Origin of the sequence: Pandoraea anhela (assembly GCF_902459655.1) — a bacterium.
Classification (GTDB): domain Bacteria; phylum Pseudomonadota; class Gammaproteobacteria; order Burkholderiales; family Burkholderiaceae; genus Pandoraea; species Pandoraea anhela.
Genome location: NZ_CABPSB010000020.1, coordinates 1 through 56,328, shown reverse-complemented (window position 1 = coordinate 56,328; position 56,328 = coordinate 1). Strand labels below are relative to the sequence as shown.

Annotated in this window: 54 protein-coding genes and 1 tRNA gene (1 of these 55 only partly in view); 28 read left to right on the top strand and 27 right to left on the bottom strand. The window is 62.9% G+C overall.

What is annotated here, in order from left to right:
• Together PAN31108_RS21770 and PAN31108_RS21765 are read right to left on the bottom strand one after the other, a co-directional pair.
• Positions 1–446: the 5' end (the start) of a GspE/PulE family protein gene (locus PAN31108_RS21770; protein WP_281350134.1), read on the bottom strand. It extends 676 nt beyond the left edge of the window; the window shows 446 of its 1,122 coding nt (coding positions 1–446); it begins with the start codon at positions 444–446; its stop codon lies beyond the left edge, outside the window.
• A 270-nt stretch (positions 447–716) separates the two neighbouring features.
• Complete coding sequence (locus PAN31108_RS21765) at positions 717–2,009, bottom strand: HlyC/CorC family transporter (RefSeq protein ID WP_150670854.1); 1,293 nt, start codon at positions 2,007–2,009, stop codon at positions 717–719.
• Between PAN31108_RS21765 and PAN31108_RS26490 the strand changes: the two genes are divergently transcribed.
• On the top strand, positions 1,909–2,151 hold the full coding sequence (locus tag PAN31108_RS26490) for a hypothetical protein (protein WP_174995090.1): 243 nt from the start codon (positions 1,909–1,911) through the stop codon (positions 2,149–2,151). The two genes, PAN31108_RS21765 and PAN31108_RS26490, sit on opposite strands and share 101 nt — an antisense overlap.
• A 126-nt stretch (positions 2,152–2,277) precedes the next feature.
• Here the strand turns inward: PAN31108_RS26490 and PAN31108_RS21760 are convergent.
• Together PAN31108_RS21760 and PAN31108_RS21755 are read right to left on the bottom strand one after the other, a co-directional pair.
• Positions 2,278–2,354, bottom strand: a tRNA-Pro gene (locus tag PAN31108_RS21760).
• A 19-nt stretch (positions 2,355–2,373) separates the two neighbouring features.
• Positions 2,374–3,303 carry a polyprenyl synthetase family protein gene (locus PAN31108_RS21755; protein WP_246184085.1) on the bottom strand — a complete coding sequence of 310 codons (930 nt, stop codon included), beginning with the start codon at positions 3,301–3,303 and terminating at the stop codon, positions 2,374–2,376.
• Positions 3,304–3,630: 327 nt separating this feature from the next.
• Between PAN31108_RS21755 and rplU the strand changes: the two genes are divergently transcribed.
• From rplU to proB, 4 genes are all read left to right on the top strand, one after another.
• The gene (rplU, locus tag PAN31108_RS21750) at positions 3,631–3,942 is read left to right on the top strand and encodes a 50S ribosomal protein L21 (protein ID WP_010803930.1); all 312 of its coding nucleotides are present in this window, start codon (positions 3,631–3,633) and stop codon (positions 3,940–3,942) included.
• Positions 3,943–3,970: 28 nt separating this feature from the next.
• Positions 3,971–4,231 carry a 50S ribosomal protein L27 gene (rpmA, locus tag PAN31108_RS21745; RefSeq protein WP_010803931.1) on the top strand — a complete coding sequence of 87 codons (261 nt, stop codon included), beginning with the start codon at positions 3,971–3,973 and terminating at the stop codon, positions 4,229–4,231.
• 151 nt (positions 4,232–4,382) lie between these two features.
• A complete protein-coding gene (gene cgtA / locus PAN31108_RS21740) occupies positions 4,383–5,522 on the top strand; it encodes an Obg family GTPase CgtA (protein ID WP_150670852.1) in 1,140 nt (379 codons plus the stop codon).
• A gap of 175 nt (positions 5,523–5,697) precedes the next feature.
• On the top strand, positions 5,698–6,831 hold the full coding sequence (gene proB, locus PAN31108_RS21735) for a glutamate 5-kinase (protein ID WP_150670851.1): 1,134 nt from the start codon (positions 5,698–5,700) through the stop codon (positions 6,829–6,831).
• Positions 6,832–6,962: 131 nt separating this feature from the next.
• Here proB and PAN31108_RS21730 read toward each other — a convergent pair whose 3' ends face one another.
• Together PAN31108_RS21730 and PAN31108_RS21725 are read right to left on the bottom strand one after the other, a co-directional pair.
• Positions 6,963–7,538 carry a CNP1-like family protein gene (locus PAN31108_RS21730; protein ID WP_150670850.1) on the bottom strand — a complete coding sequence of 192 codons (576 nt, stop codon included), beginning with the start codon at positions 7,536–7,538 and terminating at the stop codon, positions 6,963–6,965.
• Between the two features lie 84 nt (positions 7,539–7,622).
• Complete coding sequence (locus PAN31108_RS21725; protein WP_150670849.1) at positions 7,623–8,321, bottom strand: RNA pyrophosphohydrolase; 699 nt, start codon at positions 8,319–8,321, stop codon at positions 7,623–7,625.
• A gap of 216 nt (positions 8,322–8,537) precedes the next feature.
• Here PAN31108_RS21725 and PAN31108_RS21715 point away from each other — a divergent pair, with 216 nt between their 5' ends.
• On the top strand, positions 8,538–10,277 hold the full coding sequence (locus PAN31108_RS21715) for a proline--tRNA ligase (RefSeq protein ID WP_150670847.1): 1,740 nt from the start codon (positions 8,538–8,540) through the stop codon (positions 10,275–10,277).
• A 204-nt stretch (positions 10,278–10,481) separates the two neighbouring features.
• On the opposite strand, the gene PAN31108_RS21710 is transcribed toward PAN31108_RS21715, so the two are convergent.
• Entirely contained in the window at positions 10,482–11,030 is a 549-nt protein-coding gene (locus PAN31108_RS21710; RefSeq protein WP_150670846.1) for a hypoxanthine-guanine phosphoribosyltransferase, read from the bottom strand.
• A gap of 58 nt (positions 11,031–11,088) precedes the next feature.
• A complete protein-coding gene (ffh, locus tag PAN31108_RS21705; protein WP_069340961.1) occupies positions 11,089–12,453 on the bottom strand; it encodes a signal recognition particle protein in 1,365 nt (454 codons plus the stop codon).
• 122 nt (positions 12,454–12,575) lie between these two features.
• Here ffh and PAN31108_RS21700 point away from each other — a divergent pair, with 122 nt between their 5' ends.
• The 5 genes from PAN31108_RS21700 to PAN31108_RS21680 all read left to right on the top strand — a co-directional run bounded on the left by PAN31108_RS21700 (position 12,576) and on the right by PAN31108_RS21680 (position 19,029).
• Positions 12,576–13,460, top strand: coding sequence for a cytochrome C assembly family protein (locus PAN31108_RS21700; protein WP_150670845.1), 885 nt, complete (start codon positions 12,576–12,578; stop codon positions 13,458–13,460).
• A gap of 6 nt (positions 13,461–13,466) precedes the next feature.
• Positions 13,467–13,769: a PP0621 family protein gene (locus tag PAN31108_RS21695; protein ID WP_150670844.1), complete on the top strand. Its 303-nt coding sequence runs from the start codon at positions 13,467–13,469 to the stop codon at positions 13,767–13,769.
• Positions 13,770–14,014: 245 nt separating this feature from the next.
• Complete coding sequence (locus tag PAN31108_RS21690) at positions 14,015–14,527, top strand: DUF1269 domain-containing protein (protein ID WP_150670885.1); 513 nt, start codon at positions 14,015–14,017, stop codon at positions 14,525–14,527.
• A gap of 540 nt (positions 14,528–15,067) precedes the next feature.
• Positions 15,068–15,703, top strand: a complete 636-nt coding sequence (ampD, locus tag PAN31108_RS21685; RefSeq protein ID WP_150670843.1) for a 1,6-anhydro-N-acetylmuramyl-L-alanine amidase AmpD — start codon at positions 15,068–15,070, stop codon at positions 15,701–15,703.
• 374 nt (positions 15,704–16,077) lie between these two features.
• A complete protein-coding gene (locus tag PAN31108_RS21680) occupies positions 16,078–19,029 on the top strand; it encodes a ribonucleoside-diphosphate reductase subunit alpha (RefSeq protein WP_150670842.1) in 2,952 nt (983 codons plus the stop codon).
• A gap of 135 nt (positions 19,030–19,164) precedes the next feature.
• On the opposite strand, the gene PAN31108_RS21675 is transcribed toward PAN31108_RS21680, so the two are convergent.
• Positions 19,165–20,163, bottom strand: a complete 999-nt coding sequence (locus PAN31108_RS21675) for an aldose epimerase family protein (protein WP_150670841.1) — start codon at positions 20,161–20,163, stop codon at positions 19,165–19,167.
• 567 nt (positions 20,164–20,730) lie between these two features.
• Here PAN31108_RS21675 and PAN31108_RS21670 point away from each other — a divergent pair.
• The 3 genes from PAN31108_RS21670 (at position 20,731) to PAN31108_RS21660 (ending at position 23,247) form a co-directional block, all read left to right on the top strand.
• Complete coding sequence (locus PAN31108_RS21670) at positions 20,731–21,870, top strand: ribonucleotide-diphosphate reductase subunit beta (protein WP_150670840.1); 1,140 nt, start codon at positions 20,731–20,733, stop codon at positions 21,868–21,870.
• Between the two features lie 388 nt (positions 21,871–22,258).
• Complete coding sequence (locus PAN31108_RS21665; RefSeq protein ID WP_150670839.1) at positions 22,259–22,564, top strand: hypothetical protein; 306 nt, start codon at positions 22,259–22,261, stop codon at positions 22,562–22,564.
• Positions 22,565–22,587: 23 nt separating this feature from the next.
• Positions 22,588–23,247: a histone H1-like DNA-binding protein gene (locus tag PAN31108_RS21660; RefSeq protein WP_150670838.1), complete on the top strand. Its 660-nt coding sequence runs from the start codon at positions 22,588–22,590 to the stop codon at positions 23,245–23,247.
• A gap of 265 nt (positions 23,248–23,512) precedes the next feature.
• On the opposite strand, the gene PAN31108_RS21655 is transcribed toward PAN31108_RS21660, so the two are convergent.
• The 10 genes from PAN31108_RS21655 to PAN31108_RS21610 all read right to left on the bottom strand — a co-directional run bounded on the left by PAN31108_RS21655 (position 23,513) and on the right by PAN31108_RS21610 (position 31,816).
• Entirely contained in the window at positions 23,513–23,992 is a 480-nt protein-coding gene (locus PAN31108_RS21655; RefSeq protein ID WP_150670837.1) for an outer membrane lipoprotein, read from the bottom strand.
• A gap of 19 nt (positions 23,993–24,011) precedes the next feature.
• Positions 24,012–24,947, bottom strand: coding sequence for a carbohydrate kinase family protein (locus PAN31108_RS21650; RefSeq protein WP_150670836.1), 936 nt, complete (start codon positions 24,945–24,947; stop codon positions 24,012–24,014).
• A 258-nt stretch (positions 24,948–25,205) separates the two neighbouring features.
• Positions 25,206–25,706: a thiol peroxidase gene (gene tpx, locus PAN31108_RS21645; protein WP_150670835.1), complete on the bottom strand. Its 501-nt coding sequence runs from the start codon at positions 25,704–25,706 to the stop codon at positions 25,206–25,208.
• A 32-nt stretch (positions 25,707–25,738) separates the two neighbouring features.
• Positions 25,739–26,962, bottom strand: coding sequence for a DUF3426 domain-containing protein (locus PAN31108_RS21640; RefSeq protein WP_150670834.1), 1,224 nt, complete (start codon positions 26,960–26,962; stop codon positions 25,739–25,741).
• A gap of 65 nt (positions 26,963–27,027) precedes the next feature.
• Positions 27,028–27,921, bottom strand: a complete 894-nt coding sequence (prmA, locus tag PAN31108_RS21635; protein WP_150670833.1) for a 50S ribosomal protein L11 methyltransferase — start codon at positions 27,919–27,921, stop codon at positions 27,028–27,030.
• 29 nt (positions 27,922–27,950) lie between these two features.
• Positions 27,951–29,312 carry an acetyl-CoA carboxylase biotin carboxylase subunit gene (gene accC / locus PAN31108_RS21630; RefSeq protein ID WP_044457124.1) on the bottom strand — a complete coding sequence of 454 codons (1,362 nt, stop codon included), beginning with the start codon at positions 29,310–29,312 and terminating at the stop codon, positions 27,951–27,953.
• A 96-nt stretch (positions 29,313–29,408) separates the two neighbouring features.
• Positions 29,409–29,870, bottom strand: a complete 462-nt coding sequence (gene accB / locus PAN31108_RS21625) for an acetyl-CoA carboxylase biotin carboxyl carrier protein (RefSeq protein ID WP_150670832.1) — start codon at positions 29,868–29,870, stop codon at positions 29,409–29,411.
• Positions 29,871–29,942: 72 nt separating this feature from the next.
• Positions 29,943–30,389: a type II 3-dehydroquinate dehydratase gene (gene aroQ, locus PAN31108_RS21620; protein ID WP_150670831.1), complete on the bottom strand. Its 447-nt coding sequence runs from the start codon at positions 30,387–30,389 to the stop codon at positions 29,943–29,945.
• Between the two features lie 132 nt (positions 30,390–30,521).
• A complete protein-coding gene (locus tag PAN31108_RS21615) occupies positions 30,522–31,046 on the bottom strand; it encodes a TlpA family protein disulfide reductase (protein WP_150670830.1) in 525 nt (174 codons plus the stop codon).
• 122 nt (positions 31,047–31,168) lie between these two features.
• On the bottom strand, positions 31,169–31,816 hold the full coding sequence (locus PAN31108_RS21610; protein WP_150670829.1) for a UDP-N-acetylmuramate--alanine ligase: 648 nt from the start codon (positions 31,814–31,816) through the stop codon (positions 31,169–31,171).
• A 128-nt stretch (positions 31,817–31,944) separates the two neighbouring features.
• On the opposite strand from PAN31108_RS21610, the gene mpl reads away from it, so the two are divergent.
• The 7 genes from mpl to mtgA all read left to right on the top strand — a co-directional run bounded on the left by mpl (position 31,945) and on the right by mtgA (position 40,088).
• Complete coding sequence (gene mpl / locus PAN31108_RS21605; RefSeq protein ID WP_150670828.1) at positions 31,945–33,327, top strand: UDP-N-acetylmuramate:L-alanyl-gamma-D-glutamyl-meso-diaminopimelate ligase; 1,383 nt, start codon at positions 31,945–31,947, stop codon at positions 33,325–33,327.
• Between the two features lie 62 nt (positions 33,328–33,389).
• Positions 33,390–34,001 carry a YqiA/YcfP family alpha/beta fold hydrolase gene (locus PAN31108_RS21600; protein WP_150670827.1) on the top strand — a complete coding sequence of 204 codons (612 nt, stop codon included), beginning with the start codon at positions 33,390–33,392 and terminating at the stop codon, positions 33,999–34,001.
• Between the two features lie 77 nt (positions 34,002–34,078).
• A complete protein-coding gene (locus PAN31108_RS21595; protein ID WP_150670826.1) occupies positions 34,079–36,298 on the top strand; it encodes a ribonuclease catalytic domain-containing protein in 2,220 nt (739 codons plus the stop codon).
• The gene (locus tag PAN31108_RS21590) at positions 36,292–37,251 is read left to right on the top strand and encodes an energy transducer TonB (RefSeq protein ID WP_246184081.1); all 960 of its coding nucleotides are present in this window, start codon (positions 36,292–36,294) and stop codon (positions 37,249–37,251) included. Before PAN31108_RS21595 ends, PAN31108_RS21590 begins: the two co-directional genes overlap by 7 nt.
• A 199-nt stretch (positions 37,252–37,450) precedes the next feature.
• A complete protein-coding gene (gene lpxO / locus PAN31108_RS21585) occupies positions 37,451–38,347 on the top strand; it encodes a lipid A hydroxylase LpxO (protein WP_150670825.1) in 897 nt (298 codons plus the stop codon).
• A 91-nt stretch (positions 38,348–38,438) separates the two neighbouring features.
• Positions 38,439–39,311 carry a shikimate dehydrogenase gene (gene aroE, locus PAN31108_RS21580; RefSeq protein ID WP_150670824.1) on the top strand — a complete coding sequence of 291 codons (873 nt, stop codon included), beginning with the start codon at positions 38,439–38,441 and terminating at the stop codon, positions 39,309–39,311.
• Between the two features lie 9 nt (positions 39,312–39,320).
• Complete coding sequence (gene mtgA, locus PAN31108_RS21575) at positions 39,321–40,088, top strand: monofunctional biosynthetic peptidoglycan transglycosylase (protein WP_150670823.1); 768 nt, start codon at positions 39,321–39,323, stop codon at positions 40,086–40,088.
• Here the strand turns inward: mtgA and PAN31108_RS21570 are convergent, their stop codons facing one another.
• Positions 40,089–40,964, bottom strand: a complete 876-nt coding sequence (locus tag PAN31108_RS21570) for a mechanosensitive ion channel family protein (RefSeq protein ID WP_150670822.1) — start codon at positions 40,962–40,964, stop codon at positions 40,089–40,091. It abuts the gene before it with no gap.
• Between the two features lie 473 nt (positions 40,965–41,437).
• Here PAN31108_RS21570 and corA point away from each other — a divergent pair, with 473 nt between their 5' ends.
• The gene (gene corA / locus PAN31108_RS21565; RefSeq protein ID WP_150670821.1) at positions 41,438–42,400 is read left to right on the top strand and encodes a magnesium/cobalt transporter CorA; all 963 of its coding nucleotides are present in this window, start codon (positions 41,438–41,440) and stop codon (positions 42,398–42,400) included.
• A 186-nt stretch (positions 42,401–42,586) separates the two neighbouring features.
• Positions 42,587–43,399, top strand: a complete 813-nt coding sequence (gene pyrF, locus PAN31108_RS21560; protein WP_150670820.1) for an orotidine-5'-phosphate decarboxylase — start codon at positions 42,587–42,589, stop codon at positions 43,397–43,399.
• Positions 43,400–43,454: 55 nt separating this feature from the next.
• Here the strand turns inward: pyrF and PAN31108_RS21555 are convergent, their stop codons facing one another.
• From PAN31108_RS21555 to thiL, 3 genes are all read right to left on the bottom strand, one after another.
• A complete protein-coding gene (locus tag PAN31108_RS21555) occupies positions 43,455–43,958 on the bottom strand; it encodes a CinA family protein (protein ID WP_150670819.1) in 504 nt (167 codons plus the stop codon).
• A gap of 165 nt (positions 43,959–44,123) precedes the next feature.
• Positions 44,124–44,645 (bottom strand): phosphatidylglycerophosphatase A family protein, encoded by a 522-nt coding sequence (locus tag PAN31108_RS21550; protein ID WP_150670818.1) that lies wholly within the window; start codon positions 44,643–44,645, stop codon positions 44,124–44,126.
• Positions 44,642–45,646, bottom strand: coding sequence for a thiamine-phosphate kinase (gene thiL, locus PAN31108_RS21545; RefSeq protein WP_150670817.1), 1,005 nt, complete (start codon positions 45,644–45,646; stop codon positions 44,642–44,644). Before thiL ends, PAN31108_RS21550 begins: the two co-directional genes overlap by 4 nt.
• A gap of 376 nt (positions 45,647–46,022) precedes the next feature.
• Between thiL and PAN31108_RS21540 the strand changes: the two genes are divergently transcribed.
• From PAN31108_RS21540 to PAN31108_RS21530, 3 genes are all read left to right on the top strand, one after another.
• Positions 46,023–48,326 (top strand): NADP-dependent malic enzyme, encoded by a 2,304-nt coding sequence (locus PAN31108_RS21540; RefSeq protein WP_150670816.1) that lies wholly within the window; start codon positions 46,023–46,025, stop codon positions 48,324–48,326.
• A gap of 303 nt (positions 48,327–48,629) precedes the next feature.
• Entirely contained in the window at positions 48,630–49,025 is a 396-nt protein-coding gene (locus PAN31108_RS21535) for a guanyl-specific ribonuclease (RefSeq protein ID WP_150670883.1), read from the top strand.
• Between the two features lie 49 nt (positions 49,026–49,074).
• On the top strand, positions 49,075–49,581 hold the full coding sequence (locus PAN31108_RS21530; protein WP_370819707.1) for a barstar family protein: 507 nt from the start codon (positions 49,075–49,077) through the stop codon (positions 49,579–49,581).
• A gap of 152 nt (positions 49,582–49,733) precedes the next feature.
• Here PAN31108_RS21530 and PAN31108_RS21525 read toward each other — a convergent pair whose 3' ends face one another.
• From PAN31108_RS21525 to PAN31108_RS21510, 4 genes are all read right to left on the bottom strand, one after another.
• Entirely contained in the window at positions 49,734–50,363 is a 630-nt protein-coding gene (locus tag PAN31108_RS21525; RefSeq protein WP_150670814.1) for a YidB family protein, read from the bottom strand.
• 50 nt (positions 50,364–50,413) lie between these two features.
• Entirely contained in the window at positions 50,414–51,151 is a 738-nt protein-coding gene (locus PAN31108_RS21520) for a 16S rRNA (uracil(1498)-N(3))-methyltransferase (RefSeq protein WP_150670813.1), read from the bottom strand.
• A 175-nt stretch (positions 51,152–51,326) separates the two neighbouring features.
• Positions 51,327–51,749 carry a VOC family protein gene (locus PAN31108_RS21515; RefSeq protein ID WP_150670812.1) on the bottom strand — a complete coding sequence of 141 codons (423 nt, stop codon included), beginning with the start codon at positions 51,747–51,749 and terminating at the stop codon, positions 51,327–51,329.
• Between the two features lie 175 nt (positions 51,750–51,924).
• Complete coding sequence (locus PAN31108_RS21510) at positions 51,925–52,944, bottom strand: spermine/spermidine synthase domain-containing protein (RefSeq protein ID WP_174995091.1); 1,020 nt, start codon at positions 52,942–52,944, stop codon at positions 51,925–51,927.
• Positions 52,945–53,141: 197 nt separating this feature from the next.
• Between PAN31108_RS21510 and tkt the strand changes: the two genes are divergently transcribed.
• A complete protein-coding gene (tkt, locus tag PAN31108_RS21505; RefSeq protein WP_150670810.1) occupies positions 53,142–55,154 on the top strand; it encodes a transketolase in 2,013 nt (670 codons plus the stop codon).
• 28 nt (positions 55,155–55,182) lie between these two features.
• A complete protein-coding gene (gap, locus tag PAN31108_RS21500) occupies positions 55,183–56,193 on the top strand; it encodes a type I glyceraldehyde-3-phosphate dehydrogenase (RefSeq protein WP_150670809.1) in 1,011 nt (336 codons plus the stop codon).
• Positions 56,194–56,328 lie beyond the last annotated feature (135 nt).

Sequence of the window (56,328 nt, the reverse complement as noted above, 5' to 3'; positions counted from 1 at the left end):
GTTGGTCCGGTCAGCAGAATCATGCCGTGCGGACGCGCGATCGCTTGCGTCAGTGCGAGGTACTGCTTTGGCGTATAACCGAGTCCTTCGAGCGCGAGGGGGACCTTCGCCCCGTCGAGCAGTCGCACCACGAGTTTTTCGCCATAGAGCGTGGGCAGCGCACTCACGCGACACTCCACCGGCGCATCGGCTTCGCGCCAGACCATGCGTCCGTCCTGCGGCAACCGCTTTTGCGCGATGTCCAGATTCGCGAGCACTTTGAGGCGTGAGACGAGCATGTCGCGCCAAGCGAGCGGCACGTCGCTCTGCTCCTGCAAATATCCGTCGATACGCAGTCGAACGCGAAAGCGTTGTGCCATCGGTTCGAAATGGATGTCCGATGCGCCCGCGCGAATCGCGTCGTGCAGTATTTGCTCAAGGAGTTGCAGCGGCGTAGCGGCCCCCACAGACAGGCGAGATGCCCCGGACGATGAGGTCGCTGAGACGAGCGAGACGGGTTGGGGCGACGACGTCGCGTCAACCGATGGGGGGGGGATGGGGTGGCGGATGTGGCGGCGTATGGTGACATGACAGGGTTCGGCGAGAGCTGCGTGAAGCTTCAGTCTCGCCATAACCCGGCGACGGCTCAATCGGAATAACCCGAAAAATGGGGCTGTGTAACGGGTAGTGAACGATGGGGACGTCATCGGTTCACTGCGATCGTCAGCCTTGCGTCGTCAGTCGTGATGCGAGGGGCGTGGCCCCGGCTTGAACAGGCGTACCGTCTTGATTGCCTGATTGTCGATCTGTACGATCTCCATGCGCAGGCCCTCGATTTCGAGGCTGACCGCAGCTTCCGGAATCTCGCGCAGCACTTCGAGGATCAGGCCGTTGAGTGTCTTGGGGCCATCGGTGGGCAGATGCAGCCCGAGCCGGCGGTTCAGATCGCGCAGTCCGACGCCGCCACCGACCAGGCATTCGCCGTCGGACGTCCAGCCCGAGCGGCTGCCACCGGTGCCCGGCACGCTTGTCGTGAACTCGCCGATGAGTTCTTCGATGATGTCCTCGGTCGTCACGAGCCCTTCGACTTCCCCGTACTCGTTGACCACCAGTCCCACGCGTCGCTGGTTCTCCTGGAAGTACTGCAACTGACGCAGCGCAGGCGTATCGCTCGGAATGAAGTAGGGATCCACGAGCAGCGCGCGCAGCGTATCGACCGAGAGATCGTCCGGATGTCGTAGCGCGGAAAGCGTGCGGCGCACCGGCAAAATGCCGATGATGCGATCGATGTCGCCGTCGTAGACGGGCAGCTTGTTGTGATAGCAGGTCTCGAGTTGCGAGAGGATGGTATCGAGCGGCGCCGAAATGTCGAGAGCCTCGATGCGGGCGCGCGGCACCATCACGTCGTCGACGGCGATGTTTTCGAGATCGAGCAGATTGAGCAACACACTCCGCGGTTTGGTCGGCATGTAGTTGCCGGCTTCGAGCACGATGGTGCGCAGTTCTTCAGTCGTCAGACGCGCTTCGCTTGCCGCGCGACGCGTATCGATGCGAAGCACGCGCAGCATGCCGCGCACGAAGCTGTTCAGCACCCAGACGAGCGGGGCCGCCGCGACGACGATGGGCCGCAGCGGTGTGCTGACGGACAGGGCGATGCGCTCCGGATACGTCGCGCCCACGATTTTCGGACCGATCTCAGCGAAGATGATGATGAGCAGCGCAATCATCGCGGTCGCGATGGAGAGCGTGAGCGCATCGTTGCCGAAGTAGCGCACCGCGATCGACGTGGTGAGCACCGGCACGACAGTATTGATGACGTTATTGCCGACGAGAATCGTCGAGAGCAGATCTTCGGTTCGGGAGAGCAGCCCCTGCGTCGATTTGGCGCCGGTGACGTTCATGCGCACCAGGTGCTTCAGGCGATGGCGGTTGAGCGCCATCATGCTCGTCTCCGAGATGGAAAAGAACCCCGAGCAGATGATCAGGAAGGCGACGGCGCAAATCTGCGCCCATAAGGGCAAGGCGTCCAAGCTATTCGATGCGCAAAGCGCGGCGGTGGCAATGAGTCGCCACTATATCAGAGGGGATACGGGCATCCGTTTTGCAACCCGGCCCACGCGAGCTGCGAGTTCGCAATGCCCGAAGCGTTGGGCAACGCAGGAGCGGTCGTGATGTGGCGGAGTCCCAAGCGTTCGGCGAGACACCGGCAAATCCGTCGAGGCGATCAAGACGCTGAAATAAAAAACCGACGGACACGTCCGTCGGTTTTTTTGCTTTGCCTGTCAGCAAAGTTAATCCTGGTCGGGGTGAGAGGATTCGAACCTCCGGCCTCTACGTCCCGAACGTAGCGCTCTACCAGGCTAAGCTACACCCCGCTTCGATACTGCTACTTCGCTAAGTGCGTCGCGCTATCGAGTAAGAACATAATTCTAGCAGGCTATTTTTGTAATGGGAAGAGGGAAGTGCAGAAATTATTTGTGCCGCCGCATCCGCTTCTTCTTTTGCCCGTGCCAGCGTGTAGTCGAGCGCGCCGGTGCGCGTGATTGCCGCAAGGATCGGCTCGAACTTGTCGGTGCCGCCATTCTCGATGGCCTCGCGTACCAGGGCGCGCTCGGCTTCGGTGCCGTGCTGGAGCACGTGAATCAGCGGCAGCGTCGGTTTGCCTTCGCGCAGATCGTCACCTGCGTTCTTGCCCATCGCGTCCGTGTCGCCGGCATAGTCGAGCCAGTCGTCCATCAACTGGAAGGCGGTGCCCAGACGTCCGCCGTATTCGCGAACGGCGGCTTCGGTCTGCGTGTCCGCGTTCGCGAGCACGGCCGCCAACTGCGTTGCCGCTTCGAACAGCGTGGCCGTCTTGTACTTGATCACTTGCAGGTAACGCGCCTCGTCCACATCGGGATCGTGCATGTTCAGCAGTTGCAGCACTTCGCCTTCGGCGATCACGTTGGTGGCGCGCGCCAGAATCTGCATCACGCGCATGTTGTCCACGCTCACCATCATTTCGAAGGAGCGCGAATACAGGAAGTCTCCGACCAGCACGGACGCCGCATTGCCGAACAGCGCATTGGCCGTCTGCTTGCCGCGGCGCAGGTCGGATTCGTCGACCACATCGTCGTGCAGCAGCGTGGACGTATGGATGAATTCGATGACTGCGGCCAACTCGAAGCGAGCCGGCGAGGTGACGCCCAGCGCACCGGACACCAGCAGCAACAATGCCGGGCGCAGCCGTTTGCCGCCCGAATTGATGATGTACTCCGAGATCTGATTGATCAGGACCACCTCGGAGGCCAGCCGGTGGCGGATAAGCTGGTCGACGGCACGCATGTCGTCGGCGATGGCGGCCAGTACGTTCTGGGGAGAAGTCGAAGCAGTCAAGACAAGGCTCGGGTGAGGAAAAATTCGCCCCAAATTATATAGTGGGCGCGGCCACTTTCGGGCACCAGAGCCGCGGAATGACTGGCGTCATGGAAGTCTTTGACGCAAAAGGAGAAAGTCTGTATAATTCCCGGTTTTCGTGCGCGCATTCGTTGCGCCGGGTCCGAAAATACTTCGGTATGACGGCCCGCAGCGGTGCGACGGGCCGGTAAGTCGAGTCCTTTCGGGACCCTCGGTCTGCACGGAAATTCTCTTGTTTATGAGTGAGGTTCAACAATGTACGCGGTCATAAAAACCGGCGGTAAGCAATATAAGGTTGCTGCTGGCGAAAAGCTCAAAGTAGAACAGATACCGGCTGACATTGGCGCTGAAATCACCATCGACCAGGTTCTCGCCGTTGGCGAGGGCGAATCGATTAAGTTCGGTGCGCCGTTGGTCAGTGGGGCTTCCGTCAAGGCTACCGTTATCGCCCAGGGTCGTCACCCCAAGGTGAAGATTTTCAAGATGCGCCGTCGCAAGCACTACCAAAAGCGTCAAGGCCATCGCCAAAACTACACCGAGCTGCGCATCGACAGCATCAACGGCTAATCGATCGAGCTAGGTAAGGAGTTAAGTCATGGCACACAAAAAAGCAGGCGGATCGTCCCGTAACGGCCGCGATTCCGAGTCGAAGCGCCTCGGCGTGAAGGTGTACGGCGGTCAGGCGATCCTGGCTGGTGGCATCATCGTTCGCCAACGCGGTACTCGTATGCATGCTGGCGAAAACGTCGGCATCGGTAAGGACCACACGCTGTTTGCACTGGCCGACGGCCACGTGCAATTCGCCGTCAAGGGCGCAGCGAAGAAGCAAGTGGTCAGCGTGGTGCCGGCAGCGTAAGCTAAGCCTTTTGCCACCAAAAGGCTCCGCTCTCATGCGGAGCCTTTTTTGTTTGTCCCGCCAGCGTGCAGCGAATCTATCGCGCCCGGCATGGGGCATTGAACAGTATTCAGGATCGTCTGCGGACGGTCGTTAAGCGGGGCGGACCCACATGAAATTCATTGACGCAGCACGAATCGAGGTGATCGCCGGGAACGGCGGCAACGGCTCGGCATCGATGCGCCGTGAGAAATTCGTGCCGTTCGGCGGACCTGACGGCGGCGACGGCGGTCGCGGCGGCAGCGTGTTTGCCGTGGCGGATCGCAACATCAATACCCTGATCGATTACCGGTATTCGAAGAAGCATCTGGCGAAGAACGGTGAATCCGGTCGCGGGTCGGACTGCTACGGCAAAGGCGGCGAAGATATCTTCCTGCGCATGCCGGTCGGCACCATCATCACGGATATGGACACCGGCGAGACCATTGCCGACCTGACCGAACACGGCCAGGAAGTCGTGCTCGCGCAAGGCGGTGCGGGCGGTCTCGGCAACCTGCACTTCAAGTCGAGCACGAACCGCGCGCCGCGTCAGAAGACGGACGGCAAGCCCGGCGAGCGCCGTATGCTTCAGTTGGAGCTGAAGGTGCTCGCAGACATCGGTCTGCTCGGCATGCCGAATGCAGGGAAATCGACGTTCATCGCGTCGGTGTCGAATGCGCGTCCGAAGATCGCGGATTATCCGTTCACGACCTTGCACCCGAATCTGGGTGTCGTGCGCACGGCGCCGGGCAAGAGCTTCGTGATCGCCGATATTCCGGGCCTGATCGAGGGCGCGGCGGAAGGTGCCGGCCTCGGCCATCAGTTCCTGCGTCACTTGCAGCGCACGGGGCTGTTGCTTCACATCGTGGACATCGCGCCGTTCGACGAGGGCGTCGATCCGGTGGCGGACGCCAAGGCCATCGTTCTCGAACTGCAAAAGTACGACGAGGAACTGTTCCAGAAGCCGCGCTGGCTGGTGCTCAACAAGGTGGACATGGTGCCGGAAGCGGAACGTGCCGAGCGCGTGACCGACTTCAAGCAGCGCTTCGGTTGGGACGGCCCGACCTTCGAGATCTCCGCTTTGACCGGCGAAGGCTGCGAGAAGCTGTGTCTGGCCGTGCAGGAGTATCTGTATCAACAACGTGGTGCGGTCGAAGAAGCGATCGAAGACGCTGCGCTCGATCCCCGTTTCCGTGCGGGTAGCGCGGCACCGCTCGCCAGTGCCGCCGACGTCCCACCACAAACCCCAACGGACGACGCGCCAAAGGCGTAAACTCCGTATCACTCGAACGCTGGCGGCGTCGCGCGACAGGTCTCCGACACCGCGCGCCAACGCCAGCGATCCGGCCGCTGCGGCAACGTGAGCGACGACCGGCGCCCCGCGCCTCCCCGGTCTTCCGCGCCCGCAGCAGCTTCGTCTTCCCAATCCATCCGGAGAGTTCAGGTCCATGCGTTCGGTCATCGCCGATGCCAAGCGGCTCGTGGTGAAAGTGGGCTCCAGTCTCGTGACCAACGACGGTCGCGGGCTGGATGATGTCGCCATTGCGCGTTGGGCGCAGCAGATCGCCGCGTTGCGGCACGGGGGCGACGCACGACCGCCGAAGCAGGTCGTGCTCGTGAGCTCGGGGGCGATCGCCGAGGGCATGCAGCGGCTGGGCTGGACACGCCGCCCGAAGGCCATCGACGAATTGCAGGCCGCCGCCGCCGTGGGCCAGATGGGTCTCGCGCAGGTGTACGAAACCCGCTTTGCCGAGCACGGCGTGCGAACGGCGCAGATTCTGCTCACGCATGCCGATCTGGCCGATCGCGAACGCTATCTGAATGCGCGTACGACGTTGCTCACGTTGCTGCGTCTGGGGGTGGTGCCGATCATCAACGAGAACGACACCGTCGTGACCGATGAAATCAAGTTCGGCGACAACGACACGCTCGGCGCGCTCGTCACGAACCTGATCGACGGCGACGCACTGGTCATCCTCACCGATCAGTCGGGCCTATACACCGCCGATCCTCGCAAGCATCCCGACGCCGAGTTCGTGCACGAAGCTGAAGCGGGCGACGAGCGTCTCGAAGCGATGGCCGGCGGCGCCGGCACCAATATCGGTCGAGGTGGCATGCTGACCAAGATTCTGGCCGCCAAACGCGCAGCGACCAGCGGGGCGCATACCGTGATCGCCTCAGGGCGTGAAGCCGACGTGCTCGTGCGTCTGGCCGGCGGTGAAGCCATCGGGACACAACTGGTGGCGCGCACGGCTGTGCTGACCGCCCGCAAGCAGTGGATGGCGGATCATCTGCAAGTACGTGGTCGCGTCGTGATCGACGCGGGCGCGTGCAAGAAGCTGATGGAGGAGGGCAAGAGCCTGCTGCCGATCGGCGTAATCGAGGTGGAGGGCACCTTCGCGCGGGGTGAGGTGATCGCCTGCGTGGACGAGACCGGTCACGAAGTCGCGCGCGGCCTGTCGAACTACAGTGCTTCCGAGACGCGCCTGATTCGCCGCCACCCAAGCAGCGACATCGAACAGGTGCTGGGTTTCGCGAACGAGCCGGAGCTGATCCATCGCGACAACCTGATTCTGCGCTGAGCCCGACACCGTCTCCTTCGCGGGGCAGGGCAGTCAGAGACAAAAAACGCCGGCACGTGATTCGTGACCGGCGTTTTTTCGTGGGGATGACGGCGACGCTCTCGACCGGGCGACGCCGCCCTGGCATGACCTCAACGATAGGCGGCGGGCGTCGTCGGATACCGCAGGTTCTGCACGATGTCCTTGGCGGTGCCGTACGGCGTTTTGTCCTGGCAAAGGAAGTCGCGGTAAAGCACGCCCTGATACGCGGTCGACCCGTACGGACGGATCGGACGCCACTCGCTGTTACGCGCCGGGACCCAGGTGCCGTCGGGGCGGCCGGTCGCATACAGACGCGATTCGAACGACGAGCAATGAATGCCTTCGTAAGACACGTTGCGCGCGCCTTCCTTGCTGCGGATCACGGCGATGTAGCGCACCACGCCGTCTTCTCGCGTGACTTCGATGGACTTCGCGTCGATGGCGTAATCGAGGGTGGCGTTCGGCAATGTGGGGAAGCTGATCAGATCGGCGTCTTTCGGCGCTTCGGTCGGCAGCTTGTATTCCGCTTCCTTCCATTTGCCCTTGGCCGCCTCTTGCTGCGCCATGTATTCGTCGAAGTCCTGAACGGGCTGCGACGTGCTGCTGCAAGCCGCGATCAGCGCGAGGGTGGCCAGAGAAGCGAGCGTGACCAGGCGCGGAGCGCGGCGGGCAAAGGAAGGACGCATGGGAGTGTGGTCGAGGGATCAAAAAAAGCGGGCGCGGGCAGGATGCCCGCGTCCGGTGTTGAGACAGGTCGGCAGCGGTCCGGTTCAGTGCTCCCGGCGGTGCTGCCGGTCGGCATTGTCCGCGTTGTCGGTGTTGGCCGCAGAATCCGACGTGGCCGACGTGGCCGTTGCGCCGTCGCAGTCACTGCCGTCGCCGCTGCCGAAGCCGCCGTCCTGTTCGTTCGACGCATCCGTGGCGCCCGGCGGCATGTCGCCGACCCGTGCCCCGGCACGCGGAAACCGTCTCCGGTCCTGCTGCGCGCGTGCGGCCGTGCGTCGCAGGTAACGCGAGAGTTCGTTCAGCGCGAGCTGATAAACCTCGCGCTTGAACTCGATCACCGCGTCGAGCGGCACCCAGTATTCGTTCCAGCGCCAGGCGTCGAACTCCGGATGATCGGTCGCACGAAGGCAGATATCGCAATCGCGTCCGACCATGCGCAGCAGGAACCAGATCTGCTTCTGGCCCCGGTAATGTCCGCGCACTTCGCGTTTGATGAACTTGTCCGGCACCTCATAACGCAGCCAGTCGCGTGTGCGACCGATGATTTTGACGTGTTCTGGCTTTAGCCCGGTTTCCTCGTGCAATTCTCGGAACATGGCCTGTTCGGGCGTTTCGCCGTACTTGATGCCGCCTTGCGGGAACTGCCAGGAGTGCTCGCCCAGCCGCTTGCCCCAGAACACTTCATTGCGTGCGTTTAAGAGGATGATGCCGACGTTCGGGCGAAAGCCTTCACGGTCCAGCATACAACCACCCTTGAATCCTTTAAAATTGCTTCGATTATAAACAGATAATCACCGGCGCGGCGGCCGGCGGCGGCTCGGGCAACCGGGGCGGCGCGTACGGCCGGCGGGAGTCTCAGGGGCTGCGAAGCCATTACGTGGCGCACCCCGTCCCCGCTTCGGCGCAGCCGACCGAACCGCCGCGTGCGCCGCTGACCCTAATTTTTCCCGGAAATCTGCATGAAAGCCTCTCGTTTCTTCATCGGCACCCTCAAGGAAGCGCCCGCCGACGCCGAAATCGTCAGCCACAAGCTGATGATGCGCGCCGGCATGATTCGCCGCGTTGCCGGCGGTATCTACGATTACCTGCCGATCGGCCTGCGCTCGATCCGCAAGGTCGAAGCCATCGTCCGTGAAGAAATGAATCGCGCGGGTGCGCTCGAATTGCTCATGCCAGCCGTGCAGCCGGCCGAACTTTGGCAGGAGTCGGGGCGCTGGGTGAAGTACGGCCCGGAATTGCTGCGCCTGAAGGATCGTAACGACCGTGAGTTTGTCGTCGGTCCGACCCACGAGGAAGTGGTGACGGATATCGCGCGCCGCGAAATCAAGAGCTATCGCCAGTTGCCGGTGAACTTCTACCAGGTGCAGACGAAGTTCCGCGACGAAATCCGCCCGCGTTTCGGCGTGATGCGCGGCCGCGAGTTCATCATGAAGGACGCCTATTCCTTCGATAAGGATCGCGCCGGCCTGCAAGCGTCCTACCAGAAGATGTTCGACGCCTACGTGCGCATCTTCACGCGTCTGGGGCTGGAGTTCCGCGCGGTGGTGGCCGATAACGGTTCCATCGGCGGCTCGGGCTCGCATGAGTTCCACGTGATCGCCGAGACCGGGGAAGACGCCATCGCCTACTGCCCGACCTCGGACTATGCAGCCAACGTCGAGATGGCCGAGGCGCTCGCACCGCAACGCGAGCGCGCCGCACCGGCCGAAGCCATGACCCGGACCGCCACGCCGGGCAAGGCCAAGTGCGAAGCGGTCGCGGAACTGCTTTCGATTCCGCTCGAGCGCACGATCAAGTCGATCGTGCTCGCGACGGACGACGAGACGGCGGGCACCACCATCTGGTTGCTCTTGCTGCGTGGCGATCACAGTCTGAACGAGATCAAGGCGAGCAAGGTGCCGGGCCTGGCGGAGATGCGTTTTGCCACCGAGGCCGAGATTGTCGAGTGGTTCGGCACGCCGCCGGGCTACCTCGGCCCGATCGGCACGAAGAAGCCGGTCAAGCTCGTGGTCGATCGTACCGTGGCGAAGATGAGTGACTTCGTTGTCGGCGCGAACGAGACGGACTTCCACATCACGGGCGTGAACTGGGGCCGCGATCTGCCGGAGCCGGACATCGTCTTCGACCTGCGCAATATCGTGACGGGCGATCCGTCGCCGGACGGCAAGGGCGAGATCGCACTGTGCCGCGGTATCGAAGTCGGTCACGTGTTCCAGTTGGGCACGAAGTACTCGGACGCCATGAATGCCACGTTCCTCGACGAGACCGGTAAGCCGGCACCGATGGAAATGGGCTGCTACGGTATCGGCATCACGCGTATTCTCGGCGCGGCCATCGAACAGAACTTCGACGATCGCGGCATCATCTGGCCGGAAGCGATTGCCCCGTTCGAAGTGGTGCTGTGCCCGATGGGCTACGATCGCAGCGACGCCGTGCGCGCCGCCGCCGACAAGCTGTACGACGATCTGCTGGCCGCAGGCATCGACGTGATTCTCGATGACCGTGGCGAGCGCCCGGGTGTGATGTTCGCCGACTGGGAACTGATCGGCGTGCCGCATCGTGTGGTGATCGGCGACCGTGGTCTGAAGGAAGGCAAGATCGAGTATCAGGGCCGCCGCGATACGGAAGCCCAGTTGCTCGACGCCGCCGTGGTGGCGGAAGTCGTCACGGGCAAGGTGCGCGCCGCCAAGGCCGTCTGAGCGGGGCGCCGTCGATGCCGTGCCGGTCGATCCGACCGGCGGCGCATCGAATGCGCTGCGGCGCGTGACGCAGTTGCGCTGCCGTCAAGAAAAAGGGACCTCGTCGAGGTCCCTTTCTTGTTTGTCGCGGGAACGTCTCCCGCCGCGTCGTTCGCGCTATCGGTGCATTGCGCACCGACGTGACGATCGACTATCGCGGTGCGATCATCGCGCCGTCGTCAGCGCACGGATGGCGGGCAGGTTGCGCCAGTAACCCTTGGCGTCCATGCCGCAACCGAAGACGTAACGATCCGGTACGGTGAAGCCGCAGAAATCCGGATGCGACGGCTTTTCCTTCGTCAGGATCTTCTCGCAGAGCACGGCGCTGTAGAACTTCGACGCGCCCATCTCCAGGATCCGGTCGCGAATCGCGGCCATGGTGGCGCCTTCATCGAGAATGTCGTCGAGCACGAGCACCACGCGGTCGCGCACCGAATCGCGCGGCGCCACACGCCACTGCATTGCACCGCCGGTGGTGGTGTTGTTGTAGCGCGAGAGGTGGATGTAGTCGAACTCGAGCGGGAAGTCGAGACGCGGCAGGAGCATGCCGGTGAAGACGGCGGCGCCGCCCATGACCGACAGCACCATCGGGAATTCGTCGCCAATGGCTTCCTTGATGGCCTTGGCCATGGTGTCGACGCAGCGGTTGACTTCGTCGGCGGAGACGATTTCTTCGGAATTACGGAATACTTCGAGGGCTTCTTCGCGGTTCATATGGGGCGACCCTGTGGAACGGTGTTGCGTGGATTCGCTAAATGCGGCCCGGAGTATATCAGCGCATACCGGGCATCATGCCCTTCATGCTGCGCATCATCTTCATCATGCCACCGCCTTTGAGTTTCTTCATCATGGTGCGCATCTGATCGTACTGATTGAGCATGCGGTTGACTTCCTGCACCTGCACGCCTGCGCCCGCGGCGATGCGACGCTTGCGGCTCGCCTTGATCAGCTCGGGTTTGGCGCGCTCGGCGGGCGTCATCGAGTTGATGATGCCTTCCATGCGGCGCACCTGCTTCTCGGCCTGATCCATGTTCGTCTGGCTGGCGGCCGCCTGGAACTGCGCGGGCAACTTGTCCATGAGCGACGACAGACCGCCCATTTTCTTCATCTGGCCGATCTGTGCCTTGAAGTCGTTCAGATCGAAGTCGCCGCCTTTCTTGACCTTGTCGGCGAGTTTTTGCGCGGCCTGCACGTCAACGCCGCGTTGCGCTTCCTCGACGAGCGCGAGAATGTCGCCCATGCCGAGAATCCGGTTCGCCATGCGATCCGGGTGGAAAACTTCCAGGCCGTCGAGCTTTTCGCCGACGCCGACGAACTTGATCGGCTTGCCGGTGATGTGGCGCACCGACAGCGCCGCACCGCCGCGCGAGTCGCCGTCGAGCTTGGTGAGCACCACGCCGGTGAGCGGCAAGGCATCGTTGAAGGCGCGGGCGGTGTTCACCGCGTCTTGCCCCAGCATGGCGTCGACGACGAACAACGTTTCGATCGGTTTCAGCTCGGCGTGCAGGGCGCTAATTTCCTGCATCATCGCTTCGTCAATACCCAGACGGCCGGCCGTGTCGACGAGCAGCACTTCGTGGTGATGGCGACGCGCCCAGTCGACGGCCGCACGGGCGATATCGACCGGCTTCTGATCGGGTTGCGACGGGAAGAAGTCGGCGTCGACCTGCTTGGTCACCGTCTCCAACTGGGCGATGGCGGCCGGGCGGTAGACGTCGGTTGAGACCGTGAGGACTTTCTTTTTCTGGGCGCGCAGCAGCTTGGCGAGCTTACCGACGGTGGTCGTCTTGCCGGCGCCTTGCAGACCGGCCATCAGGATGATGGCGGGCGGGGTGGTGGCCAGATTGAGTTCGGCGGCGCGACCTTCGTAGTCGCCGCCCATGAGAGCCGTCAGTTCGCGTTGCACCACGCCGACGAGCGCCTGACCGGGCGACAGGCTGGAAATGACTTCCTCTCCGAGGGCCTTTTCCTTCACCTTGGCGATGAAATCGCGCACCACCGGCAGGGCGACGTCGGCCTCGAGCAGGGCGAGGCGTACTTCGCGCAGCATTTCCTGCGTGTTGGCCTCGGTCAGCCGGGCTTCGCCGCGCAGCGTCTTGACGACTTTTGCAAGGCGGGTAGTGAGATTGTCGAGCATGAAACGTATCCTGTAAGACCTGAAGCGGCCTTGGTTGCCCGCCCATCGGCCGGTTAGTGGCGATGGCAAGGCGGTGGCAAGCACGGCAGCGCGCCCCTCATGGGCTGGTGTAAACTTCAAACATGACTATTTTACTGTATGCGCTGACCGCCATCCTCTACGCCGGGTTGGCGGTTTGTTCGTGGCAAGGCTATCGGCGCGACGCCGCGCTCGCTCTCGCGGGCGGGCAGGTCGCGCCTGCGCCGGTCACGGGCACGCCCTCGCGCTGGCCGATGCAGCTGTCGCTGTTCGCCGCGTTGCTGCTGCACGGGGTGTTGCTGCATCAGACGATCTTCCGCGCGGACAGCATGCACTTCGGCTTCGCGTACATGCTCTCGGCCATGTTGTGGCTCTCGGTCGGCATTTACTGGATCGAAAGCTTCTTCTTCCCGCTCGACAGCCTGCGACTGATGGTCACACCCGTGGCCGCCGTCGCCTGTCTGTTGCCCGCGATTTTTCCGGATGTGCGCATTCTCAGCTTTGCGGCGGATCCGATTTTCAAGGCGCACTTCATCATCGCCAACATGGCCTACGGGCTGTTCGGACTGGCGGCGCTGCATGCGTTGCTGATGCTCTATGCCGAGCGTCAGTTGCATCCGTCGCGCAGCAGCGAGGCGACCGGCTGGCTCTCGCGCTGGCTCGAAACGCTGCCGCCGCTGCTGACGATGGAGAAGCTGCTGTTCCGGTTGATCAGCGCGGGGTTCGTGCTGCTGACACTGACGCTGATTTCGGGTGTGATGTTCTCCGAAGCGCTGTTCGGGCGCGCGGTGCGCATCGATCATAAGACCGTGTTCGCGGTGGTGTCGTGGCTGATGTTCGGCGCGGTGCTGCTCGGACGGCATTTTTACGGGTGGCGCGGTAAGGTCGCGCTGCGTTGGGTTCTGGCGTCGTTCGTGGCGCTGTTGCTGGCGTATGTCGGTTCTCGCTTCGTGCTTGAGGTGGTGCTGCATCGCATGACGGAGACTTGAAGCGCGATGCGCAATATCCTGCTGTTACTGTTGCTCTTGATTGCCGGGACGTGGTGGATGCGCCATAACGAACGCAAGCGCATGGAGCGTCCTGAGCGTAATGAGCGTGACGAACGCATGCGCACATCCCCCGGCAGCACAGGCCGCACGACGGCGCGTCAGTCGCTGCCGCCGGCCGAGCGCATGGTGCGTTGCAGCGAGTGCGACACCTATCTTCCCGAGAGCGAATCGCTCCCCGGCCCCGGCGACAAGCACTTCTGTAGCGCCGCGCATCGCGACGCTCATCTCGCGCGCGAACACCGCGCCTGAGTCCTGCTGCACGAACGTGCCGCGCGGCGATCCCCGCCCGCTGCGCTTCATGCGCATCGCGCGTACCCCCTCCGCATCTCCCGCGCGTGCCGCGCTGATCCCGAGCGCTCCCGGCCGATGCCCAATTGGCCCGTGTCGGCCCGTGTCGGCTTGCGCATGACTGTCGCATGCACTAAAACACAGTTACCTACCCCATCGATAACAGCCAAAACACGGGGGCGACGACAGGAGGGCGCAATATGCTAATGCGCAGACGGATGTATTTCCTTCTTCCCGATCTTGCGAGTGCGCAGCGCACGATGAGCGATTTGTTGCTCGCGCGGATCGAGGAGCGTCACATCCACTTCATGGCACGTGACGAAATGGATCTGGAGGGACTGCACGAGGCTAACCTGCTGCAGACATCCGATATCGTGCACGGCGCCGAGGCCGGGCTCGTGATCGGTGGCTTCTGCGGTCTGGCGGTCGGTGCAGTCGCCGCGTTTTTCCCCATCGTGGGCACGCGCCCCCAGTGGGAACTGATGATCGTGACCGCACCGCTCGGCGCGCTGTTCGGTGCATGGGTGTCCAGCATGATCGGTGTATCGGTGCCGAACTCTCGACTCAAGGCGTTTCGTGAACCGCTGGCGCGCGGCATGATCCTGCTGATGGTGGACGTGCGCGAGAGCCGCGTCGACGAGATTCGTGAGATGCTCAAAGCGCATCATCCCGAGGCGCACATGGAAGGCGTCGAAGCGGCGATCCCGGCGTTCCCCTGATGCCAGGCAAACGTGATCCAACGTAAGCGGGGTGTGATCGGGACGTGATCGACAGCGACGACGGGACTTGCGCAGCATGCGCGTGTGAAGCGTTTTACCGGCCAGCGATGGCCATTGGCGCCGCCCCTGTGAGCGGCGCGGGATGGTGTGCGTGTCCTGCGGGCGACGCAGGGCGCGAGAGCGGCGCCATCCCCGGGCGTGGACACGCCCACGGAAGCCTCTCGGCCAGGTCAGGCGAGAGGCTTCTTCTTTGGGAATTTGCCTTTTATTTTTCGACTTGTATCGGACGATGACCAACGTGACACTGGTCATTCGTCAGGGAACGGCACGAGCCGTGCGTCGGGCCGACAACCGGCGACGTCACGCCAAGTGGGCTACAATGCCACCCCTCGCTCTACGGGAGTTCGCTGTGCCCGTCACGCTCCAGTCATCTGCGTCCCCTAACGTTGCGCTCCGGTCGCTCGCATCGCCCGTCTCCTTCGGCCGGTCGGTGTGCGTCGCGGCGTTCGGCGTGTTCGTCGCGCCGTCGCGAGGTGACGCATGAACGCGCCGGACAAACTACCGGTCCTCACGCTCGACGCCGACGGCTGGATACGGGAAGCGGAGCGCCTGCCGTCGCCGAACTTCGACGTTCGTCCGCAGGGCATGCCGATCGGATTGCTTGTGGTGCACAACATCTCGTTGCCACCGGGGCAGTTCGGCGGCGACGAGATCCCGGCGTTCTTTCAGAACCGACTCGATCACGATGCGCATCCGTTCTTCGACGAGATTCGCGGCGTGCACGTGTCGTCGCATTTTCTGGTGCGACGCGATGGTGCGTTGCAGCAGTTCGTGTCGTGCGACGCGAGAGCGTGGCATGCGGGCGCCTCGTCCTTCGAAGGACGCACGCGCTGCAACGATTTCTCAATCGGCGTTGAACTGGAAGGCACCGACGACCTGCCATTTACGATGGCGCAGTATGTGACGTTGGCGGCGCTCACGCGTGTCTTGCGTGAGCAATATCCGATTCAAGCCGTGGCCGGGCATGCCGATATAGCACCTGGCCGGAAGACGGATCCGGGGCCGCACTTCGAGTGGCAGCGACTGCGTCGGATGGCTGGGCTGACGCCGCAAGCGTTACCGTTCCAGACGGCCTCCCGGGGCGACATGTCGGGAGACGCCGAAGGGGGCGATTAACCCTCACCCGGCGACAGGTTTTGCTTGACACGGGCATGGCGCGGGCCTTCCCGGGAGTGAAATTTTTGAGTTTGCGGAGTGCGTCATCTCCACTATACTTAGTGCCAATCCGGCCGCTGACCACTACATATAGTGGTCGGTGACGGGAAGCAAGATCCATCAATACCGTGCTTGCCCCGCGGCCTTTTGTGGGGCGGCACAGCAGCAAAGCCGTGCAGCGGACACCTTGAACCCTTGGCCGTCCGTCGGTCGTGCGGTGTTCAGCACTTCGCTCCATCGGCGCCCCCAGGGCGCACTTTTTGCCGACTTCAGTACCTGGTATTGCTGGTGGAAGTGCGCTAACAGCACCATCTCATTGGAACGGGAGTTTTTACATGCAGACTAACGAAAACCTCACCCGCCCGAACCCGACGCCCGCCGCGAATGCCGGCAATGGCACGGGTGCGTCGGCGCCCCAGACGACGGGCGCATTCGAGCCGGCTACCAACGCCGACTTCAAAGTGATTCGACGCAACGGCGCGGTGGTGGGTTTCGAGCCGTCGAAGATCGCGATCGCCGTGACCAAGGCGTTCCTTGCCGTGAACGGCGGACAAGGCGCGGCTTCGGCGCGCGTACGCGAACTCGTGGAACAGTTGACCCAGAACGTCGTGCGCGCATTGGTGCGCAGCCGACCGAACGGCGGTACGTTCCACATCGAAGACATTCAGGATCAGGTCGAACTCGCGCTCATGCGCGAAGGCGAGCACAACGTGGCGCGCGCCTACGTGTTGTATCGCGAAAAGCGTTCGCAAGAGCGCGCCAGCGCCGTCGAGACCGCGCAGGAAGCGGCCACGCCCGACACCCCGGTGCTGCATGTCACCGACAACGGCGTGACGCGTCCGCTCGACATGAACGCTCTGCGCGGTGTGGTGAAGGCCGCCTGCGAAAACCTCGGTGGCGAAGTGTCCGCCGAGCCGATCCTGGCTGAAACCATCAAGAACCTGTACGACGGCGTGCCGCTGTCGCAGGTCTACGATTCGGCGATCCTCGCCTCGCGTACGCTCATCGAGAAGGAACCGGCTTACAGCCAGGTCACCGCACGTATCCTGATGCACACGATCCGCCGTGAAATCCTCGGCGAAGAAGTGCCGCAGGCTGAAATGGCTTCGCGTTACATCGAGTACTTCCCGCGCTTCATCAAGCAGGGTGTCGACGCCGAACTGCTCGACGAGCAACTGCTCTCGTACGATCTGGGCAAGCTGGCGGCGGCGCTCGACGCCAACCGCGACCTGCAATTCAACTACCTCGGCCTGCAAACCCTGTACGACCGCTACTTCCTGCATATCGACGGTCATCGCATCGAAATGCCGCAGGCGTTCTACATGCGTGTGGCGATGGGGCTGGCGTTGAACGAAGTCGAGCGCGAAGCGCGTGCGATCGAGTTCTATCAGATCCTGTCGAGCTTCGACTTCATGAGCTCCACGCCGACGTTGTTCAACTCGGGCACGCGCCGCTCGCAGCTCTCGTCGTGCTACCTCACGACCGTCTCCGACGATCTGGAAGGCATTTACGAAGCGCTCAAGGAAAACGCGCTGCTGTCGAAGTTCGCCGGCGGTCTGGGCAACGACTGGACGCAGGTTCGCGCACTCGGCTCGCATATCAAGGGCACGAACGGCAAGAGCCAGGGCGTGGTGCCGTTCCTCAAGGTGGTCAACGACACGGCCGTGGCCGTGAACCAGGGCGGCAAGCGCAAGGGCGCGGTCTGCGCCTATCTGGAAACGTGGCACCTGGATATCGAAGAATTCCTGGAACTGCGCAAGAACACAGGTGACGACCGTCGCCGCACGCACGACATGAACACGGCGAACTGGATTCCCGATCTGTTCATGAAGCGCGTGATGGAAGGGGGCGAGTGGACGTTGTTCTCGCCGTCGACCTGCCCGGATCTGCACGACAAGTTCGGCAAGGCCTTCGAACAGGCGTACACGGCCTACGAAGACAAGGCCGCGCGCGGCGAGATCAAGCTGTTCAAGAAGGTGCCGGCGCAAGCGCTGTGGCGCAAGATGCTGGGCATGCTGTTCGAAACCGGCCATCCCTGGATCACGTTCAAGGATCCGTGCAACATCCGCTCGCCGCAGCAGCACGTGGGCGTGGTGCACTCGTCGAACCTGTGCACGGAAATCACGCTCAATACGAGCGAGACGGAAATCGCCGTGTGTAACCTCGGCTCGGTGAACCTCGTGGCTCACCTGAAGCAGACGGCCAACGGCTACGAACTGGATCACGAGAAGCTGCAACGCACCATTCGCGTGGCGATGCGCATGCTCGACAACGTCATCGACATCAACTACTACGCGGTGGCGAAGGCGCGCAATTCGAACCTGCATCACCGTCCGGTGGGCATGGGCATCATGGGCTTCCAGGACTGCCTGCACCTGCTGCGTACGCCGTATGCGTCGAACGCCGCCGTCGAGTTCGCCGATCGTTCGATGGAAGCGGTTTGCTACTACGCTTACTGGGCCTCGACCGAACTGGCCAAGGAACGCGGTCAGTACTCGTCGTACAAGGGCTCGCTGTGGGATCGCGGCATTCTGCCGCAGGACTCGCTCAAGCTGCTGGCCGAAGAGCGTGGCGGTTACGTCGATGTCGACCTGTCGAGCACGCTCGACTGGGACAGCCTGCGCAAGCACATCGCTTCGCACGGTATGCGCAATTCGAACTGCGTGGCGATCGCACCGACCGCGACCATCTCGAACATCATCGGAGTCTCGGCCTGTATCGAGCCGACGTTCCAGAACCTGTACGTGAAGTCGAACCTGTCGGGCGAATTCACGGTGGTCAACGAGTATCTGGTGCGTGACCTGAAGGCCCGCGGTCTGTGGGACGAAGTGATGGTCGCCGACCTGAAGTACTTCGACGGTTCGCTCGCCCGCATCGACCGTGTGCCGGCCGATCTGCGCGAGATCTACGCCACGGCGTTCGAAGTCGAGCCGAAGTGGCTGGTCGAGGCCGCGTCGCGTCGTCAGAAGTGGATCGATCAGGCGCAGTCGCTCAATATCTATATGGCGGGTGCATCGGGCAAGAAGCTCGACGAGACGTACAAGCTGGCGTGGACGCGCGCGCTCAAGACCACGTACTACCTCCGTACGATGGCCGCAACGCACGTCGAGAAGTCGACGGTGAGCCACGGTGCGCTGAACGCGGTGCCGAGCTCGGGCGGTGTGTCGGGCGGCTTCTCGGCCGAACCGACCTCGCCGCTGGCCCAGCCGATGCCGGAAGCCGAAGGCGCCGTGTGCACGATGCGTCCGGGCGATCCGGGCTTCGAAGAGTGCGAGGCTTGCCAGTAAGTCGGGTATGAGGCGGCGCCACAGGGTTCACGTGGCGTCGCGCATAGGGAAAACCCCGTCGATCCGAAAGGACGACGGGGTTTTTCTTGGCTTCACGATCGCGGGGGATCGAAGGCAGGACGCACGGGAGTGGCCTCAGGCCAGGTCGATGCGCATCGACAGATCGAGCGTCTGGCCGTGCGCGAGCACGACGTGATCGTGGTCGAACTCGCCGACCCGGTGCGTCGACGGCTCCAGGCAGAGGTAGGGGCGTCCGGCAGGGGAGTGCAGCACGAGCCAGGACGCGTTGTCGCTGCGAACCGTCGCGCAGCGCAGGCCGCCGGCGTAGTCGATACGGGCGTCGAAGCGCCCGGTCCCGGACGGCACTTCGGCAAACCAGGTCGAGCGGCCTCCGGTGTCGAGACCGCCGCCGACCGATACCACTTCCATCGGACCGACGTGAACGCGTTGCTCGCTCGGCCAGCGAATGTCCTCGGACGCAGAGCGCCACAGCGCCTCGGATTCGAAGGTCAGGCGCGCGCCGGCCGGCCAGCGGAAGTACGGATGCATGCCCAGCCCCGCAGGCATCTCCTGCGCCGAAAGGTTGGTGAGCGAGAGCTGCATGTCCACGCCCAGCTCGTCGAGCGTTACCGACAGGTAGGCCTGATAGTGCCAGGGCCACTCCGGCTGCGCGGGGCAGTCGAGTTGCAGGACACAGCAATGCGAGCTTTCGTCGACCACTTCCCACTCGCGGCGCAGCCCCCAGCCGTGCAACGAACTCGACGCGACGGACGCCTCGCGAACGGTGAGGATGCGCTCGCGCCAATGCAGCGTGTCGTCGCGCAACATATTGGTATACGGCAGCATTGGGAACGCGCCGGCTTTCGGCCATTCGTCGGAGGAGAAGGGTTCGTTGCCGAGGGGCACGAGGTAGTCGAACAGGTCGCCGCGCGTGTCGCGTCGGGCGAGCCGGGACACGCGTGCGCCGCAACCGGGCTGCACTTCGGCGACGAGCGCACCTCTCGCGAGGCGGATCGGTTTGCCGGGTGTCAGCGTGGGCGGGGTGGCGGTAAGGGCGGGGCCTGACGCGGCTGGAGGTGTTGGCCCGGGTTGGCCTGTCGGTGCCTGTGCGCCATCGGTGCCTGAGGGTGTCATCGTCGATATCTCCTTCATTGGCGTCGGTAGATGGCGCTCGCCGGCGTCTGCCGCTCCGGTCTCGCGCCGTGACGCTTGCCGCACAGCATACGCCATTGTGAGTGCGCGTCGTTTTGATGCACTGCAAACCCTGTCGTGCGGCGTCGTTTCATGGCAAGATGCCGGTCCCGCAAGGCTGGGCGCAGATTACGCCCGGTATACGCGAAAACACTAGGTATTGTGGTGGCGGCATAATTCAACACAATATATGGTGGCGATGCACTGGAACGAGTGACCGTATTGTGCTAAATTGGAGTCATTCGATCGACGTCGGGAGGTCATGATGTTGCAAGACAAAGATTGCAGCAACCGAATCGACGCCGTGGTTCAAATCAGCGCGAAAGCGACTCTGCGTTACCCCCAATATCAAGCGTTACCTTCAGCGGATTTTTCGCCGTCATCGGCAAGTTGACGGCTGCACTATCGGCATTTTTTTCGTCGGCCTTCGTACGCGAACGGCTGAACTGTCACTTCGGCGTTGTGCGCCTTACGGCGTGCATCGCATCAACCTGAACGGACCGAGACCCTATGCTTAACTGGGAAGAAGACACCACCACCAAGCCTGCCGCTCCTGTTGCACCGGCCGCACCGGCTGCGAACATTCTGGGCACGCAAGACGACACGCCGCACACCATCGCCTCGCAGTCGACGCGCCGCGTGAGCGCCTCGGACAAGCGCGTGATCAACGGCACGACGGACGTGAACCAGTTGGTGCCGTTCAAGTACAAGTGGGCGTGGGAAAAGTATCTGGCCGGTTGCGCGAACCATTGGATGCCGCAGGAAATCAACATGTCGCGCGACATCGCGCTGTGGAAGGACCCGAACGGTCTGACCGAAGACGAGCGCCGCATCATCAAGCGCAACCTCGGCTTCTTCGTGACGGCCGACTCGCTGGCGGCGAACAACATCGTGCTGGGCACCTACCGCCACATCACCGCGCCGGAGTGCCGTCAGTTCCTGCTGCGTCAGGCGTTTGAAGAAGCGATTCACACGCACGCCTATCAGTACATCGTCGAGAGCCTGGGGCTGGACGAAGCCGAGATCTTCAACGCGTATCACGAAGTGGCGTCGATCCGCGACAAGGACGAATTCCTGCTGCCGTTCATCGAGGTGGTGGCCGATCCGTCGTTCAAGACGGGCACGCAGGAAGCCGACCAGAAGCTGCTGCGCTCGCTGATCGTGTTCGCCTGCATCATGGAAGGCCTGTTCTTCTACGTCGGCTTCACGCAGATTCTGGCGCTGGGTCGTCAGAACAAGATGACCGGTGCTGCGGAGCAGTATCAATACATCCTGCGCGACGAGTCGATGCACTGCAACTTCGGCATCGACCTGATCAACCAGGTGAAGCTGGAAAACCCGAACCTGTGGACGCCGGAGTTCCGCGAAGAGATTCGTGAGCTGTTCCAGAAGGCCGTCGAGCTTGAGTATCGCTACGCCGAAGATACGATGCCGCGCGGCGTGCTCGGTCTGAACGCGGGCATGTTCAAGAGCTACCTGCGCTTCATCGCGAATCGTCGTTGCGCACAAATCGGTCTCGAAGCGCTCTACCCGAACGAAGAGAATCCGTTCCCGTGGATGAGCGAGATGATCGACCTGAAGAAGGAGCGCAACTTCTTCGAAACGCGAGTGATCGAGTACCAGACCGGTGGTGCGCTGAGCTGGGACTAAGCATTGAGTGAAAAATGGATGCTCCGCGCAACGCGAGCATCCATGCGGGTTTCGGGAGGGTGATGTGAGCGTGCGATGCACGCGTGACTGGCGCGAAGAGAAGACGAAGAAGCGGCGCAGATCACACTCATCATCCTCACTCGCACGTTGAAGTTGTCGCTTCGCAAACGCATCGCACGCATCGACATGCGAGTGCGCTGTGCATCAAATACAACAGATTGACTTCTTCGTTACGATTGATGTGCGCTTTTTTACGCACAAAGTATTAACATCGCACCACAAAAGAATTATTATTCGCTCAAATAAATTGCAGTCTCGATGAACACACGAAAGCACTCACTGCTTTCCTCCCGCGACAGAGAGCTGGTAGTTACGGAGCGTAAAAACCTTGGTGCATAGCAAGCAGTATCGCTTATCCGCTATCGCAATCTCCTCCATCCCGATGACGGGACAGGCAAGCTACCCCCCGAAGAATCTGGCGAACTCCCTTTTTCAAGACAATCGAATTGCTGGCGGCAATGTCGCCGGCAATTTTTTTGCGCGCGTGACCACACACGGTCAGCGTCATGCGCGCAGCGCCGAATTCATTAGCGTAAGCCGTCGAAGTCCGATGCGTACGCCGATGAATAGCCCGCTCGCCGGCGGTTCCCGCACGGTGGTCGGGTTTCCTTCTCAGGTAGTTTCGTTTGAGTGATCTCTCACGTTAAGGAGTTTGTGATGGCTACGACCAAGAAAGCTGTTGCCAAGAAGCCGGCGGCCAAGAAGGCTGCTGTCGCCAAGAAGCCGGTTGCCAAGAAGGCCGCTGCTGCCAAGAAGCCTGTCGCCAAGAAGGCTGTCGCTGCCAAGAAGCCGGTAGCGAAGAAGGCGGTTGCCGCGAAGAAGCCGGCAGCGAAGAAGGTTGCTGCCAAGAAGCCGGCAGCCAAGAAAGTCGCAGTGAAGAAGGTTGCCGCCAAGAAGCCGGTCGCCAAGAAGGCAGCGGTCAAGAAGGTTGCCGCCAAGAAGCCGGTCGCCAAGAAGGCAGCGGTCAAGAAGGTTGCCGCTAAGAAGCCGGCCGCCAAGAAGGCCGCCGTCAAGAAGCCGGCAGCGAAGAAGGCTGCTGCCAAGAAGCCTGCTGCGAAGAAGGCCGCTGCTGCCAAGAAGCCTGCCGCGAAGAAGGCTGCTGCTGCGAAGAAGCCGGCTGCAAAGAAGGCTGCTGCTAAGCCCGCTAAGCCTGCCGCTGCGAAGAAGCCTGCTGCTCCCAAGAAGCCGGCTGTGAAGAAGGCGGCTGCCAAGCCTGCCGCTGCGCCCGCAGCTGCACCGGCTGCTGCACCCGCAGCACCGAAGACGGCGCTGAACCCGGCAGCGGCATGGCCGTTCCCGACCGGCAGCCGTCCGTAATCCGAGTGCCGATGCAGGAGCCAAGGCACTTCGGTGTCTTTTGATCGAGTAGGCCTACTCGATCCGAAACCCGCTGTGATGAGCGATCGTCACGGCGGGTTTTTTCATGGCGCAAAGAAAAACGGGCGACCGTGAAGTCGCCCGTCTGCGTGATGCTTGCGTTTGAAGCGGTGTCGTGGGAGCGGCGTCGCCGTGTTACAGCGTTACGACGTTCCTACGTTACGACTTCCTGGCCGGCATGTCCTGACGCAGTCCGAGTGTGGACTCAGTGCGTCACACGCGTCACGCCGCCGCTCGAGAGCAGACGCACGCGCTGTCCCGGCTGAAACGCCTCGTCGGCATCCTGAGTGATCGCACGCAACTCGCCATTGTCGAGGCGCACGGTGATCTCGAGGCCGGCCTTCTTGCTCATCCGGTTCTCGATGGCCTGGCCGGCCACGGCACCCAGCAGACCGCCGACGATACCCGTCGCGATCGAGCCGCGACCGCCGCCGATCGCGCTGCCGCCGATCGCACCCAGTGCGCCGCCCCCTGCGATGCCCAGAATGCCCGGGTCGCCATTGCTGCTATCGATCGTGACCGGACGCACCGATTCGACCGTGCCCATACGCACAACCTGCTCGCGTTGTGCCTGGCGGCTGTTATAGACGCTTGCCGAGTTGCTCGGACCGAACGCCGTGCAGGCGGACAGGGAGAGCGACGCCGCAGCGGTGAGAATAATGAGCGGTGTGGTAAGTCGTGCCATCGTTGTGCCTTTCCTTAAATCATTCGAAGCGGTGGCCGAACGCTTCTTCGTATTGCGCTTCAATCTCCGAGCGCGTCGGTGCATATGTCTGCGGACCCTGCTCGGCAATCTTGAGCGAACCCATCAGGCTGGCCAGGCGGCCGGTGGTCGGCCAATCGAGGCCCTTTTCGATGCCATAAAGCAAACCGCCACGGAATGCGTCGCCGCAACCGGTGGGGTCGACGACACGCTTGGCGGTCACGGCAGGAATGTCGTGTTGCTTGCCGCCGGCGAAGATCTGGGCCCCGTGTTCTCCGCGCGTGACGACAAGTGCCTCGACACGCGACTGGAGGTCTGCCATCGACAATCCGGTCTTCGTGCTAAGGAGCTTGGCTTCGTAGTCGTTGACCGCAAGATACGTTGCAAGTTCCACCATGCGACGCAGTGCCTCGGGCGAGAGCAAGGGCAGGCCCTGGCCCGGATCCAGCACGAACGGCACCCCTGCGGCGGCGAACCCTTCGGCGTGCGTGAGCATGGCGTCGGGGGCGTCCGGTGCGACGATGCCGAGCGTGGCGCCCTTGGCGTCGCTTACGCGGTTACGCGACGAGAACATCATCGCGCCCGGATGGAAGGCAGTGATCTGGTTGTTGTCCAGATCGGTGGTGATCATCGCGTTGGCCGTCATGGTGTCCGTGACCGTGCGCACGAATTCCGTCGTCATGCCGAGCGTCTGGAAGCGCTCGAGGTATGCCGCACCGTCTTCGCCGACCGTTGCCATGACGACCGGCGAGCCACCTAGCAGGTGCAGGCTGTAACCGATGTTGCCGGCGCAGCCGCCGAAGTTGCGGCGCATCGTCGGCACGAGGAAACTGACGTTCAGGATGTGCACCTGATCAGGCAGGATGTGCTCGCCGAAGCGACCTTCGAACGTCATGATGTTGTCGTAGGCCAGCGAGCCGCAGATCACGGTAGTCACGGGAATGTCCTTGCGAAAAATAAGCGGGGGAAAGCCAACGGAGAACGGCAGACGGTGAGAGGCTGTCGTGATGTCGTGGCCGTCGGACAAAAAACAGGCCGGTGCATCCACTGCATCGGCGCGGGAGTGACGAATCGCATCCGTCGTACGAATCGAACGCATCGCACGAATCGTACAGCTATCGCCATCGCTGCGACCCGACGCGCGCCCTTGAGGCAAACGCTTCGGATCGCAGCGATGCACTACATCATCACGAGATCACGACAGTGCGGCGAGCGCGGCGTCGTAATTCGGTTCGTTCTTGATTTCCGGCACCAGCTCGGCGTGCACGACGCGGTTGTCGGCGTCGAGCACCACGACGGCGCGCGCCGTGACACCGGCGAGCGGACCGGTCTTGATTTCCACGCCGTAGTCGTTGAGGAACTCGCGACCGCGCATGGTCGAGAGCGTGACGACGTTGTTCAGGCCTTCGGTGGCGCAGAAGCGGCTCATCGCGAAGGGCAGGTCGGCCGAGATGACGAGCACAACGGTGTTGTCGAGCTTGCCGGCGGCTTCGTTGAACTTGCGGGTCGACGTGGCGCAGGTCGGCGTGTCGAGGCTCGGCACGATGTTGAGGACCTTGCGCTTGCCAGCGAAGTCGTCGAGCGTGACGTCTGCGAGCTTGGCGTTGACCAGCTTCAGTGCCGGTGCGGTCTGGCCCTTCTGCGGGAACTGGCCGCCGACTTCGATGGGGTTGCCCCCGAGCGTGACTTGGGACATCTATATCTCCTAGGTTGAGTGCAACAGCGCTATCAGGGATAGAACGCGAGCACCCGGTAATTACTGGCTAGCGCTGCCTGCGCCGACAATCGTAACCGAATCGTGCGTTCATTGCGTGGCGCCAACCCGGTTTCGCGCATTGCGGTTTCGGTGACGTATTCGTTCGCTGAAAAAACGCGACGCACCACGGGTTTGCCGTCCAGATCCGAGAGCGTGAGTTCCAGCGACGGCCAGGCCACCGCGTGACCCGCCTGATTGCGCATAAAGACGGTGAGCGTCATCGGGACGGTGCCGGCCGGGGTGGCCGAGGCGTCGCTGGCCGGGGATTCAGCCGCCGTATCGGTGCTTTGTGCTGCGGGGGCCCCGGCGGCGGCGTCGGTGACGAGCGTCACGCTCGAAATCTGGATCTGGTCAGGCTGGCGCGGCAAGCCGATCGGCACATGTAACGGACGTCCGATGGCGGCGAATACGCCGTGCAACGCGGGCATGCGGTCGACAAGCGCAGCGCGCTCGATCCATGCCCACTGCGCGAGCAAACCGATGACGGCGAGCGCCATGCATACGCGCCAGAGCGCACGTGCAACGCCGGGGCGTTTGTGCTGTTCGAGGCCGGACGGCGAGGGCGTTTCCCTGCGCGCGGGCGACGCCGTCGGCGCGGTGAGCACGGTCGGGTCCTCGTCGTCGATATAGCGGCCGGGGCCGTGCTGCATCCGTGCGCGGCTTTCGTCCGGCGATCCGAGCAGGGCGGCGATGGCCGTAGGTCCGAGCATCTCGGGGACCGGTTTGTCGCGGCCGGTGCCTGCGGTACCGACACCGCGCGGTGCGGGAGCGGGTGCGGTGACGGCGTCGGGCAAGGCGGCGAGCCTTGTCGGTGCGACGGACATGCCGGCGCTCGCGCGCACTTCGGGCCTCGCCGTGAGATCGGCTGCGGTAGCGATATCAGGGGAAGCGGGAGGTGAGACGGGGAAGGCCGACGAAGAGGAGGCCGACGAAGATGCGGGCGCCGGTGAAGTGGGTGGAGCGGGTGGAGCCGCTGAAGCGCCGGCATCGAGCGGGCCGGCGGCACGCCCGGCGCTCGCAGCGGCGTCGCTTTCGTCGGCGGGCGGATCGCACAGATAGGCGCGGCCGTCGAACACTTCCCGGCAATGACCGCAACGCACGAGGCCGTCGCGCAGCTTGAGCTGGTCCGCGACGACGCGAAAGACCGTATGGCAGTGGGGGCAGCGGGTGGCGAGAACGCGCGAGGACTGGGTCATGTGGCTTGGAAGACTCGGGGGACTCGGCGCCTCATGTGACTCTCGGGAGTGGCGATCGGCGCAAATTAACCGGTAGCCTGCCCGTGAAGGCAGACCCAGCCGTCGTGAGCGCGCCAGACCGACATCTTCATGTAGGGCGCGTAAGCCGCGATCACCTCGTCGGCCTGCCGTTCCAGCACGCCGGACAGCGCGAGCCGGCCGCCCGGCGCCACGCGCGACGTCAACATCGACGCGAGCAGCTTGAGCGGATTGGACAGAATGTTGGCGACCACGATGTTGAACTGACCGTCACGCAGATCGTCGGGCAAACCGTACTCGACCGGTGCGTGATTGCGTTCGCTGTTGTAACGGGCGGATTCGACGGCCTGCGGGTCGATATCGATACCGATAACGGGATCGGCGCCGCATTTGCGCGCAAGAATCGCCAGAATGCCGGAGCCGCAGCCGTAATCGAGCAGCGATTGTCCCCGCTGCACGTGCTGTTCGAGCCACTCCATGCAAAGCCGCGTGGTCGGATGGCTGCCGGTGCCGAAGGCCAGACCCGGATCGAGTTCGAGGATGAGGGCGTCGGTGTCCGGGGCATCGTGCCACGACGGCACGACCCAGATCCGCTGGCCGATCTGCATCGGCTCGAACTGGGACTGCGTCAGGCGTACCCAGTCCTGTTCTTCCACGTCGCGCAACGTGAAAGCCGGCGACTCGGCCAGTCCCAGCGCATTGACCGCCGCCGCGAGCAGCACGGCGGCGTCCTGATCTTCCCCCACCAGCGCCACCACGCGCGAGCGTTGCCACGCGGTGTCCGGCGGGGTCAGGCCCGGTTCGCCGAACATCGGTTGCTCGTCGGGCGTGTCGGCGTCCGCGTCCTCGACAGAGACCGACAGCACGCCCAGATCGAGCAGGGCGTCCGACAGGGCCTCGGCCTGGGCACGGGCAACTTCTACGACGAGTTCGCGATACATAGCGCGTGGATTCCTACGGGGTAACTAACTTAATTGCCGCCGACGGCAGACTTCTGCGCCAGCTTGTGTTCCAGATAGTGGATGCTCGTGCCGCCTTCGACAAACTTGGCGTCGAGCATCAACTCGCGGTGAAGCGGAATGTTCGTCTGGATGCCCTCGACCACGATTTCCGACAGGGCCACGCGCATGCGGCGAATCGCCTGTTCACGCGTTGCCCCGTAAGCGATCAGCTTGCCGATCATCGAGTCGTAGTTGGGCGGCACGAAGTAGCCGTTGTAGGCATGCGTGTCGACGCGAATGCCAGGGCCACCCGGCATATGCCAGGCGGTAATGCGCCCCGGCGACGGCGTGAACTTGAACGGATCTTCGGCGTTGATGCGGCACTCGATGGCGTGCCCCTGGAACTGGATGTCGCGCTGACGGTAGGCGAGCTTCTCGCCCGCTGCGATGCGGATCTGTTCCTGCACGATATCGACGCCCGTGATCATTTCCGTCACCGGGTGCTCGACCTGCACGCGCGTGTTCATTTCGATGAAATAGAACTCGCCGTTCTCATACAGGAATTCGAACGTACCGGCGCCGAGGTAGCCCATCTTCTTGCAGGCGTCGGCGCAACGATCGCCAATACGCTCGATCAGACGGCGCGGGATCAGCGGTGCGGTCGCCTCTTCGATCACCTTCTGGTGACGACGCTGCATCGAGCAGTCGCGCTCACCCAGCCAGATCGCTTGCTTGTGCTTGTCTGCGAGCACCTGGATTTCGATATGGCGCGGGTTCTCGAGGAACTTCTCCATATAGACTTCCGGGTTGCCGAAGGCGCGGCCGGCTTCTTCGCGGGTCATGTTGACCGCATTCACGAGCGCCGCTTCCGTATGCACCACGCGCATGCCGCGACCACCACCGCCACCTGCGGCCTTGATGATCACCGGATAGCCGACCTGGCGTGCAATTCGCACGATCTCCTTCGGATCTTCGGGCAACGCGCCTTCCGAACCCGGCACGCACGGCACGCCGGTCTTGATCATGGTCTGCTTGGCCGACACCTTGTCGCCCATCAGACGAATGGTTTCGGGACGCGGACCGATGAACGTGAAGCCCGATTGCTCGACGCGCTCGGCGAAGTCGGCGTTCTCGGAGAGGAAGCCGTAGCCGGGGTGAATGGCCTGAGCGTCGGTGACTTCCGCCGCGCTGATGAGCGCCGGCATGTTCAGATAGGACAGCGGCGACGGGGCCGGCCCGATACAAACCGCTTCGTCGGCGAGCTTGACGTACTTCGCTTCCTTGTCGGCTTCGGAATAGACGACGACAGTCTTGATGCCCATCTCGCGGCACGCGCGCTGGATGCGCAGAGCGATTTCGCCGCGGTTGGCGATGAGAATTTTTTCAAACATTATGTGCAGTCCTGCCCGTAAGGGGAGAGGAGCGGGGCCGGACGCCCGATGCCGCAGCGGCACAGGCCGCGCGTGCGAGGCGTCCGACAACCGGCATTAGCCGATCACGAACAGCGGTTGACCGTATTCCACGGCCTGACCGTTCTCGACGAGGATTTCCTTGATCACGCCGGCCTTATCCGACTCGATCTCGTTGAGTAGCTTCATCGCTTCGATGATGCACAGCGTCTGGCCTTCCTTGACCGAGTCGCCCACTTGCGCGAACGGGTCGGCGCCCGGCGACGGCGCACGGTAGAACGTGCCGACCATCGGCGACGTCACGATATGACCTTGCGGCGCGGCCGGGGCGGCCGGTGCAGCCGCAGCGGCCGTGGCGGCGGGAGCTTGCGCAGCGACTTGCGGCATGGCGGCCGGCATGGCCATCTGCACCGGGGCCGCGATCACTTGCGGCGGCGCCTTGACGATGCGGACCTTGCCTTCGCCTTCGGTGACTTCGAGTTCGGAAATACCCGATTCGGCCACGAGGTCGATCAACGTCTTGAGTTTGCGCAAATCCATGAAGGAAGCTCCTTGATTCTGTATCGACGCGGGCGCAAGGTCCCGCGAGAGGAAATGGGGTGTGGAAGAGGACTACCCGCCGGCGAGTCGCCGCAGGGCAAAATCGAGCGCATAGGTATACCCACGCCAGCCCAGGCCGCAGATCACACCTTGCGCGATATCGGAAAAGTACGAGTGATGCCGGAAGGCCTCGCGCGCATGGACGTTCGAGAGGTGAACCTCGACGAACGGGATGCCTACCCCGCCCAACGCGTCGCGAAGGGCCACGCTGGTGTGGGTGTAAGCCGCAGGGTTGATGACGATGAAGTCGATCGACTCATCGCGCGCCGCCTGAATCCGGTCAACCAGCGCACCTTCGTGATTGCTTTGAAAGGTCGTCACCTCGGCACCCGCCGTCTGCGCTTGCGCCAACAGGGCGGCGTCGATATCGGCCAACGTCGTGCGACCGTACACCTCCGGCTCGCGAGTACCGAGCAGGTTCAGGTTGGGGCCGTGGAGCACGAGAATGCGGTGAGGCATTGGCGAATCAAATTTCACGAAATTGGGCGCAATTAAACGCCAGTTGGTAGATTTTGTCCAGTGGGGCGAAAATGTGGCCCGACCGGTCACGTCCGGCGGGGCTTCGCGGGAAGCCCTGTTTCCCGCGTGGGGTCAGATCAACGGCTCAAGGGCGGTGCGTACCTCGTCCGAAGTAATTCGGCCCAGTTTTTCATAGTGCATGCGGCCTTGCGCGTCGATGACGACGGTGAATGGCAGGGCGCCGGCCTTGTTGCCCAATGCCCGGGCCAGCTCGGTGCCTGCATAACCTGCCACGAGCAATGGGTAATCGACTTTCACCTTTTGCTCGAATGCGATCATGTTCTGAGCGGTATCGATGCCGATGCCGACGAATTGAACGTTTTTCCCGCCAAATTCAGTGGAAAGCGCGTGCAAATCCGGCATTTCCTCGACGCACGGTCCGCACCACGGCGCCCAGAAGTTGACGACCAGCGTCTTGCCTTTCCATTGCGAGATCGCCTGGTCGTTGCCCTTCAGGTCGGGCAGGCGCGTGGCGAGCAATTGGGCCACGGCGGCGTCGGACGCGTCCGGCGCAGGCGGGTTCCGGTGGCCGAGCCAGAAGCCGGCCGCTAATCCCGCAAGCGCCAGAATCACCAGAATAACAATGCGTTTTGCCATGATGGACGAGGGACGGAAGTTCCGAGGTAGACGGTAAACGAAAAGACGAGCGGTAATTGCGAAGAATTAGTGGCGATTTTGCTGCGATCCGGTTGTGATCATGCTGTGATCTGCCCCCAGGGTCAGCCGCTGTGGGCCGCTTCGGCTTCGCCGATCAGCACGCGCAGACCCTCGGCATCGGTCCGCACCGGGCGGCCATGACCGTCGGTCGCCTTGAGCGCACCCCGCATATCGTCCATGGAATACAGCGACAGATGCACGCCGGCCGGTTCCCCCTGCTGACGGCGCTCGCGCCAGAGGAAACTGAGCGTCTCGACCATGCCCCGGCCATTGAAATGGCGGCTCTCCGAGACTTCGTAGTCGATGCCTCTATTGAGCAGATCGATGGCGACATCCTTGGGGTTATCGCAAAATGCCTGCAAATAGATGTCGGATAGAGCCGTAGCAGTACCGTGATAGACGGCGCCCGTGAGGTAAGGCCGGTAGCGGGCGAGTTCGGTCATGACCGCGAGGGCTACCTGCCGCAGATGCGCCAGTTCCGCAGGCTGTGTGTCAGATAGGAACGTTTGCACGTATTCCCGGACTTCGGCCTCGATCTGGTCGTTATCCGGCAGCAATTCGCTGGCAATTCGCGTCTCCCCCGTGACTTGTCTGGCCGCCTTGCGTTTCGCGCTCGCATAGTCGGCGCCCTCCTCGGCGATGAGGCGGGCGGCCGCGAGAGCGATTGCTTCGCGCAGGCGTTGGGCGTCGGTCCAGGATTTGCGTTTCATGCGGACGATGATACCCGAAAGGCATTGCCGTTCGCGCCGCAGGTACAATGGAGGCCTTGGCTTTTTGCAGTCCCTAGGCACTCCATTTCCCGCACGGGTTTGGCCCCTCCTCACCACGCTCCCCATCCATGCATATTCATATTCTTGGCATCTGCGGCACGTTCATGGGCGGTCTGGCAGTTCTCGCACGTCAGGCCGGTCACACCGTTACGGGTTGCGACGCCAACGTCTATCCGCCGATGAGCACGCAGCTCGAGGCGCAGGGCATTCGCCTGATCGAGGGTTTCGACGCCGATCAGGTTTCGCTGGAACCCGATCTGTTCGTGATCGGTAACGTCGTGTCGCGCGGCAACCCGCTGATGGAAGAAATCCTGAATCGGAATCTGCCGTATACCTCGGGGCCTCAATGGCTTGGCGAGCACGTGCTGTCCAAAAAATGGGTGTTGGCGGTGGCCGGCACGCATGGCAAAACCACCACGACGTCGATGCTCGCGTGGATTCTCGAAGACGCCGGGTACAACCCCGGTTTCCTCGTCGGCGGCGTGCCCATGAACTTCGGCATCTCGGCGCGGCTGACCGACAGCGATTTCTTCGTCATCGAGGCCGATGAGTACGACACCGCCTTTTTCGACAAGCGCTCCAAGTTCGTTCATTACCATCCGCGCACGGCCATTCTGAATAATCTGGAGTTCGATCACGCCGACATCTTCCCGGATCTGACGGCGATCGAGACGCAATTCCATCATCTCGTGCGCACGGTGCCGGGGCAGGGCCGCCTCATCGTGAACGGCCGGGAGCCGGCGCTCGACCGTGTGCTGGCGCGTGGCTGCTGGAGCGAAGTCGAGCGTTTCGGCGTGGCGTATGGCTGGCACGTATCGCAAGCGAATGAAACGCTCGCGCCGGGACAGGAAGCGTTCTGGGTGCATCAGGCGGCGAAGGCGGCCGGCGAAGTGAAGTGGTCGCTCCAGGGCGAGCACAACCGGATGAACGCGTTGGCTGCGCTGGCCGCCGCGCGCCATGTGGGCGTGCCGACGGAACAGGGGGCCGCGGCCCTGGGTAAATTCCAGAACGTCAAACGCCGCATGGAAGTGCGAGGGGAAGCCGCGGGCGTGACCGTCTACGACGACTTCGCGCATCACCCGACTGCCATTCAGACGACGCTCGCCGGCCTGCGCCGCCGCGCTGGCAACGCTCGCATTCTTGCCGTGCTGGAGCCGCGTTCGAACACGATGAAGCTGGGCGTGATGAAGGCGCAGTTGCCTGCGAGCCTGGCCGACGCCGATCTGGTGTTCGGCTACGGTGCGCCGTCCGGCAAGGACGCCCTCGGGTGGAATCTTGCGGAAGCGCTCGCTGCGCTGGGCGCGCGGGCGCAGGCATTCAGCGATATCGACGGTCTGGTGCGCGCCGTCACCGCCGCCGCTCAGCCGGGCGACCAGATCGTGGTGATGAGCAACGGCGGCTTCGGCGGCATTCATCAGAAGTTGCTGGATGCGCTGGCGGCGCGGGGCTGACGGGTGCGCAGCGCCTGTCCCGACGCATCGCCAACATTGAATCGATTCTATCGGGAGCTTCCATGATTCTTTATTTGCACGGCTTCCGTTCCTCGCCGCGTTCCTTCAAGGCGCAATTACTGGCAGCCCGAATGCACCGGCTCGGACTCGGCCATGACTGGGCGTGCCCGCAACTGCCGCCATCGCCGCTGGCGGCCGTCGTCGACGCTCAGCGTCTGCTCACCGGGGTGACGCCCGACGCGTTGACGATCGTGGGCAGCTCGCTGGGCGGTTACTACGCCACGTACCTTGCGCAGAAGCTGGGGTGCCGAGCCGTGCTGCTCAATCCGGCGACGCGTCCGTACGACGATCTCGGCAAATGGCTCGGCGAGCAGCCGATGTGGCACGGCGGCGGCTCCATCGTCGTCGAGCCTCGCCACCTGGACGAACTGCACATGATCGATGTGGCGCAGATAACGCGTCCCGAGCGCTACTACCTTGTCGCGGCGACCGGTGATCAGACGCTGGACTACCGCGACATGCTGGCGAAGTACCCGGGGGCAAACCTCACGTTGATTGAGGGGAGCGACCACGGGATTTCCGATTTCCCCAACTATATGGACGACGTGTTGCGCTTTGCCGGCGTCGACATGCCCTCTGCGCCAGACGCAGCAAGCCCGTTCGCGGGCGAATAACGCGTTTGCCCGTTCTGCCCTAAACCGCCGTACATTGGCGGGCTACAATATCGCCTATTGCGATCGATGGCTGTTTCATGAACATTTTTTTTGAGGAATCCGGCGGCTTCAAAGCTGGCACGGTGTTGTCGCAGCAGGGCGAGTCATATCAGGTGGAACTGCCTGGCGGGCGTCGCAGCAAAATCAAGGGACGCGATGTCCTGTTGCGTTTCGAGTCGCCCACGCCCGCCGAGCTGATCGCGCAGGCGCAGGCCGCAGCCCAGGACATCGACATGAGTTTCCTGTGGGAATGCGCGCCGGCCGACGAGTTTCCGTTTCCCGTGCTTGCCGCCGAGTATTTCGGTGAGGGGGCGAGCGTGGCGCAGCAGGCCGGTCTGGCGCTGGCGTTGCAGGCCTCGCCGATCTACTTCCGCCGCAAGGGCCGCGGTCAGTACCAGCGCGCCGCGCAGGAGCAACTGGAAGCCGCGCTCGCCGGACTGGCGCGAAAGCAGCAGCAGGCGGAGTTGCAGGCGTCTTACGCCGATCAGATGATCGCGGGGTCGCTGCCCGACGCGTTCAAGGGCAAGGAATTGCAGTTGCTGTTCCGTCCCGACAAGAACGCCATCGAATGGAAGGCGCTCGACGCCGCCGCCATTGCACTGGGCAAGACCCACGCCGAGGTGATGCTCGCTTGCGGCGGTATTGCGTCGCCGCGCGCTTATCATGAGGCGGCCTTCCTGTACGAACACTTCCCGCGTGGCACCGGTTTCCCCGACCTCGGGCCCACGCCGTTGCCGGGCGACGACCTGCCGATCGCCGACGTTCAGGCGTTCTCCATCGACGACTCGACGACGACGGAAATCGACGATGCGCTGTCGGTGCAAATGCTGCCTGACGGTCTGCTGCGTGTGGGGATCCACATTGCGGCGCCGGCGCTGGGCATTACGCGCGGCGACCCCATCGACGAGATCGCGCGCGTGCGACTGTCGACGGTCTACTCGCCTGGCGAAAAGATCACGATGCTGCCCGATTCGGTGGTCGAGGCTTATACGCTCGCGGAAGGCGGGGCGCGTCCGGCCCTGTCGCTGTACGTTGTGGTCAAGGCCGATACGTACGAAATCGTGACGACCGAGACGCGTGCCGAACGGGTGCCGATCTCGGCGAACCTGCGTCACAACGAACTCGATTCGATCATCACCGCCGAAGCGCTGGCCGACGGCAGCGGCGAGTATCCGCACAAGGAAGCGCTGCGCCTGCTGTGGCCGTTCGCGCAGTCGCTGTACGACAAGCGTCAGGCGGCGCGCGTGGGCTACGGCCTGCGCCCGGAAGTGCAGAACAAGACGGACTTCAATTTTTATGTCGACGGCGAGCACATCACGATCAAGCAACGCCTGCGTGGCGCACCGCTCGATCTGATCGTCGCCGAAATGGCGATTCTGGCGAACAGCCGCTGGGGACGCCTGCTGGCCGAATGCGGCGTGCCGGGTATCTACCGGGCACAGCGCGCGTATGGCGTGAATCGCACGCGCATGCAGACGTCGCCCGCTCCGCACGAAGGGCTTGGCGTCGAGCAGTATGCGTGGAGTACGTCGCCGCTGCGTCGTTACGTCGATCTGGTCAATCAGTGGCAACTGATCGCGTGCGTGCGCCATGGCGTGACGGCGAAGCTGGCCGCCCCCTTCAAGCCGAAGGACGCCGACCTGTATGCCACCGTGTCGAGCTTCGAAGCGGCTTATGCGGCATACGGCGAGCATCAGAGCCGCATGGAGCGCTACTGGTGCCTGCGCTGGCTGATTCAGGAGAACACGTCGCAGGTGCAGGCGAGCGTGCTCAAGGGCGATACGGTTCGCCTGAACGATATTCCGCTCACGCTTATCGTCCCGGGACTCGGCCCGCACGCACGGGGCACGCAGATCATGCTCGACGTGCTGTCGTTCGACGTCGTCACACTCAGTATTTCGGTGCGTGTCGCCCAGGTGCTCGGCGCTGGCCAGTCGTCATTGGCGGATGAGGATGACGAGGGCGAAGGCGGGGCCGGTGAGGGTGGTGATGGTGGTGAGGGTGGTGACGGTGGTGAAGGCGCAGAGGCGGGCAACGGTGGCGCCGAGCGTGCCGACGGCTCGCATGGCGTTGACGGCACCGAAGGCGAGGCGAGCGCACAGCGCCGTTCCGACACCGACGCCGACATCGGCACGGACGTGAGCGGCAACGCGCCTCAGGCGTCCGCGACGACCGACGGCGCGAGTCTCACGTCGCCGCTCGCGGCTGCCCTGACGGCGGCGGGCACGCACGACGCGTCGGCCAGCCCGGCGTGCTGAAACCCGCACTTCCTTCGGGCAATCTGGTCGCGGCACGTCGCCGTGGCTGGTCGCTCATGCGCGAGCATCCGCTGGCCACCGGTCTCGTCGTCTCGGCGCTGGTGCATCTGCTCGCGCTGGCTGTGCATTTTGTGGCGCCGGAGCGTTTCCGCCTGCACAGTGCAGACACCCCGCTCGAAGTCGTGCTGGTCAACGCCAAGTCGGCCAATGCCCCGGACAAGGCGACCGCGCTTGCGCAGGCCAATCTCGTTGGCGGAGGCGAACATGACGGTGAGCGGGCCACGTCGCCGTTGCCGTCGCGCGCGGTCGAGCGCGATGGCGCGCCCGTCGCACAAATGCAACGCAACGTGAGCGATCTGGAGGCAATGCAGGAGAAATTGCTTTCGCAGCTTCGCAGCCAGTACGCGGCCACTCCGGAAGCGCAGCGCAACCGGACCGACTCGCCTCAGCGCGCGCAGGGACTCGACGACCAGACCGTCGACCAGCAGATCGCGCGCTTGCAGGCCGAGATCGACAAGCAGTTGCGTGCCTATCAGACGCGTCCCAAACGTGGGCAGGTCACGGCGAATACGCGGGAAGTGGCATACGCGCGTTACTTCGACGCGTTGCGCCACCGAATCGAGCGATACGGCACCGAACACTTTCCTCAGATCGGCAACGATCGTCTGTACGGCGAACTCATCGTTACGCTCAACGTCAACCAGCGCGGTGGCTTGGGGTATCACAAAGATGGCTGGAACGTCGTGGGCGTGGAGGTGACGCGCAGCTCCGGCAATCGCGATCTGGACCGCCGGGCGGTCGCCATCGTGCAGGCGAGCGCGCCCTTCGGCGACTTCTCGTCCGACATGAAGCAGCGATATGACATTCTCGAAATCGTCACGCGCATGACTTTCACCCGTCAGGGCGTACAGGCGCAAACACTCGCTGCGCCGGCGAGCGACGCTACGCCATGAGCGTCGTCGAACCTCGATCAGTCTCGTAAGGTCTTGAAAGGTTTCGAAGGGTGTCGTAAGGTCTCGCAAGGTGTGAGTCGGCACTATCGGTGGTCGACCACCCAGCGGAGCGGGCGATGGCGGCATGCTTGAGACCTGCCCGGTAAAACTTTCCAAAAATTTCTATAATTACGGCGTTTCCCGAACTGGAAAGTCCGCCATGAAATGGATCATTCTGGCGATCATTGCTGCTTGCGCTGTGTACGTGCATTTCCGCGGTAAGGTCCGCCACAAATTCTTCCGTCAGCTCTCCGACCATTCGACGTTTTTGTCGCCGTTGAACGTGTTCATGTACGCGTTTTCTCGCGTCCCCACGACGCCGTATCTGAAGCCCGACAACTTCCCCGAACTCGAACCGTTGCGCCAGAACTGGGAGGCGATTCGCGCCGAAGCCGTGTCGCTGCTCGAGGCGAGCCGCATCAAGGCGTCCGACACCTACAACGACGTCGGCTTCAATTCGTTCTTCAAAAGCGGGTGGAAGCGCTTCTACCTGAAGTGGTACGACGATGCGCATCCGTCCGCGAACGAACTCTGTCCGGTCACGACCCAGCTCGTGAGCAAGATCCCGACGATCAAGGCCGCCATGTTCGCCGAGTTGCCGCACGGCAGTCGGTTGGTGCGTCACCGCGATCCGTATGCGGGGTCGCTGCGCTATCACCTCGGGCTGGTGACACCGAACGACGATCGTTGCTATATCGATGTCGATGGTCAGCGCTATAGCTGGCGCGACGGCGAAGGCGTGGTCTTCGACGAGACCTACATCCATTACGCCGAGAATCAGAGCGGCCGGAACCGGATCATTTTGTTTTGCGACGTCGAACGCCCCATGAAGTACCGCTGGACACAGGCGATGAACCACTGGTTCGGGCGCCATCTGGTGGGGGCCGCCGCCTCACCCAACGACGCGGGCGATCGCACCGGCGGGCTAAACAAGGCTTTCAAGTATATTTACTCGATCCGCATCGTCGGCAAACGCCTCAAGGCGTGGAACCGTCACGTGTACTATGCGGTGAAATGGGCGTTGTTCGGGGGCATCCTGTTGTGGATCTTCTGGTGAGCGGCGCCCGCTGAATCACGGCCCGACGCCTTATTTGCTGCATGACATCACGGCGCCTGCGCGAAAGCCAGGCGCCGCGTCTTTGAAAACGATGACAAACCAAACGCCTGCCGGGGACTTGCCCGCCGATCGCTACGCCGTGATCGGCCATCCTGTCGAACATAGCCAATCGCCGTTCATTCACGCCGAGTTCGCGCGCGAGACGGGACAGCGCCTCACTTATGAGCGTCTGCTCGCCCCGCTCGACGCATTCGCCGCGACGGTGCGCACGTTCATCGATCACGGGGCGCGCGGCGCCAATGTCACCGTCCCTTTCAAGCTTGAGGCGCATGCGCTGGCCGATCGGCTGACCGAGCGTGCGCAGGCGGCCGGAGCGGTCAACACGCTGGTGTTCGACGCGCAAGGCATCACCGGCGACAACACCGACGGTGTCGGACTGGTGCGCGACATCGAAGGTCCGCTCGGTGTGTCGCTCGCGGGGCGCCGTGTATTGTTGCTCGGCGCCGGGGGCGCGTCGCGTGGTGCGATGCTGCCGCTCATCGAAGCGAAGCCGGCGGCGCTGTTCGTCGCGAATCGCACGGCAGCCCGTGCCGACGAACTCGTCGCGCGTTTCACCGAGGCCGCGAAGCGCCACGATGTGTCGCTCGCCGGCGGCGGCTGGGATGCCGTTCCCGCAGGTTTCGATGTCGTCGTCAATGCGACGGCAGGCAGCCTTCAGGGCGAGGTGCCGCCATTGCCCGCTGGCACATACGCCGAGGGTTCGCTGGCGTACGACATGATGTACGGCGCGCAGCCGACAGTCTTCATGGCGCATGCGTTGTCCGCCGGTGCCGCGAGTGCGTCGGACGGGCTGGGCATGCTTGTCGAGCAGGCGGCCGAAGCCTTCGCCGTGTGGCGCGGCGTGCGCCCGTCGACCGATGTCGTGCGCGCTGCGTTGCGCGCCCGGCTTGCGGCAAAAGGCTGATTCCCACCGATGACTGCGCAGCGACGCACTTCCCACACGTCTGCCACGTCTCGCAAGCGGGGCGCAGGCCGCAGGCGCGCCTGGGGCCCCTGGCAGTGGACGGGCTACGTCGTGACATTGCTGATCGTGGGTGTGCTGGCGACGCAGCTCTACTACTTCCTTCAGATCGGCTGGTGGGTGCGCTTCAATCCGCAATCGACGGCCTTTATGCGGGCGGCCGAAGCGCGTCTGCGCGAGACCGATCCCAGCGCGACGCTCAGGCACCAATGGGTACCGTACGACCAGATTTCACGCAATCTGAAGCGCGCGATCATCGCCAGCGAAGACGCGAATTTCGTCAATCACGACGGTTACGAGATCGACGCGATGCTCGGTGCGTGGGAGAAAAATCAGAAGAAGGGACGCATTGTCGCGGGCGGCTCAACCATCTCGCAACAACTCGCCAAGAATCTGTTTTTGTCGAGCGAGAAGAGTTATCTGCGCAAGGCCGAAGAATTCACCATCACCTGGATGCTCGAATTCTGGATGGACAAGCAGCGGATCTTCGAGATCTATCTCAACTCGGTGGAGTGGGGCGAGGGCGTGTTCGGCGCGGAAGCCGCCGCGCGCTATTACTACGGCATTCCCGCGTCGAAGCTTTCGCCGTGGCAGGCAGCGCGGCTGGCGGTGATGCTGCCGCGCCCGCGCTACTTCGATTCGCATCGCAATTCGCCGTACCTCTCGCAGCGCGCGGGGGTGATTGCGCGACGCATGGGCGCGGCGGAGTTGCCGCAGTGATCAGTGCCGCGGTTGCGCCGGGTCCGGGATGGCCTGCGAGGGAACTTGCATGACGGTTCGCGTCGGATAGGGCAGCGAGCAACCGACGCCCTCGACCGTCTCCTTCACGTTGCGTTGCAGATCCCAGTACAGCCCCCAGTAATTACCGAGCAGCGACCAGACGCGGACATTGACGATCACTGCGCTGTCGCTGACTTGCTTGACCATGATTTCCGGCGCGGGGCTGTCGAGCACCCGTTCGTCGTCGGTCACATGCTCGCGAAGGGCGTTCATCGCGGCGTCGAGATCGTCGTCGAGCGCAATGCCGACAGTGACTTCAATGCGACGCGTCGCGTTGCGGCTGAAATTCGTGATCGGTTGCCCCCAGATCTGGTTGTTCGGCACGCAGACATAGAGGCCGTCGGCGTTAGTGAGCGTCGTTGTGAAGAGTCCGATCTCTTCGACGGTGCCGGCCACGGCCGAGCCTGCCGTCACGTAGTCGCCATTGCGAAACGGACGCAGTACCAGCAGCATCGTGCCGGCGGCGATGTTTTGCAGCGTGCCTTGCAGCGCAAGGCCGATCGCCAGACCGGCCGCGCCGAGGACCGCGATGATGCTTGCCGTCTGCACGCCGAACTGTGCGAGCACGGCGATGATCGTGATGATGCGCACCGACCACAGCACGACCGACTCGATGAGCGGTTTGAGCGTAGCGTCGAAGTGGGGCGAGCGGTTGAGCGTCTTCTGGATGAAGCGCGACAATCGCTTCGCAATCCAGAAACCGACCAGCAGAATGAGCACGGCTTGCACGAACGACAGACTGTAGTGGACGGCGTTGGCTGCGAGAAAGCCCATGACGGCGTCGACGGATGTGAGCGGTGTGGTGAGTTCCGCCATATTTTCATTTCTCCCTGTCGCGTGACGTCCCGGCACAGCGGGCCTGGGGGAGCGTCGATGATTGCGTTGATGAACGCAGATGATGAACACGCATGATTCAGTGCGCTTCCCTGGGCGGGCATGACCCGTTGTGCACGAGCCGAGGCGCGTGACAAAGGTGCGCGACGAACACACAAACGACACAAACAAGCGCGTGACGGCGGCGCACGGGCACGCGCGAAGCGCGCCCGTCAGTGCGTCGATACCCAAATTGACGCAAAGTGCGTACATTGGTTCGTCAGCTTGCCACCGTTCCTGATCGAATTCGATGAATTCAAAGACTTTAGGAATATTCCTACGAACGATTCCGGCGCCGACCGACAGGGGCAGCCTGGCGCTTTCATTCCCGGCAGTCGTGCGCGATGGGCCGCCATTGGCGTGACTGTGGCGTGGCTGCTACACTTGGCGTCGCCTTGTAGCAGGGAGAACCTCGTTTGATCAATGCCTTCGTCATCCATCATGGCCGCCTGCAACAGGTGACTTGTGACCATCCCAGCGATCTGGCCAGCGTTTCGCCGGTCTGGGTCGATCTTCACAGCGAGTCCGAAGAGGAGCGCCGCTGGGTCGAAGAGGCCTACAAGGTCAAACTGCCGTCACGTGACGAAGTGACCGATATCGAGGCGTCGGCGCGTTATTACGAAGACGACGACGGGGTGCTCCACATCCGCACCGATTTTCTGCTCGACGACGAAGAGCAGTCGCGCAACGTGCCGGTGGCGTTCGTGGTGGTCAAGGACCTGCTGATCTCCGTGCACGACGAGGATCTGCCGGTGTTCCGTCTGGTGCGAATGCGCGCGCGGATTCGTCCCGGCTCGGTGCGCGATGCCATGGACGTGCTGCTCGACCTCTATTCCACCGATGCCGAATACTCGGCCGATTCGCTCGAGAGTGTGTATGCCGCGCTCGAAGAGGTCAGCAAAAGCGTGCTCGGCAAGAACCTGACCGATGCGGACGCCGCCAAGGCGCTCGAGAGCATTGCCGCGCAGGAAGACTTGAACGGGCGCATTCGCCGTAACGTCATGGATACGCGACGCGCGGTGTCGTTTCTGATGCGCGCCCGCATGCTCAAGGACGAGCAGTACCAGGAAGGCAAGCAGATCATGCGCGACATCGAGTCACTCGATAATCACACCGCGTATCTGTTCGACAAGATCAACTTCCTGATGGACGCCACCATCGGCTTCATCAACATCAACCAGAACAAGATCATCAAGATCTTCTCGGTCGCGGCCGTGGCGTTTCTTCCTCCAACGCTCATCGCCAGTATCTATGGCATGAACTTCCAGATGATGCCCGAGTTGGCGTGGGAGGCTGGCTATCCGTTCGCGATCGGTCTGATGATTTTCTCGGCGATTGCGCCGTTCCTTTACTTCCGTCATCGCGGCTGGCTCGATTGAGGGGAGGGCGGGGGCGCATGATGAGCGGCGCGGCTTCCGACGGGAAGCGGCTGTCATGGCAGCGTGCATGAAAGACAGTGCAGGCTGAGGCCGCCGAGCAGGTAAAATGACGGCCTTACTGGCTCCGACCAGTCTCGAAATCGCCTCCGCCGGATTACCGCCGTCGGAACCCGCCGGAACACCGTCATGACATTCACCCAAGTTCTCAACGCCGCCTGGACGCGCAATAACTCACTGCTGTGCGTGGGCCTCGATCCCGAGCCGTCGCGCATTCCTGCGCATTTGCAGGGCAAGCCCGGTGCGATTTTTGAGTTCTGCCGCCAGATCGTGGACGCGACCGCGCCCTACGCCAGCGCATTCAAGCCGCAGATCGCCTACTTCGCCGCGCATCGTGCGGAAGATCAGCTCGAACAACTGATCGCGCATATTCACGCGAATCATCCGGGTCTGCCGGTGATTCTCGACGCCAAACGCGGCGACATCGGCAGCACCGCCGAGCAGTACGCCCGCGAAGCCTTCGAGCGTTACCGTGCCGACGCCGTGACGGTGAACCCGTACATGGGCTTCGACTCGCTGGAGCCGTATCTGGCCCACGCGGACAAGGGCGTGATCGTGCTGTGCCGAACCTCGAATCCGGGGGGCAGCGACCTGCAATTTCTCGATGTCGACGGAAAGCCGCTGTATCAGACGGTGGCGCGACTCGCGTCGGGGCCATGGAATACGAGCGGTCAGATCGGCCTCGTGGTCGGCGCCACGTTCCCGGCGGAAATCGCGACCGTGCGCGGCATCGTGGGCGACATGCCTTTGCTGATTCCGGGAGTCGGTGCGCAGGGCGGCGATGTCGAGGCGACCGTGACGGCGGGTCGCACCGCTAACGGCACGGGCATGATGATCAACTCGTCGCGCGCCATCATCTACGCCGGCCGGGATGAGCACTTCGCGCAGGCCGCGGCGGCTGCGGCGCAAAAGACGCGCGATAGCATCAACGCCTACCGTTGATCGATGCGTCGGCCGGTGCATGTTGCGCCGGCCATCGCCACCGTATCGGGCTCGATTACGCTTCGGCCTTGTCGAGCAATTCGATAACGCCGCGTAAGGCGTATTGCGCCGCCTGGCTGCGGACCTGCGTGCGATCGCCCTTGAAGTGCTTCGTCTCGACGATGGTCGTCACGCGATTGCTCCATCCGAAGCAGACCATCCCCACCGGCTTGTCGGCGGTTCCGCCACCGGGTCCGGCCACGCCCGTGATCGACAGCGAAATCTGCGCGCGACTGTTGAGCAGAGCGCCCTCGGCCATAGCTCGCGCCACCGGCTCACTCACCGCGCCGTGTTTTTCGATCAGCTCGGGCGGCACGCCGATCATTTCTGATTTGGCTTGATTCGAGTACGTGACGAAGCCGCGCTCGAACCAGTTGCTGCTGCCGGAGATATCGGTGATCGCGGCGGCGACCAGTCCGCCGGTGCACGACTCGGCCGTGGTCAGCAGCAGGCGCTCGTCGCGCAAACGGTTGCCGACTTTTACCGACAATTGGGCCAGAAGATTTTGTTCGGAGACCACGGGACGACGCCTTCAAGAAGTCTATGCAACGATACGTGACGGGCACGACATACGCCGGCGAGTATCCGGGACGCCGCAAATCGGCGCATTTTCTCGCAGGGCGCTCGTCATGACACGAGGGCAAATCAAACGATCGATGTCGATCAGTGTCGCGTACCTTGACGATCAGATCGAACGCCACAGCGCAATCACGAGTAGCGTGCAGAACGCGGCAACGAGGTCGTCGAGCATGATGCCGAGGCCTCCCTTGACCGTTCGGTCGAAGTAGCTGATCGGCGGCGGCTTCACGGCATCGAAAAAGCGGAACAGAACGAACGCGACGAGCTGACCGACGAAGCTCGCCGGTGTAATCAGCAACAACACGATCCAGAAGGCGACGATTTCGTCCCAGACCACCGCACTCGGGTCCTGAACGCCGAGCTTGCGCGCCGTGTAACTGCAAATCCAGATGCCGCCGACGATGGACGCCGCAATCAGCACGGCCCAACCCGTGACCGTCAGATACAGATTGAGCACCAGATACGACGCCCAGCCGAACAACGTGCCTACGGTGCCCGGTGCAAACGACGACAGGCCCGTGCCGAAGCCGAGCGAGAACAGGTGCGCGGGGTGCGACAGCAGGAAACGCGAGTTCGGCCGGCGCGGGCCGCTGCCCGAATTGACGGCGGCCGTTTGATCAGTGCTCATTGGAAATGGTCGAAACTTTTGAAGTCGGCAGCGACGCTCGCGCCAGTATTGTCATGGAGATGCAGCATCGTGCGGCGCGCGTCGGGAATCGCTATTGTACCGATACGCGTGACTCGTATGCCGAGTTCGTTGCCGATCGCCTCGATTCGCCCGCGCTGCGAGGCATCCGCGCAGAAGCAAAGCTGATAATCGTCGCCGCCGGCGAGCGTACAAAGACGCCGAATCTCGGGAGATTGTGCGGCGAGCAAAGTGGATTGCGGCAACGCATCGACGTTGATTTGCGCGCTCATCGCCGAGCGTTCGAGGATATGGCCGAGATCGCCGATCAGGCCGTCGGAGATGTCGAGCGCGGCACGCGCTACGCCACGCAGCGCGAGGCCGAGCGCCACCTGCGGTTCGGGCAGGTCCATCGCGCGTTTTGCGAGCACGAGATCGGGCGCCGCGAGCGCCCATTCCCCGCGCAATGCCCCCAGCGCGAGCCGGGCGTCGCCCAGCGTGCCGGAGATCCAGATGTCGTCGCCGGGACGCGCGGCGTCGCGGCGCAATGCCTGCGCGCCGGGCACGCTGCCGAAAACCGTCACACACAGATTTCGCGGCCCTTTGGTGGTGTCGCCGCCGACGAGCGGACAGGCGTAGCGATCCGCCATTTCGGCGAGACCTTGCGCGAAAGGGCCGAGCCAGGCCGGGTCGCTCTCCGGCAACGCCAGCGCCAGCGTGAAACCGAGCGGCCGCGCGCCCATGGCGGCCAGATCCGAGAGATTGACGGCAAGCGTCTTGTGGCCGAGCGAGTGCGGATCGACGTCTGCAAAAAAGTGCCGACCCTCCACGAGCATGTCGCTGGAAATCGCCAACTGCTCACCCGCCGGGGCACGCAGCAGCGCGCAGTCGTCGCCGATGCCGAGCGTGACGTGCTCACCCTGACGCGTCGCTCGGGCGAAGAAGCGATCGATCAGCGAGAACTCGGACAGGGAAGGCGAAGCGTTCGCAGATGTCGTGGACATGATCAACGGAAGTCGGGAATCGAGCGTCGGGAGACGGGGCACGGTAGGCGAAGTAGCAGGTAAGCCCCACGCAACCCCTATTCTAAGAGGCTATCCCGGCTTTCCCAAGCGCGCACAACGGGTGGCTCGGTGTTTTCAGATCGCATCTCACGCCGGTCTCGGACAACACCTCAGTCGCGGGGCATCCTTCGTCTGAAAAGCGCGGCGATGGTGCAATGCAGCGTTGAACTCGTGCCGACTTTGCGCCACTATCGGCGAGAAGTTGCGTCAGCGCAGGTGCGGCCCTTATCCGTTTTTTGCATAAATCGTGTGAATAAATAGGGCTACAATCCGCACTGAAAATTTGACCTCTTCTGTTCGCCAAGAGCTTCCCCTCATGCCCACGCCGATCGATCCCAAACTGCGCGAAGCTGCGCTCGAGTATCACGAACATCCCACCCCCGGCAAAATTGCCATCGCGCCGACCAAGCAGTTGCTGAACCAGCGCGATCTGGCGCTGGCGTACTCGCCGGGCGTTGCCGCCGCGTGTGAGGAAATCGTCGTCGATCCGCTCAACGCTTCGCGCTACACGGCGCGCGGCAACCTGGTCGGCGTGATTACGAACGGGACCGCCGTGCTGGGTCTGGGCGATATCGGTCCGCTCGCGTCCAAGCCGGTGATGGAAGGCAAGGGCGTGCTGTTCAAGAAGTTCGCCAATATCGACGTGTTCGATATCGAGATCGACGAAAAAGACCCGGAGAAGCTGGTCGACATCATCGCGGCGCTCGAGCCGACGTTCGGCGCCATCAACCTGGAAGACATCAAGGCGCCGGAGTGTTTCATCGTAGAGCGCAAGCTGCGCGAGCGCATGAAGATTCCGGTCTTCCACGATGATCAGCACGGCACGGCGATCGTGGTGGCGGCAGCGCTCATCAACGGTCTGAAGGTGGTCGGGAAGGATTTGTCGTCGGTGAAAGTTGTCACGTCCGGTGCCGGCGCGGCGGCGCTTGCCTGCCTGGACCTGCTCGTCGACATGGGGCTGCCCCTCGAGAATATCTGGGTGACCGACCTGGCGGGTGTCGTGTACGAAGGTCGCACCGAATTGATGGATCCCGAGAAGATACGCTTCTCGCAGAAGACGGACGCACGCGGACTGGCCGACGTGATCGGCGGCGCCGACGTATTCCTCGGGCTGTCGGCCGCGGGGGTGCTCAAGCCGGAAATGGTCAAGACGATGGCGGACAAACCGCTCATTTTCGCGCTGGCCAACCCGAATCCGGAAATCACGCCGGAACTGGCGAAAGAAGTTCGCCCGGATTGCGTGATGGCGACCGGCCGTACGGACTATCCGAACCAGGTCAACAACGTTCTCTGCTTCCCGTTCATTTTCCGTGGCGCCATCGATGTCGGCGCGACCACGATCACGCGCTCGATGGAAATCGCCGCCGTGAATGCTCTGGCGGAACTGGCGCGTCAGGAGCAGAGCGACATTGTCGCGTCGGCCTATGGCATCAAGAACCTGTCGTTCGGCCCGGAATATCTGATTCCGAAGCCGTTCGATCCGCGTTTGCTGGTCAAGGTCGCTACGGCGGTGGCCGAGGCGGCCATGGCGGCAGGCGTCGCCACGCGCCCGCTCGCCGATGTCGACGCCTATTCGCAGTCGCTCCAGCAATTCGTGTATCACAGCGGTGGCCTGATGAAGCCGCTGTTCTCGGTCGCTCGTAGCGTGCCCGCCCATCAGAAGCGCATCGCTTTCGCCGAAGGCGAAGAGGAGCGCGTGCTGCGCGCCGTGCAGGTGCTCGTGGACGAACGTGTGGCCACGCCGATTCTCGTGGGGCGTCCGGCGGTGATCGAGCATCGTATTCAGCAATACGGTCTGCGTCTGACGGCGGGGGTGGATTTCACCGTCGTCAACCCCGAGCATGACGAGCGCTACCGCGATTACTGGGAGACCTATCACCGCCTGACCAATCGCAAGGGCGTGACGGCTTCGTATGCACGCGTCGAAATGCGCCGCCGTACCACCCTGATCGCTGCCATGCTGGTGAATAAGGGCGAAGCGGACGGCATGATTTGCGGTACGGTGTCGACGCCGGGCCGTCACCTGCACTTCATCGATCGCGTGATCGGCAAGCGAGACGGCGGCAACGTCTACGGCGCCATGAATGCGTTGGTGCTGCCGAATCGCCAGCTTTTCCTGGTCGACACGCACATCAATCAGGATCCGACGGCCGAGCAGTTGGCGGAAATCACGCTGATGGCCGCCGAAGAGATTCGCCGTTTCGGCATTCAACCCAAGGTGGCGTTGCTGTCGCACTCCAACTTCGGTACGAGCGACGCGAATTGTGCCCGTAAGATGCGTGAAACGCTGGCGATCCTGCAAGAACGTGCGCCGGAATTGGAAGTCGACGGCGAAATGCACGGCGACTGCGCGCTGGATCCGGAATTGCGCGCGCGCATCATGCCGGATTCGACATTGATCGGCGCGGCCAATCTGCTAGTTATGCCGAACATCGACGCGGCGAATATCGCTTACAACCTGCTGAAGACGGCCGCAGGCAATAATGTGGCGATCGGACCGATTCTGCTTGGCGCCGCCAAACCGGTGCATATCCTGACCGAGTCCGCGACGGTACGCCGTATCATCAATATGGTCGCGTTGGTGGTGGCCGATGCGGCAGCGCAACAACAGGGTTTCTGACCTGTTTTGCCGAGTCGGCAGTTCGATGCCGTTTCGCGCACGTTAGCCGACAAAATGGGCAGAACGCCACCCCGCTTGGGGTGGCGTTTTGTCATTGTCGCGACGCTTTTTGCCCATCGTATATCTTAATGTGTGTGCTCACTGTCGTGAAAATCCTCGTATTTCCGTGAATTTGTTGAGTGCTTTGGTTGCAAAATGTAAGCCGACATTGATTCTCGAGACCAATAGCGATAACCTTACGGCTTCACCCACCAGAACGGGCCCGCAGCGCAAAACCGCGTCGGGCGACAGCTAGCTATGACAATGGCACGTTGGCTTCACCGGAGCATCGTGGCACTGACTGCGGCGGGTAGTGTCTTTCTGGGGGGAAATGCTGTGGCGCGTGAACCCGCGCCATACGTCACGGATCCAACAGCAACGGTTTCCGTTGCCGAGTTACCTCGCGAAGCGCAGCGCACGCTGTCGCTGATTGCCCAGGGCGGGCCGTTTCCTTATGCCAAGGATGGCATCACGTTCGGAAACTACGAAAAGCGCCTGCCCAAAATGCCGCGTGGCTATTACCATGAATATACGGTGCCGACTCCCGGTGCCCGCAATAGAGGTGCCAGGCGCATCATCTGTGGGGGTAACCAACGCACGGTCGACCCGTGCTACTACACCCAAGACCACTACAACAGCTTTAGACGCATAAGGGAATGACAGCAGTATGAGTGAGCCGGTTTTCGCACAAGAACACGGGAAAGATCTTATGGCAGATCCATTCGGTGCGGGCGATGGCAACTTGTTCAAGCAGGTGCTGGGCCTGCATGCTGTCGCGCGGGCCGGCCATCGCCGTAGCCTATCGGAAGAGGGAGATATGAGTCTTTTCCAGGCCGTCAGGCCGAATATCGTGCAGTCGATCCGTGCATTCCGCGTGGCGGATCTGGCGGCGGAGGCCGAGCGACTCGGGCAACACTTCCTGTACGCCAATTGTTCTAACGCGCAGAGCAAGGCCGAAGTGCTGGAAACGATCGCCACATCGTTCCTGTTCCCGAAGCATTTCGGGAAGAATTACGACGCCTTGCACGATTGTCTGACCGATCTGGTAAGTCACTGCGGTCCGCAACCCGGGTTTGTCGTGGTGCTCGAGGGATTGCCGGTCGTCACGAAGTTCGATAAGGACGGGCGTGAAACGCTGCTCGAAGTCTTCCGCGATGCCGCCGAGTTCTGGGCGGAGCGTCGCGTGAGTTTCCGCGTCTTTTACTCGTTTGCCTGAGTGTGTGCGGCATTCGCCTGAGAACGTGACGCATGATGCCGTTAAGTTCATGCGATTGATGGTTTTCTGATGGTTGTTCCAATGAAAAAGGTCCGCATGGCGGACCTTTTTTCGTTTCGACGGATTCGACGGATTCGACGATGAAGGGGCGATCAACTGGTGCGCCCGCCTCCGAGAAATTGCTGCGCCAGTGACGCCAGATCGAATTGGCCCTGCGGCATCGAGCCGTTCGGCGTGAGCTGATTGATCACCTGGGGCAACAGCGCCGATAGTTCCTGCGCCGCTTCACTTTCGGAAACCCCTGCGGTGCTGGCTAGTTGCTGCAACTGTCCGCCCGGACCGAGGGCCTGCGTGACCTGATCGGGGGACACGGACTGGTTGTTACCGGTGCCGATCCATGAACTCACGGCGTCGCCCAATCCCCCCTGACTCAGTATCTGGGTCAGGCCGCCCAGTCCGCCGAGCGCGCCGACCAGATCGCCGGGGGACGCCGCCGCAGAACCGGCCGCCGCATCCGGCGACGGTGTTTTGCCGAGCAAGTCTCCCAGCACACCGCTGAGACCGCCGGCGCCACCCGCTGCTGCGCTACCGCCCAACATGCCGTTGAGGGCGCCGCCCAGCGATCCAAGCAAACCGCCGCCTTCGCCGGCCTGGCCCTGTGCGTTGCCCGAACGGCTGGCGATCATCGCCAGCAAGCCCATCAGGAGCAACGTCTTCGTGTTGAAGCCGCCACCGGCCGGATTGCCGGACTTACCACCGAGAATGCTGTCGAGGATACCCATGACGATTACTCCTTTAGGCTTGTGAGGCCATTTGCTCGAATCATCGATGCTTACCAACCGCCCCAGCGAGCGGCCAACGCAGCGAGTACCGCAATGCCCGCCGTTTCGGTCCGAAGGATGCGTTCCCCTAAGCGGATCGCCGTGAATCCGGCTTGCCGTGCGAGCGCTTCCTCCTGAGGTGCCAGCCCGCCTTCCGGGCCGAAGAGCAACACGCCGGGCTGAGACGGCGCTTCCAGCGGTAGCGAATCGAATCCGCTGTCTGCTCTAGGTGACAATAGCACACGCCATTTGTCGGACTTTGCGACATCCCGGTCACTCAACCACGCCCCGATCGGACGGATCGGAAGCACGCGCGGAACGCGGTTTCGTCCGCATTGTTCGCACGCCGCTTGCACGAGCGACTGCCAGTGCGCAACGCGTTTGGCCGCGCGCTCGCCCTCCAGGCGAATCACCGAACGTTCCGTCGCGAGCGGCTGAATTTCCGTGACCCCCAGCTCGATAGCCTTCTCGATCAGCCAGTCCATCTTGTCGCCGCCGGCAATGCCCTGTGCCAGCGTGATGCGGTAGGGGGGCTCTGCCTCTCGTGGGTCGTGTTCGCCGAGCTGCGCCGTGGCGTGACGTTTTTCCAGGGTCGTGAGCACCGCCGGATGTTCCCCGCCTGTGCCGTCGAATAGCGTGAGCGCGTCGCCGGTCTTCAGACGCAGCACCTGAACATGGCGAACGACGGGCTCGGGAAGGTCGAGGAGCGCGCCGGCGTGTAATGGCGCATCGATGAAAAAGCGAGGCATTCGGACAAATAGGGAGCGAAAAGTGGACTAGGGCGACGAAAGAAAGACGAAGCGAAAGACGAAGCAAAAGACGAAGCGGACTGAGACAGATGCAGCGGGGTGAAAGGTGGCCAGCGGGGCAGCGTCGGGGGCAGCAGCATACCTCAACGCGCGTCCGGTTCACGACCGGCCGGCGTCAGCTTCGCGGCGCGACGGGGCGGGCGAACCCCCAGCGATAGCCATCTGGATCCTCCAGCTGACAGAATCGATCGCCCCAGAACTGGTCGCTCGGTGGCATCAAGCCTTTGGCGCCGGCGGTCGTCGCACGGGCGTAAAGCGCATCGACGTCTTCCGTGTACACATAAAAACTCTGCGGTGCCTCGACCCCGGAAGTGCGAGGCGTACGTGCAGTGCTCGCAAATGCGCCTTCAGGGGCAAACATCAGGATCAACTGCCCCTGATAGAACATTTCGACGTGCATGACGGCGCCATCGTCGTCCACCATATCGTGCACGGTGAATCCGAATGCCTGCTCATAGAACGATGCGGAGGCTCTGGCATCGCGCACGGTCAGATAGGGCGTCAGCCACGGCACGTGGGATGGGCGGGGGTCGGACATGACGGTGCTCCGTTGGGTTCGTCGGCCGGCAAGGTCGATGGGGGAGGCCGGCGAGACGTCGTGACAAGTTTCCAATATACAAGGAACGCGCGGACGCTTCATCCCCGGTGCGATCGCGAGCCGGGATCGTCGGGCGGACGCGGAGTCTTGCGAAACGACACCGACCGCCCGACCGTTAGCGAGGGGATTCGCGTGATGGCGCGAGGACGCCGAGGACGCCGCGCAGTTCCGGCGGGATGTCGAATAGCGCGGCGTGGCGCGACGGGGAGTAATGCCGTAATGCCGCCAGACTTGGTGGCAAGGCGGCCGACGCCAGCGCAGCGAAATCATGGGCGTCGAGGGCGTCGCTTGCGACGGCGAGCGCCCACTGCGTCCCGTATAGCGGTACATAGGCCGTCAGTGGCATGACATGGCGGAACACCGAGCGCAATGCGTCGAGCATGCGACGCACCTGTGCCCCTTCGAACCACGGCGCCCCGAGTTGCAAGGCGATGCCGCCCCGGGGCGTCAACAGTGTGCGGACCTTGGCGAAGAACGCCGCGTCGTGCAGCGATGCCGCGTCGCCGTCCGCCTCGGTCAGGTCGAACACGACGGCGTCGAATCGTTCGCCCCTGGCGAGGGCGGCGTCGACGAGGTCTCTCGCATCGCCGATGACGAGTGTCGTGCGCGGATCGTCGAAGGCGCCGTCGGGCAGGGCGGGCATGTATTGAAGCAACGTGGCGGGCACTTGCGCGTCCAGTTCGGCGACGACGACTTCCGTCACGCCGGGATGACGTAGCGCTTCGCGCGCCGAGCCGCCGTCCCCGCCGCCCAGAATGAGCACGCGTTGCGCATGGCCGTGGGCGAGCAGCAACGGGTGCACCATGCATTCGTGGCAGATGTGCGCGTCGGCCAGCGACGCCATGAAACGACCGTCGAGCCGGTAGGCGCGACCGGGATGGCCGGGGCCACGGATATCGCCGATACCGCGGGTGTCGCCGGATGCCAGTGCGGGCAGATCGACGATCTCGATGTGCTGATGCGCCGATGTTACGGCATACACCGGGAGAGCGGCGAACCCATAGCTGGCCCAAGCGCCGAGCGGGGCCCCAAGGTGGGCGCCGTAACGAGACGTGGCCGTGGGGGCCGTGGGAGCGGCGAGGAGGGGGATTTCGCCCCCGGATTCAGTGCTGCGCGTGTGGCGTTTTTTACGCATTGATAGGTTAACTTCCCTTAATTTGTGTCGATCGCGTGACTTCTTTGCATGATTCCACGTTCCCGTCGGTTGAGGAAGTTCGCCGTAACCGACCCGGGCGATGGGCGATTCTGGTAAAATCTCGGTCTTTTCCTGCATTTGAATTTCGCGCGGCAGCTCGCGGCAACGGGGCACGCCCGCTCTTCCGGCTGGTCACCATGACGAACTCCTCTCCTGCTACGGCTGCGCTGATGGCTTCTGCCATCCGCGTCCTCTCCATGGACGCGGTCCAACAGGCCAACTCCGGTCACCCTGGCGCGCCGATGGGCATGGCCGATATCGCGGTCGCTCTCTGGGGCCGCCATCTCAAGCACAATCCCGTCAATCCGCACTGGGCCGATCGCGACCGCTTCGTGCTGTCGAACGGCCACGGCTCGATGCTCATCTACTCGTTGCTGCATCTGACGGGTTACGACCTGCCGATCGAAGAGCTCAAGCACTTCCGTCAATTGCACAGCAAGACGCCGGGACACCCCGAAGTGGGTATCACCCCGGGTGTCGAGACGACCACGGGGCCGCTCGGGCAGGGCATCACCAATGCTGTCGGCTTCGCACTTGCCGAAGCGCTGCTCGCGAAGGAATTCAACCGCCCGGGCAACGACATCGTCGATCACTATACCTATGCCTTCCTCGGCGACGGTTGCCTGATGGAAGGCATCTCGCACGAAGCCTGCTCGCTGGCCGGCACGCTGCGTTTGAACAAGCTCATCGCCCTGTACGACGACAACGGCATCTCGATCGACGGTGATGTCGAGTACTGGTTCGCCGATGACACGCCCAAGCGCTTCGAAGCGTATGGCTGGAACGTGATTCGCGGTATCGATGGTCATGATGTCGACGCCGTCGACGCGGCTATCGCGCAAGCCAAGACGTCGGATCGCCCGACGCTGATCTGCTGCAAGACGCTCATCGGCAAGGGCGCGCCGAACAAGCAAGGCGGTCACGACGTGCACGGCGCCCCGCTGGGCGCCGACGAAATCGCCGCCACGCGCGCCGCGCTGGGCTGGAACCTGCCGCCGTTCGAAGTGCCGGCCGACGTCTATGCCGCATGGGACGCCAAGGCCGCCGGTCAGCAAGCCGAGGCAGCCTGGAACGAGCGCTTCGCCGCTTATCGCAGCCAGTTCCCGACCGAAGCCGCCGAATTCGAGCGTCGCATGAAGGGCGAACTGCCGGGCGACTTCAAGTCGGCCGCCGCCGCGCTCATCGCCAAGACCAACGAGAAAGCCGAGACGGTCGCAACGCGCAAGGCGTCGCAACTGGCCATCGAAGGGCTTGCCGCCGTGCTGCCGGAATTCCTGGGCGGCTCGGCCGACCTGACCGGCTCGAACCTCACGAACTGGAAGGCCAGCAAGGCGGTGCGCGCCAACGCAGAGGGCGTGCAGTTCGGCAATCACATCAACTATGGTGTGCGCGAGTTCGGTATGAGCGCCATCATGAACGGCATTGCGCTGCACGGCGGGTACATCCCGTTCGGCGGCACGTTCCTGACGTTCTCCGACTACAGCCGCAACGCGCTGCGCATGGCTGCGCTCATGAAGCTGCGCTCGATCTTCGTGTTCACGCACGACTCGATCGGGCTGGGGGAAGACGGTCCGACGCACCAGTCGATCGAACACGTTTCGAGCCTGCGCCTGATTCCGCAAATGGACCTGTGGCGTCCGTGCGATACGACGGAAACGGCGGCTGCCTGGGTGGCTGCCGTCGAACGTCACGATGGGCCGTCGAGCCTTGTGCTCAGCCGCCAGAACCTGCCGTTCGTCTCGCGTAGCGATGCGCAGATCGCCGATATCCGCCGCGGCGGGTACGTGTTGCGCGACGTCGCCAGCCCGCAGATCGTGCTGATCGCCACCGGTTCGGAAATCGACCTGGCGCTCAAGGGGGCGGAAGCGCTGGCTGCCGAGGGCATTGCGGCACGCGTCGTGTCCATGCCGTCGACCAACGTGTTCGACCGTCAGGACAAGGCCTACCGCGAGAGCGTGTTGCCGCGCGGCGTGCCGCGTGTGGCCGTCGAAGCCGGTGTGACGGCGTTCTGGCACAAGTACGTCGGCCTGGAAGGCGGCGTGGTCGGCATCGATACTTTTGGTGAGTCGGCCCCGGCCGGCGTGCTGTTCAAACACTTCGGCTTCACCGTCGACCACGTGGTCGCGACGGTCAAGTCCGTGCTTGGCTGATTTCGTTAGACCTTACGGAGATACCCCCATGACCATTCGCGTCGCTATTAACGGCTACGGCCGTATCGGCCGCAACGTACTGCGTGCCCACTACGAAGGCGGTAAGCAGCACGACATCGAAATCGTCGCCATCAACGATCTCGGCAATGCGCAGACGAACGCTCACCTGACGCAATACGACACGGCGCACGGCAAGTTCCCGGGCACCGTGACGGTCGATGGCGACTACATGGTTGTCAACGGCGACAAGATTCGCGTGCTGGCCAACCGTAACCCGGCGGAACTGCCGTGGGGTGAGCTGGGCGTGGACGTCGTGCTCGAGTGCACGGGCTTCTTCACCTCGAAGGAAAAGGCCAGCGCTCACCTGAAGGGTGGCGCGAAGAAGGTCATCATTTCGGCCCCGGGCGGCAAGGATGTGGACGCTACGGTGGTGTTCGGCGTGAACGAAGGCGTGCTCAAGTCGACCGATACGGTCATCTCGAACGCTTCGTGCACCACGAACTGCCTGGCACCGCTGGTCAAGCCGCTGCACGACAAGATCGGTCTGGAAACGGGCCTGATGACGACGGTTCACGCTTATACCAACGATCAGGTACTCACGGACGTCTATCACGAAGACCTGCGTCGCGCCCGTTCGGCCACGATGAGCATGATCCCGACGAAGACGGGCGCTGCCTCGGCGGTTGGTCTTGTGCTGCCGGAACTCAACGGTAAGCTCGACGGTTACGCTATCCGCGTCCCGACGATCAACGTGTCGATCGTCGACCTGTCGTTCATCGCCAAGCGCGACACGACGGTGGACGAAGTCAACGCGATCCTGAAGGAAGCGGCCGAAGGCCCGCTGAAGGCAATCGCTACGTACAACACGGCACCGCTGGTGTCCGTCGACTTCAACCACAACCCGGCGTCGTCGAACTTCGACGGCACCCTGACCAAGGTTTCGGGTCGCCTGGTGAAGGTCAGCTCGTGGTACGACAACGAATGGGGCTTCTCGAACCGCATGCTCGACACGACCGTCGCGCTGATGGCTGCGAAGTAAGTTGCCGTAAGTCGTTCGTCACGAATAAAAAACGCCCGATGGCAATGAAGTGACCCCGAAAGTTGGACAGGGAAATTACGATATTAAGGACTGAGTTCTGTACAGCACAGGACTCAGTCCTTTTAGCTTGAGCTT

Coding starts and splice junctions, on each gene's coding strand:
- PAN31108_RS21515 (WP_150670812.1), bottom strand. CDS start 51,749: ATGTCCGACCCCCGCCCATCCCACGTGCCGTGGCTGACGCCCTATCTG.
- PAN31108_RS21510 (WP_174995091.1), bottom strand. CDS start 52,944: ATGCGTAAAAAACGCCACACGCGCAGCACTGAATCCGGGGGCGAAATC.
- mpl (WP_150670828.1), top strand. CDS start 31,945: ATGCATATTCATATTCTTGGCATCTGCGGCACGTTCATGGGCGGTCTG.
- PAN31108_RS21550 (WP_150670818.1), bottom strand. CDS start 44,645: ATGAGCACTGATCAAACGGCCGCCGTCAATTCGGGCAGCGGCCCGCGC.
- rplU (WP_010803930.1), top strand. CDS start 3,631: ATGTACGCGGTCATAAAAACCGGCGGTAAGCAATATAAGGTTGCTGCT.
- accB (WP_150670832.1), bottom strand. CDS start 29,870: ATGGATTTGCGCAAACTCAAGACGTTGATCGACCTCGTGGCCGAATCG.
- aroQ (WP_150670831.1), bottom strand. CDS start 30,389: ATGCCTCACCGCATTCTCGTGCTCCACGGCCCCAACCTGAACCTGCTC.
- PAN31108_RS21520 (WP_150670813.1), bottom strand. CDS start 51,151: ATGCCTCGCTTTTTCATCGATGCGCCATTACACGCCGGCGCGCTCCTC.
- PAN31108_RS21540 (WP_150670816.1), top strand. CDS start 46,023: ATGCCCACGCCGATCGATCCCAAACTGCGCGAAGCTGCGCTCGAGTAT.
- prmA (WP_150670833.1), bottom strand. CDS start 27,921: ATGTATCGCGAACTCGTCGTAGAAGTTGCCCGTGCCCAGGCCGAGGCC.
- PAN31108_RS21660 (WP_150670838.1), top strand. CDS start 22,588: ATGGCTACGACCAAGAAAGCTGTTGCCAAGAAGCCGGCGGCCAAGAAG.
- PAN31108_RS21525 (WP_150670814.1), bottom strand. CDS start 50,363: ATGGGTATCCTCGACAGCATTCTCGGTGGTAAGTCCGGCAATCCGGCC.
- mtgA (WP_150670823.1), top strand. CDS start 39,321: ATGACTGCGCAGCGACGCACTTCCCACACGTCTGCCACGTCTCGCAAG.
- ffh (WP_069340961.1), bottom strand. CDS start 12,453: ATGCTCGACAATCTCACTACCCGCCTTGCAAAAGTCGTCAAGACGCTG.
- cgtA (WP_150670852.1), top strand. CDS start 4,383: ATGAAATTCATTGACGCAGCACGAATCGAGGTGATCGCCGGGAACGGC.
- tpx (WP_150670835.1), bottom strand. CDS start 25,706: ATGTCCCAAGTCACGCTCGGGGGCAACCCCATCGAAGTCGGCGGCCAG.
- PAN31108_RS21675 (WP_150670841.1), bottom strand. CDS start 20,163: ATGACACCCTCAGGCACCGATGGCGCACAGGCACCGACAGGCCAACCC.
- PAN31108_RS21535 (WP_150670883.1), top strand. CDS start 48,630: ATGGCACGTTGGCTTCACCGGAGCATCGTGGCACTGACTGCGGCGGGT.
- ampD (WP_150670843.1), top strand. CDS start 15,068: ATGAACGCGCCGGACAAACTACCGGTCCTCACGCTCGACGCCGACGGC.
- PAN31108_RS21730 (WP_150670850.1), bottom strand. CDS start 7,538: ATGCGTCCTTCCTTTGCCCGCCGCGCTCCGCGCCTGGTCACGCTCGCT.
- PAN31108_RS21680 (WP_150670842.1), top strand. CDS start 16,078: ATGCAGACTAACGAAAACCTCACCCGCCCGAACCCGACGCCCGCCGCG.
- accC (WP_044457124.1), bottom strand. CDS start 29,312: ATGTTTGAAAAAATTCTCATCGCCAACCGCGGCGAAATCGCTCTGCGC.
- tkt (WP_150670810.1), top strand. CDS start 53,142: ATGACGAACTCCTCTCCTGCTACGGCTGCGCTGATGGCTTCTGCCATC.
- PAN31108_RS21700 (WP_150670845.1), top strand. CDS start 12,576: ATGACTATTTTACTGTATGCGCTGACCGCCATCCTCTACGCCGGGTTG.
- PAN31108_RS21615 (WP_150670830.1), bottom strand. CDS start 31,046: ATGGCAAAACGCATTGTTATTCTGGTGATTCTGGCGCTTGCGGGATTA.
- PAN31108_RS21640 (WP_150670834.1), bottom strand. CDS start 26,962: ATGACCCAGTCCTCGCGCGTTCTCGCCACCCGCTGCCCCCACTGCCAT.
- PAN31108_RS21725 (WP_150670849.1), bottom strand. CDS start 8,321: ATGCTGGACCGTGAAGGCTTTCGCCCGAACGTCGGCATCATCCTCTTA.
- PAN31108_RS21755 (WP_246184085.1), bottom strand. CDS start 3,303: ATGCGTGCCGTCGACCAGCTTATCCGCCACCGGCTGGCCTCCGAGGTG.
- rpmA (WP_010803931.1), top strand. CDS start 3,971: ATGGCACACAAAAAAGCAGGCGGATCGTCCCGTAACGGCCGCGATTCC.
- aroE (WP_150670824.1), top strand. CDS start 38,439: ATGACAAACCAAACGCCTGCCGGGGACTTGCCCGCCGATCGCTACGCC.
- lpxO (WP_150670825.1), top strand. CDS start 37,451: ATGAAATGGATCATTCTGGCGATCATTGCTGCTTGCGCTGTGTACGTG.
- PAN31108_RS21715 (WP_150670847.1), top strand. CDS start 8,538: ATGAAAGCCTCTCGTTTCTTCATCGGCACCCTCAAGGAAGCGCCCGCC.
- PAN31108_RS21690 (WP_150670885.1), top strand. CDS start 14,015: ATGCGCAGACGGATGTATTTCCTTCTTCCCGATCTTGCGAGTGCGCAG.
- PAN31108_RS21595 (WP_150670826.1), top strand. CDS start 34,079: ATGAACATTTTTTTTGAGGAATCCGGCGGCTTCAAAGCTGGCACGGTG.
- PAN31108_RS21600 (WP_150670827.1), top strand. CDS start 33,390: ATGATTCTTTATTTGCACGGCTTCCGTTCCTCGCCGCGTTCCTTCAAG.
- PAN31108_RS21670 (WP_150670840.1), top strand. CDS start 20,731: ATGCTTAACTGGGAAGAAGACACCACCACCAAGCCTGCCGCTCCTGTT.
- pyrF (WP_150670820.1), top strand. CDS start 42,587: ATGACATTCACCCAAGTTCTCAACGCCGCCTGGACGCGCAATAACTCA.
- PAN31108_RS21530 (WP_370819707.1), top strand. CDS start 49,075: ATGGCAGATCCATTCGGTGCGGGCGATGGCAACTTGTTCAAGCAGGTG.
- PAN31108_RS21610 (WP_150670829.1), bottom strand. CDS start 31,816: ATGAAACGCAAATCCTGGACCGACGCCCAACGCCTGCGCGAAGCAATC.
- PAN31108_RS21695 (WP_150670844.1), top strand. CDS start 13,467: ATGCGCAATATCCTGCTGTTACTGTTGCTCTTGATTGCCGGGACGTGG.
- PAN31108_RS21655 (WP_150670837.1), bottom strand. CDS start 23,992: ATGGCACGACTTACCACACCGCTCATTATTCTCACCGCTGCGGCGTCG.
- PAN31108_RS21570 (WP_150670822.1), bottom strand. CDS start 40,964: ATGGCGGAACTCACCACACCGCTCACATCCGTCGACGCCGTCATGGGC.
- gap (WP_150670809.1), top strand. CDS start 55,183: ATGACCATTCGCGTCGCTATTAACGGCTACGGCCGTATCGGCCGCAAC.
- proB (WP_150670851.1), top strand. CDS start 5,698: ATGCGTTCGGTCATCGCCGATGCCAAGCGGCTCGTGGTGAAAGTGGGC.
- PAN31108_RS21710 (WP_150670846.1), bottom strand. CDS start 11,030: ATGAACCGCGAAGAAGCCCTCGAAGTATTCCGTAATTCCGAAGAAATC.
- thiL (WP_150670817.1), bottom strand. CDS start 45,646: ATGTCCACGACATCTGCGAACGCTTCGCCTTCCCTGTCCGAGTTCTCG.